This is a genomic window from Xanthomonas arboricola pv. juglandis (assembly GCF_905367715.1).
GTDB classification, from domain to species: Bacteria; Pseudomonadota; Gammaproteobacteria; order Xanthomonadales; family Xanthomonadaceae; genus Xanthomonas; species Xanthomonas arboricola.
In genome coordinates this window covers 1-57,671 of the sequence record NZ_HG999362.1, presented here as the reverse complement: position 1 = coordinate 57,671, position 57,671 = coordinate 1, and the positions used below count along the sequence as shown (strand labels likewise).

The following is a 57,671-nucleotide window of genomic DNA, read 5'->3' as shown; positions in this document are numbered from 1 at the left end:
ACCGGCAGTATCGATGGCGGTGTTCGATGGGCTGGCCGACACTCTGGGCGTGCTGGCATCGCAAGCGCAGACACGCAGCGACGACGCCGCCAATGCGCTGGACGCAATGTCGCAGAGCCTGCAGAGCATCCGCAGCCAGCCCGCGCCGAGCCTGCACCAGGCCGGCCAAGCGCTACGCCTGCTGCAGGCGCAGAGCCACACGATCCTGGCGCTGATGCCGGACAGCGACGACGACGAGCCGTGGCCGCAACGCTTGATCGACAGCTGCGAGGCGGCCCTGGCCGAAGTGGGCCATTGCGCAACCACGCTTGCCGGTACCGATGCGCACGCGACGCCGCCCCCTGGCGCCACAATCGCCACGCTGCGGCAACTCGCCGTCAGCGACCACGCACCCGGCGTGCAGACCTGGGCCACCGGACGCGTGCAGGAGCTGCAACGGCTTGCGCATATCGCCGGGCAGCTGGCGCAGCTGGACTACGACTTCCTCTACAACCCCGCCCAGCAGTTGCTCTCGATCGGCTACAACGTCGACGACCAGCGCCTGGATAGCGGCCATTACGATCTGCTCGCCTCCGAGGCCCGCCTGGGCATCTTCGTGGCGATCGCCCAGGGCAAGTTGCCGCAGGAGAGCTGGTTCGCACTCGGCCGCACGCTCACCGACACCGGCGCCGAGCCCACGCTGCTGTCGTGGAGCGGCTCGATGTTCGAGTACCTGATGCCCGATCTGGTCATGCCCAGCTACCCGCAGACCTTGCTGAGCCGTTCGATGCGCGGTGCCGTGCAGGCGCAGATCCGCTATGGCACCGCACGCGATGTGCCGTGGGGCGTGTCCGAATCGGGCTACAACACCGTCGATACGCGGCGCAATTATCAGTACCGCGCATTCGGTGTGCCCGGGCTCGGGCTCAAGCGCGGCCTGGGCCAGGATCTGGTGATCGCCCCCTACGCCAGCGCGATGGCGCTGATGGTCGAGCCGGATGCGGCCTGCCGCAATCTGCAGCAGCTGCAGGCGCTGGGATTTGGCGGGCGTTTCGGCTTGTACGAGGCGATCGACTACACTCCCTCGCGCGTGCCGCGTGGCGAACAGCATGCGCTGGTGCGCTCGTTCATGTCGCATCACCAGGGCATGGCGCTGCTGGCGCTGGACCACGTACTGCGCGATGCACCGATGCAGAAGCGCTTTGTCGCCGACCCGCAATTCCAGGCCACGCTGTTGCTGTTGCAGGAGCGTGCACCGCGCGCTGGCGTGTATGTCAAAGGCCTGGCCGACGCCGCCGAGCGCCCGGTGGCCACCGAAGCCGGCATGGCCTTGCGCATCCATCGCGACCCCAATCTGCCGCAGCCGGCGCTGCAATTGCTCTCCAATGGGCGTTACCACGGCATGCTGACCTCGGCCGGTGGCGGTTACAGCCGCGCGCGCGACATGGCGGTGACGCGTTGGCGCGAAGACGGCACCCGCGATCACTGGGGCACGTTCTGCTATCTGCGCGATGTGGACAGCGGCGCGGTGTGGTCGGCCGCGCATCAGCCGACCTGCGTACCGGTGGAGCGGTACGAGGCGATCTTTTCCGATGCCAAGGCCGAGTTCAAAGGCAGCCACCAGCGTTACGACAGCCATCTGGAAATCGCCATTTCCGCCGAAGACGATGTGGAGCTGCGCCGCTTGCGCATCCGCAACCGCTCGCGGCAGACGCGGGTGATCGAAATCACCACCTACGCCGAAGTGGTGCTGGCACCGGCGCAGGCCGACGAGGCGCATCCGGCTTTCAGCAACCTGTTCGTGCAGACCGAGATCCTGGCCGACAAACAGGCGCTGCTGTGCACGCGCCGCCCGCGCGGGCATGACGAAGCGCAGCCGTGGATGCTGCATCTGGTGGCGGTGCACGATGCCGATGTGGCGTCGATCTCCTACGAGACCGATCGCGCTGCATTTGTCGGGCGCGGGCGCAGCACGCGCAATCCGGTGGCCGTGCACGCGCACGCCAGCCTGTCCGGCGCGGCCGGCTCGGTGCTGGACCCGATCGTGGCGATCCGCTGCCGCATTTCGCTGGCGCCGGATCAACAGGCGCAGGTGGACATGGTCTACGGCGTCGGCACCCAACGCGAGGCCTGCACCGCCTTGATCGACAAGTACCGCGACCGCCGTCTGGCCGACCGCGTGTTCGATCTGGCGCTGACCCAGAGCCAGGTCATCCGCCGGCAGATCAACGCCTCGCTGGAAGACGCGATGCTCTACGAACGGCTGGCCGCACGCGTGCTGTTCGTCGACCCGCAACTGCGCGCCGACAGCGAGGTGTTGCTGCACAACCATCGCGGCCAGTCGGCGCTGTGGAGTCACGCCATCTCCGGCGATCTGCCGATCGTGCTATTGCGCATCACCGACCCGGACAATCTGGAGCTGGTGCGCCAGCTGGTGCAGGCGCACGCGTACTGGCGCCTGAAAGGCCTGCGCGCGGATCTGGTGATCTGGAACGAAAGCCAGGCAGGCTATCGGCAGCAATTGCAGGACGCGATTGTGGGCCTGATCGCCGCCGACCCCGAAGCCAATGTGCTCGACCGCCCCGGCGGCATCTTCGTGCGCGCCATCGAACACATCTCGCAGGAAGACCGCGTGCTGCTGCAGACCGTGGCGCGCGCGATCCTCAGCGATGCCAACGGCACCCTGGACGCGCAATTGCAGCGCCACCCCAGCGCGCGTGCGCATCCGCCGTTGCTGGAGCCCATCCAGCAACTGGACAGCGCCGATTATCTCAGCAGCACCCACGCCGCCTACCTGGACCGAACCCTGCAGGCCGCCGCCGAAGAACCGGTGCTGTTCGACAACGGCCTGGGCGCCTTCGCCGCCGACGGCCGCGAATACCGCATCACCCTGGACGAAGGCACCGCCACACCGGCGCCGTGGTGCAACGTGATGGCCAACGCGCAGTTCGGCAGCGTGGTCAGCGACAGCAGCCCCGGCTACAGCTGGGCCGAAAACGCGCACGAATTCCGCCTCACGCCGTGGCACAACGACCCGGTCGGCGATGCCTCCAGCGAAGCGTTCTACCTGCGCGACGAAGACACCGGCCAGGTGTGGTCGCCGATGGCGCTGCCATGCCGCGGCAGTGGCCGCTACACGGTGCGCCACGGCTTCGGTTACAGCGTCTACAGCCATATCGAACACGGCATCGGCAGCGAGCTGTGGGTGTTCGTGGATGTGGAGCGCCCGATCAAGTTCAGCCATCTGCGGTTGAAGAATCTGTCGGGGCGCCCACGCCGGCTCAGCGTGACCGGGTACGTGGAATGGGTGCTGGGCGATATCCGCGCCCGCTCGCAGCTGCATGTGGTCAGCGAGGTGGATCTGGGCAGCAGCGTGCTGACCGCGCGCAACCCGTACAACACCGAGTTCGACGGGCGCGTGGCGTTCTTCGATGCCGATGCACCCAGCCGCAGCATCACTGCCGACCGCAGCGAATTCATCGGGCGCAATGGCAGCCTGGCAGCACCGGCCGCGCTCACGCGGCAGCGTTTGTCCGGGCGCGTGGGTGCCGGCCTGGACCCGTGCGCGGCGATCCAGATCCCGGTCACGCTGGCGGCCGAACAGAGCTTCGAAACGGTATTCCGCCTGGGCGCGGCGGTGGATCGCGACACCGCACTGACACTGGCACGCCAGAGCCGTGGCGTGGCCGCCGCGCACACCGCCTTGCTGGCGGTGCGCGCGCATTGGCAGCAGGTTCTGGGCAGCGTGCAGGTGACCACGCCCGATCCGGCGGTGGATCTGCTGGCCAACGGCTGGCTGCTCTACCAGACCATCGCCTGCCGGTTCCTGGCACGCAGCGGCTATTACCAGTCCGGTGGCGCGTACGGCTTCCGGGACCAGTTGCAGGACAGCATGGCGATGGTGCACGCGCAGCCGGCGCTCAGCCGCGCGCATCTGCTGCGCTGCGCCGCGCATCAGTTCGTACAGGGCGATGTGCAGCATTGGTGGCACCCGCCACAGGACCGCGGCGTGCGCACGCAGTGCTCGGACGATTTTCTGTGGTTGCCGCAGGCGCTATGCCGCTATCTGGATGTCACCAACGACGCCAGTGTGCTGGACGAGCGCGTGAGCTTTATCGACGGGCGCGCCCTCAAGCCCGACGAGGAATCGTATTACGACCTGCCGCAGATCACCGCCAACATGCAGTCGCTGTACGCGCACGGCGTGCTCGCCCTGCAACGCGGCATGGCACGGCTGGGCGAACGCGGCCTGCCGTTGATCGGCAGCGGCGACTGGAACGACGGCATGAACCGGGTCGGCAAGGACGGCAAGGGCGAGAGCGTGTGGCTGGGGTTCTTCCTCTACGACACGCTGCTAAGGTTCGCAGACGTGGCCGTGCAGCGCGACGATGCGACATTCGCAGCGACCTGCCGTGCGCACGCCCACGCCTTGCGCACTGCGCTGGAACAGCATGCCTGGGATGGGCGCTGGTACCGGCGGGCCTGGTTCGACGACGGCACGCCGCTGGGCTCGAGCGACTCGGACGAATGCCGTATCGATTCGCTGTCGCAAAGTTGGGCGGTGCTGTCCGGTGCGATGGACCCGGCGCGCGGTGCACAGGCGATGGAAGCGATGCGTCAGCAACTGGTGGATGCCGAGACCGGCATCGTCAAGCTGCTGGTACCGCCGTTCGACCGTACCGAACACGACCCCGGCTATATCCGCGGCTATGTGCCCGGCGTACGCGAAAACGGCGGTCAATACACGCATGCGGCGGTGTGGGCGACGATGGCCTTCGCGCATCTGGGCGACAGCGCGAGGGCCTGGCAACTGGCCGGCATGATCAACCCGATCCACCACGCCCGCGACGCGGCGGGCGTGCAGCGCTACAAGGCCGAACCCTATGTGCTGGCGGCCGATGTCTACGCAGTGGCGCCGCACGCCGGCCGCAGCGGCTGGAGCTGGTACACCGGCGCAGCCGGCTGGATGTACCGCTTGCTGACCGAATCGCTGCTCGGCCTGCAACGCCATGGCGAGCGCCTGCACCTCGTGCCGTGCATCCCGGCCAGCTGGCCCCAGTACCAGCTGCGCTATCGCTTCGGCGCCAGCACCTACGTCATCGACGTCACCCAGCGCCCCGGTGTCGAGCCACGGCTGGAAATCGACGGCATAGCGCAAGCCGAGCTTGCTTTCACTCTGGTCGACGACGGTGCGGTCCACGCTGTCGCCCTGGACTGGCCGGGAGACGCGACATGAGCACACGCATACGCACCCACACCAATCACCAGCTTTCCGATCTGGGCAGAATGTTGTCGGTATGGCCGCAGCGGGTGCGCGACCCCAGCCAGTTCTGGCCGCAATTCGATGCCTTGGCCAAAGGCATTCTCGACGAGGCCGCCGAGGCGGATCTGCAACGCGTGCAACGTCGCTTGCGGCAGCTGTTGCACCGTCACGGACTGACGCGAAGGAGTTGAGTCGTAGAGGCGTTTGGATTCAGTCAAACGCTGAGTTAATCGAGCGCGCGGTGCCCTCACCGCTCGCGGGACACGCCGTAAACCCGTCCCTGGGGGCTCGGTGGCGGTATCCATGCTGCCACACGGTCCCGCAATCGGCGAGGACACCGCACCAGAGATTTTGCTGGTTGCTTTGAGAAGAGCTACGCACACCGACCATCTCGACGGGTCCTTGCCCGCCCACCGTCGCGGGACCTTACGCGGCATGGATGCCGCGTAGAGCTTACAAGGACGTAATTGCAGCGTGTCCCGCGATGGTGGGCGGGCAAGGGGCCTGCAGCCAAGCCCCAAATCATCCGCTCTACATCCGCTCTATCCGCACAACCCAAAGACACAAGACAACCAATATTTGGACTCGTCGCGTCGCTTGGATGCGAAAAAAAGCCGAGCTCCTCGAGGGCATGACGCGCTGTGCCGCCGGTCCACCTTTATCCGCCACATGCAGTGCTGCGCGCTGCTGTGATCGACGACGCGCAGTCGCCACGCTTAGACTCCGCATTTACACGCGTCCAGGCCGCTGGTGATCGATCTCAATGACATTGCGCTGTACGTGCAGGTCGTGCGCAGCGGCAGCTTTGCCGAAGCCGCACGCCGGCTGGGCACTGCGCCCAACAGCGTGAGCCGGCGCGTGCAGCAGTTGGAAGCGCAACTGGACACGCGCCTGATGCAACGCTCCACTCGCAAACTCACCCTGACCGACGCCGGCCAGGCCTTTTACGAACGTTGCGCCGATGCGGTGGATGGGCTGACCTCGGCTGGGCAGAGCCTGGTGGCCGGTGGCGACGAAGCCGCCGGTCTGGTGCGGGTGGCGGCGCCGGCAGATTTCCTGGATTTTTTCCGGGTCGAATGGGTGGGCGAATTTCTCGCCGCGCATCCGCGCGTACGGCTGGAATTCGTACTCAGCGATGCCAAGGCCGATCTGATCGCCGAGCGTATCGATGTGGCCTTCCGGGGCGGTGTGGTGACGGACCTGGGCTATGTCGGCCGCCAGATCCTGGCCGACACCAACGATGTCCTGGTGGCCAGCCCTGGCTACCTGCAGGCGCGCGGCAGGCCGTTGCGGCTTGACGAATTGCCGCACCACGACTGCATCAGTTTTCCGCATCCCAGCGGATATGCCACCTGGACACTGGTCGGCCCGTCCGGGCTTGCCGAAGATGTCCAGGTGCAGGCGCGCATGGCCGCCACCACCGCGCGCGCGCTGCGGCTAGCGGCGGTGGCCGGGCTCGGCATCGCGTTGTTGCCGCAGGCACTCACGTGGCCGGATATCAACGAAGGTCGCCTGACCGTGGTGCTGCCGGATTTTCAACGCAAGGGCCAGAGCCTGTACGCGCTCTACCCGAGCCGACACCATCTGCCGCGTGCGGTCTCGGCGTTCATCCAGGCCGTGACGACACGATTGAATGCGCCTGAATGCAACGAGGTGATTGGCTTGGCAAATAGCGCCGCGCTGCGCGGCGTGCGGTGATTGCGTAATGCCAAGGCAGGCGGTTGCAACGCCCCCATCGATGCAGCATCAGCGCCGACATCCTTTGAAGCGCTGTTGGCGCCCCGCCACGCGGGCAACGCACTGCATCGAGCGGCACGCTGTCCGCTTGATGCAGTGTCACCACGGTTGAAAGATCAGCGCCGGGCATTGGGTGGCTTGATCGCCGCCGCAGGCGATGCCGGCGGACAAGCGTCACGCGCTACCCCGCTCAGGCAGCAAGCCCATCGATCTGCTGCTGGGCGCTGGCGATACCCGCCTGGCGTGCGTCTGCGCCGGTAGCCAGACCTTCGGCAACGATCACTTCCGGGTTGTGCACACCGATGAACCCCAGCGCCGTGCGCATATAGGTCTCGGCATGCTCCAGCGATGCCATCGGCGAGCCGGCGCCATAGAAGCCGCCACGCGCCACCAGCAGAATCACGCGCTTGTTGCCGGCCAGCCCTTCGGGCACGCCCTGCGCGTTGTAGCGGAAGGTCTTGCCGCCCACCAGCACCCGATCGATCCAGGCCTTGAGCTGGGTCGGGATGGTGAAGTTGTACAGCGCCACGCCGATCACCACGGTGTCCGCATCCAAAAACTCCTGCAGCACCGTCGCACTGATGGCCAGCTCGGCGGCCAGTGCCGGGCTCTGGTCGCCGGTGGGGTTCTGCTGCGCCGCCAGATGCGCGCCGGACAGGTGCGCCAGCGGCTCGGCAGCCAGGTCGCGGTAGGTCACGGCGATATCGCTGTTGCCGGACTGCAATTTTGCAACGGTGGCCGCCGAGAGCTGACGGCTGACCGAATAAGCGCCGAGGATGCTGGAATCGAGATGGAGCAGTTTCATGTCAGTGCCTTTGTAAAAAAGTATGGGGTGTGAGAGTTCGGCGGCGCGTGGCGCAAGCGCACCCGCAGCGACGTGGTGGAACTGGTGGTTGAAGATGAGGAGCCGGTAAGGCGTGCTGGTTGGAAGGCGTACTGCGCCCGGAAGTCTCTGTCGCGCGCTGGTATGCCGGGCAATCCGCGTGCTGTGTGCCGGCCACGCGGCAGCCATGCCTCGGCTGCCGGTGGCGCCCGACTCAGGCCAGGCGGCCCCGCGCACGCAGCTGTTCGCCGATGCGGCGGATTTCCGCCTCGCCCTGCGCCAGTGCGGCCTTGCTGGTATGCACCGAGTAGTGGCCCATCACCAGTTCGTGTGGATGCTTGACCGCCGAGCCCAGCACGAAGGAGGTCGCACCCACCGCCAGCACCTCGATGGCCTGCTCGGCGTCCTGGAACACCGCCATCTGCCCGCTGCCGATGGTGTCGGCCGCTTCCAGCTGCCCGCCGTGCACCGCGATCCAGGCCACCTCATGGCCGGCCGGCGGCACATAGCGCCAGGTCTCACCGTCACGTAGCTGCACGCTCAGGTAGGTCATGTCGGACGGTGCCGGGATTTTGCTTTCCAGTGCGCCGTAGCGACCCAGCAGCACGCGCACCGGGCCGTCCACCGGCACATCGTCGGGCGACAGATACAGGCTCTGCGCCGTGGCGTTTTCCAAGGCGGCGGGCAAGGCGACCCACAGCTGGAAGCCCTTTGCCGAGGATTGGCCGACCGGCACGCCGTCGTGCCAGACGCCATTGCCGGCGCGCATCCATTCCACCCCGCCGGTGGGCAAGGTGCCCTGCTGGCCGGTGCTGTCTTCGTAACCGACTTCGCCGTCCATCAGGTAGGTCAGCGTGGCGATGCCCGAATGCGGGTGCATCCCCATCGGCGCACCGCCGATCGACGGCTTGACGGTGAACAGGTCCAGGAACACGAACGGCTTGACCAGCTGGCCCAGGTCGCCCGGGCTCATCAGCCGGGTGATCGGGCCGCGGGTGGTGCCACCGGTACGGAACACCACCGGGCGTGGCGCGGCCTGCACGCTGCTCTCGCGCTGCGGCCCAGCGGTGTAGGCGGTGGCCAGTTGTGCGTACATGACAGATCCCTTTGCGGTGGCGGTGGGGCGCGCTGCCCCGGTGAGCAAAGAGTAGAGACGCGGCCATTGACGGACTAGCCGGAAGATTTGTAGTGGAGTCGTCCAGATCTGGAAGTAATCTCGCTACCGGTATAGCGACGCATCAATACAGACAGGACCCGACGACGCATGATCGGTAACGTCAAAAAAGTTGACAGACCTGGACTTTAATGTAACCGTGTCGTCAACACATCGACTAGATTACCATGCCAACCAGCACCCGCTTCGCCGTTGCCGCCCATACCCTGACTGCCCTGGCCGTCAGTGGCGGCAAGCCAATGCGCTCGGAAGACCTGGCCTATAGCGCCAACACCGGCGCAGTGGTGATCCGCGGCCTGCTGTCGCGGCTGACTGCCGCCGGGCTCACCAGCTCCCAGCTCGGTGCCGGCGGCGGCGCCCTGCTGGCGCGCCCGGCCGAGGACATCAGTCTGTTGGAGGTCTACCGCGCGGTGGAAAACACCGAACTGTTCGCCCTGCACCGCACGCCGCCGTGCGAGGCCTGCGCAGTGGGCGGCAACATTCTGCAGGCATTGCAGCCAGCGCTGGAACGCGCGCGGCAGGCGATGGAACAGGAACTGGCCGGCGTCAGCGTGGCGCAACTGGCTGCAGACGTCGCGCGGCTGGGCAAGTTCAGTATCCCGCTGCAGTGGTAACCCCACCCTGCATTTCAGTTTAAATGTCGCCATGTCGGCGACATACATCAGGAGTAACACCATGAGTATTGGCATCATCGGCGCAGGCGCTATCGGCAGTGGTTTCGCCCGTCTTCTGGCCAGCCGGAACATCCCCGCGCTGATCTCCAACAGCCGCGGCCCGGAATCTCTGCAGGCCTTGGCGGCCGAGCTTGGCCCATCGATCACGCCAGTCACTGCGGCCGAGGCGGCACAGGCCGATATCGTGCTGGTGGCGGTGCGCTGGCATGGCCTGCCGGCTGCGCTGGCCGGGCTGCCCGACTGGAACGGCCGCATCGTCATCGACAGCAACAACGCCTTGATGGACGTCGCCCCCGACTCGCCGGAAGCCACCGACCCCGCTAACCCGATCGGCGCCTATGGGCTGAAGGCGATCGACACCGGCGGCCGCCCCTCCAGCCAGGTGTTCGCCGAGCTGGTGCCGGGTGCGCGCGTGGTAAAGGCCTTCAACCATCTGGACTCGCAGCTGCTCGGCAAGCTGGAGGTGACTGAAGGCAAGCGGGTGTTCTTCATCGCCGGCGACGACGCCGATGCCAAGGCGCAGGTCGCCCAGTTGCTCGCGCAACTGGAATTGGCCAGCGTCGACCTGGGCCCGCTCGCCACCGGCGGCCCGTTGTTCGAGTTGCCGTTCGGCCCGTTGTCGGTGGCGAGTTTCGTCAAGCTCTGAGGGGCTGGGATTGGGGATTGGGGATTGGCGAATGGCACCCACGCTTCCTGTGCGTCTGTGCGCAAGGGCAGCGGTCACCCAATGCCGGCGGGGCGTCGCTAAAGCGACGCCCCGTTGCGGTCATCGGACCTGCTGCCACGTCATGTGAAGGATGCAAGCCCGCCCGCGGGCCGCTTTCTGTTCGCGGCCTTCATGCCACACCAACAACAAGACCTTCACGCTTGCGGCCATTCTTCCCCTGGAGATCTCCCATGATCCGCACCCTCGCCCCGCTCGCTGCCGTGTTGTTGCTCTCGGCCTGTGCCTCCAACCAGGTCGCGCAGGTGCAGCCCATCGACGGGGCCATCTCCGGCCAGTGCCATATCGACAAGGTGCGCGGCGCGGTCGGCCTGGCCGCGGCGGCGCAGACCATCGAACGTGCGCGCGTGGACAGCGACAGCCTGCAGGTCAGCGTGCGCCGCGGCGAGCGCGCCACCGGCGGCACCACTGCCAGCGGCCTGGCCGACCCGGCCCAGGGCGCCAGCGAAAGCGGCGGCGATCACCTCACCGTCGAGACCGGCCCGAACAACAATATCACCGCGATCTACTGCGGCTGAGCGGAGCCGCTGGCACCGGCGCATCCGCGTCGCCGTCCCAGGGACGGTGACGTGTGCAGCAGGCACGTGCCACGTTGCCTGCTGCCGCCGGGACCATGACCAGAGATCGCGCTGGCGGACAGACCAGCGCGCTGCTCGGCTCAATCTCCACGGGCTCGCAGAAAATGCCGTCGGCCTGGCCCCGATGCCAACGGCACCATGCCGCGCCGTCGGCACGGTGTTTATCACCGTCGAGCGGATCAAAGCACGTCCGCCGGTAGATGCTGGACACAGGCATCCGCGTTGGACAGCACCAACGCCGCGCGCCATTGCAATTCGCCAGGATCGGCGCTCGGCGTGACATCGCACGGCCGGTCGTAACGGCTGATGTCGCTCGTCCCGCTTTCCATTGCCAATCCTCCACGCTGGATAACGGCGCCAACCGTAGTGCGATTGCACGCGTGGGTTGGACAACGAATGCAGAGCGCTTGGATGCGCTCGGGCTTCGACACACCAAGCGTGATCTGCCGGTTGTCCAAGTGCGCGTTACAGGTTGCGGCGCGCCATCGCCGCTGCCGTTGGTGCGCAGCTTCCAGCCGATTGACGCGTTGCTGCATCCATAATGCGGTTTGCCTGTCGCTCGCCTGTGCGACGCAGGCGTTGAGCACGCGCCGCGCATCGCATTCGGTGATCGCCTGCATCAGCAATCACTCAGAAAATTGCTCGTTGATGGCACTGCATTGCAGCGCCAACATGGCATTGCCAAGGTGCCAATACTGATAAGAACCTGAACTCTCGTGGCCGAATCGCAGCGAGGACCGACTACGGACAGCGTCTTGCTTTAGCCTTGTTTTCCGCACAATCGCGCGTCTGCGTCGATGTGCGCAGATGTTGCTTGAACGAACTCTTTCAATGTTGTGAGGATAGATGGCTCGTTCGTATATGACGTCGTTTTTTCGCGAATGGCTTACCGCACCCTGCTCCGTTGCCGCGATACTCCCCTCCGGACGCGCACTCGCTTCCATCATCACTTCCGAGTTGTCGGAACGTACTGGCCGTGTCCTCGAACTCGGGCCGGGCACCGGTGTGTTCACCCAGGCAATGATCGACAAGGGCGTGCAGGAAAACAACCTCACCCTGCTCGAGTACAACGCCACCTTTTCTGCGCTGCTCAAACAGCGCTTTCCGCGTGCAAGACTGCTGCAGATGGATGTTGCCCAGCTTGAATCGGTCCCGCGCATCGATGGGGCATGCGTCGATGCCGTGGTCTGCGGCCTTGGCTTGTTGAACATGCCGGCGCATCAGGTGGCTGCAATCTTGCGTGGCGCCTTCATGCAGTTGAAGCCTGGTGGCCGGCTGTATCTGTTTACCTACGGAATCAGGTGCTCGGTTCCGGCACAGATCCTCGACGCGCTCAACCTGGAAGCGGTCAGGATCGGGCGCACGTATCGAAACGTTCCGCCTGCGACGACCTATCGCATCCAACGTCGCGCATGCGCAGCATAGCCTCAGGCAGATTTTGCACGGCGCAGGCTCGGCCCGGCCGCCTTGCGCGGTTTGCTGCTGGTCTTGCGTGGCTTGCTGCGCGAGTCGGTCAGAAAGCGTAGCGTCGCCGCCTCCCATTGGCGCTCGCCGCGCACGCCGGTGGCCATGGCCTGCAACTGACCGGCGCGCCAGCCTTCGAAGACGCACGGGTCGATGTAGGCCTTGCGACACACCGAGGGTGTATTGCCCAGCGCATCGGCCACTTCGCGGATGACATCATTCTGCACCTGGGTCAGCGCGCGTTCGCTCATGCGCTCGGGCAGCGGCAAACGTGCCAGACGTTGCAATGCCGCCAGCGTGCCGCCCCAGGTACGGAAATCCTTGGCGGTGAAATCCTCGCCCATCGCCTCGCGCAGGTAGTCGTTGACCTCGCCCGAGTCCACCGGCTGCAGCTGGCCGTCATCATCGCGGTACTGGAACAGCGATTGCCCCGGCAATTGCTGGCATTCGCGGATCAGTTTGACCAGTTGCTTGTCATCCACCTCGATATCGTGATCCTGGCCGCTCTTGCCGCGGAATTTGAGCCGCGCACGTCCGCCGCGCAGGAATTCCATGTGCCGGTTGCGCAACGTGGTTAGCCCGTAGGAACGATTGCTGCGCGCATATTCGGCATTGCCCACGCGCACCAGCGTGTCGGCCAGCAACGCCACCACGATCGCCAGCACCTTCTCGCGCGGAAATCCCGGCAAGACCAGATCGCGGCGTAGCCTGCGACGCAACTTGGGCAGCGCCTGGCCGAAGGCGATCACCCGTTCAAACTTGCCCTCGCCGCGCACCTGCGCCCAATCGGCGTGGTAGCGGTACTGCTTGCGCCTGCGCGCATCGCGGCCGGTGGCCTGCAGATGGCCGTTGGGCTTGGCACAGATCCACACCTCGGTATATGCCGGCGGAATCGCCAGCGCGCGGATGCGCTGCAAGGTGTCGGCATCGGCCACGCGCTGTCCATCCGCGCTGCGGTAACTGAAGCTCTTGCCGGCCTTGCGGCGGCTGATGCCGGGCTGTTGATCGTTGACGTAGGTGAGCCCGGCCGCGCGCGCGGTGGCCTTGGCCTGTGCAACCGCGGCCACGCTCGCCACCGCAGCAGTGGCAGCTACCGCGCCGGCGGCAACGGTGGCCAGCTTGCCGGCGGCGGTGGCGGTGGCGGCGGCATTGCGAAGAACACGTTTGGCTTTCATTGCGCACGGATCGAAGGACAGGCGCCGATTGTTGAGCCGGGCAGGACTAGGCCGCGTCAACGCTGCGACAACGCCATGTGGGCAAGCGATGCCCGCGAGCAGGTTTTCTGCTTATGCTTGGGCTTCCCCTACTGTGCTGGAGTCATTGATGCGCGCTGTCCTGCCTACCGCCCGTCTGGCCTGTACCCTGGTCGTGCTGGCGGCATTGACTGCCTGCGGTTCGCCGCAACCGGACGAGCAGGAAGCCGTCTCCGCCAAGGCGCAGCAAGCCGCCGAACAAGCCGCCGCACCGGCACCGGCCGCCGCGCCCGAAGCGCCGCCGATCGGCAGCTGCGATGCCACCCAGGTGCAATCGCTGGTGGGCCAGGCGCTGACCGATGCGGTGAGCGACCAGGCCCGCACCGATGCCGGCGCCAAGTCGGTGCGCGTGCTCAAGCCCGGCCAGATGACCACGATGGAGTTCAACGGCGAGCGGCTCAATCTGGAAGTGGATGCCAAGAACGTGATCGCCTCGGTGCGTTGCGGCTAAGTACCGGTTGGCGCCTGTTGGCGAACAGGCGCCGAGCCAGCTGGCACAAGGCCTTGCGGCCGCCCTCGTTGCAGCTGTAACGGTGTATTGCGGCACCGCATCAACTGTGGTCTAGTCGATCATCCGGTGACCTCTTCGAAACGCTCCACGGATCGAGCGCTGCAACGTCGTCGCCGCTCTCCCAGATCGCAAAGAGGCAGACATGGCCCCCCGCACTCGCCAAGGGCTCAACGACTACGGTCTCTACAACAGCGTGCGCGATGAGCGCGACGCCTGTGGTTTTGGCATGGTCGCCCAGTTGGACGACCAACCTTCCCGCTCACTGGTGGACACCGCAATTGCGGCGCTCTCGCGCATGACCCACCGCGGCGGCGTGGCGGCCGACGGCCTCACCGGCGATGGCTGCGGCCTGCTGATCCGCAAACCCGATGCGTTTCTGCGCGGGCTGGCGCGCGATGCCGGCATCCCCCTGGGCACGCGTTACGCGGCCGGTGTGGTGTTCCTGCCGCTGGACGAAGCCGATGCCGCACGCTGTCGCACCGAACTGGAAGCCCAGTTGCACAGCGCCGGCGTGCAGTTCCGCGGCTGGCGCGTGGTGCCCACCGACGACAGCGTCTGTGGCCAGCTGGCACGCGACACCTTGCCGCGCATCGAACAGGTATTCGTCGATGCCGGCGCCGAGCAGAGCGAAGACGGCTTCACCCTGGCGCTGTTCCTGGCGCGCCGCCGCGCCGAGCAGGCGCTGCGCGAGGTGGAAAACTTCTACATCACCACGCTCTCGCCCAACGGCATCAGCTACAAGGGCATGGTGCTGCCGGACAAGCTGAGCACGTTCTACCCGGACCTGCAGCGCAGCGACCTGTCCTCCAGCGCGATCGTCTTTCACCAGCGCTTTTCCACCAACACGCTGCCGCGCTGGCCGCTGGCGCATCCGTTCCGCCTGCTCGCCCACAACGGCGAGATCAACACCATCGAAGGCAACCGCCGCTGGGCGCAGGCGCGCAGCAAGGTGTGGCAGACCCCGCGTTTCGACATCGCCGAGTTCGACCCGGTGATCTCCATGCACGGCTCGGACTCGCAGAGCCTGGACAACATGCTCGAGCTGCTGATCGCCGGTGGCATGGACCTGCTGCAGGCGCTGCGCATCCTGGTGCCGCCGGCGACCCAGTCGCTGGAGTTCAAGGACGCCGACCTGGCCGCGTTTTACGAGTTCTACGGCCTCAACACCGAGCCGTGGGACGGCCCGGCCGGCATCGTCGCCTGCGACGGCCGCTATGCCGCCTGCATGCTCGACCGCAACGGCCTGCGCCCGGCGCGCTGGATGTTGACCTCCGACCGCCATTTCCTGGTGGCCTCCGAGGCCGGCGTGTGGGAACTGCCGGCCGAGCGCATCACCCGCAAGGGCAAGCTCGGCCCGGGCGAGATGATGGCGATCGATCTCAAGCGCGGCGACCTGCTGGACTCGGACGCCATCGACCGCATCAACCGTGCGCGCGCGCCGTACAAGCAATGGCTGCAGCAGGGCGTGACCTATCTGCAGACCGAACTGATCGACCCCTCGCTGGTGGAAGAACCCTTCAGCGAGCAGACCCTGCGCAGCTACCACAAGCTGTTCCAGCTCAGCACCGAGGAAGTGGAGCAGATCCTGCGCCCGCTGGCCGAGACCGAGCAGGAAGCCACCGGCTCGATGGGTGACGACACCCCGATGGCGGTGCTCAGCCGCCAAACCCGGCCGCTGTACGACTACTTCCGCCAGGCCTTCGCGCAGGTCACCAACCCGCCGATCGACCCGCTGCGCGAAGGCATCGCGATGTCGCTCACCACCCAGCTCGGCAAGGAGACCAACATCTTCCACGCCGGCGCGGAGACGGTGAACCACGTCATCCTCAACTCGCCGGTGCTCAGCCAGCGCAAGCTGCGCCAGCTGCTGAAGATGGAGCAGTACGTCGAGCGCAACCGCCTGATCGACCTGTCCTACAGCGTGGAGGAAGGCCTCAAGGCCGGCCTGGAACGCATCTGCCAGGAAGTGGAAGCGGCCGCGCGCGCCGGCGCCGTCATGCTGCTGCTGTCGGACCGTTACCCGGTCCCGGACCGGCCGATGGCGCATGCGCTGCTGGCCACCGGTGCGGTGCACCACCACCTGTGCAAGGTGGGCCTGCGCTGCGACGTCAACCTGATCATCGAAACCGGCACCGCGCGTGATGCGCACCACATGGCCTGCCTGCTCGGCTTCGGCGCCACTGCGGTGTATCCGTACCTGGCCTACCAGACGCTGTTCGACCTGGGCCGGCGCGGCATCCTGCAGCTGAGCAAGGGCGGCGAGCAGTCGCAGATCGGCCGCCGCTACCGCAAGGGCATCTACAAGGGCCTGTCCAAGATCATCTCCAAGATGGGCATCTGCACCATCGCCAGCTACCGCGGCGCGCAGTTGTTCGAGATCGTCGGGCTGGATCCGGACGTGGTGGAGCTGTGCTTTGCCGAGACGCCCGCACGCATCGGCGGCGTGGGCCTGTCACGGCTGGATACCGAGGCGCGCGAGCTCACCGCACGCGCCTGGAACGACCAGCTCAAGCCGGAAGTGGGCGGCCTGCTCAAGTACGTGCACGGCGGCGAGTACCACATGTACAACCCCGACGTGGTCATGACGCTGCAGCGCGCCACCCGCACCGGCGATGCTGGCGACTGGCAGAAGTACGTCGACGCGGTGCATTCGCGCCCGGCCTCCACGCTGCGCGATCTGGTCCAGCTCAAGCGTGCCGACACCCCGACACCGTTGGACGAGGTGGCCCCGGCCGAAGATGTGTTGCGTCGCTTCGATACCGCCGCGATCAGCCTGGGCGCGTTGTCGCCCGAAGCGCATGAGGCGCTGGCCATCGCCATGAACCGCCTGGGCGGGCGCAGTAACTCCGGCGAAGGCGGCGAAGACCCGGCCCGCTATGGCACCGAGAAGCGCTCCAAGATCAAGCAGGTGGCCTCCGGCCGCTTCGGCGTGACCCCCGAATACCTGGTCAACGCAGAAGTGCTGCAGATCAAGGTTGCCCAGGGCGCCAAGCCCGGCGAAGGCGGCCAGCTGCCCGGCCACAAGGTCAACGAGCTGATCGCGCGGTTGCGCTACGCCAAGCCCGGCATCGGCCTGATCAGCCCGCCGCCGCACCACGACATCTATTCGATCGAGGATCTGGCCCAGCTGATCTACGACCTCAAGCAGGTCAACCCGACCGCGCTGGTGTCGGTGAAGCTGGTGGCCCATGCCGGCGTCGGCACCATTGCCGCCGGCGTGGTCAAGGCCGGCGCCGACCTGATCACCGTGTCCGGCCACGACGGCGGCACCGGCGCCAGCCCGGTCAGCTCGATCCGCTATGCCGGCGTGCCGTGGGAACTGGGCGTGGCCGAGTCGCACCAGGCGCTGGTGGCCAACGACCTGCGCGAGCGCACCATCCTGCAGACCGACGGCGGCCTGAAGACCGGCCTGGACGTGGTCAAGGCCGCGTTGCTGGGCGCCGACAGCTTCGGCTTCGGCACCGCGCCGATGATCGTGCTGGGCTGCAAGTACCTGCGCATCTGCCACCTCAACAACTGCGCCACCGGCGTGGCCACCCAGGACGAGCGCCTGCGCGCGAACTACTTCACCGGCCTGCCCGAGCGCGTGGAGCACTTCTTCCGCCTGCTGGCCGAAGAGGTGCGCCAGTGGCTGTCCTACCTGGGCGTGCGCTCGCTGGACGATATAGTCGGCCGCACCGACCTGCTCGAACAGCTGGAGGTCTCCCCGCGTGCCGGGGTCAAGGTCGACCTGTCGCGCCTGCTGACGCATGCGCGTTACGACGGCAGCCACTGCGCCGCCCAGCGCCTGTACGAATCGCCCGACAGCCTGGCCACGCAGATGGACGGCCTGCTCGCCGATGCGATCGCCAACAAGCGCGGCGGCGACCATCGCTTCCTGATCCACAACACCGACCGCTCGATCGGCGCGCGCCTGTCCGGCGCCATCGCGCGCGTGCACGGCAACCACGGCATGAGCGATGCGCCGTTGAACCTGCGCTTCCGCGGCACCGCCGGGCAGAGCTTCGGCGCGTTCAACGCCGGTGGCCTGCAGCTGGAGCTGGAAGGCGAAGCCAACGACTACGTCGGCAAGGGCATGGCCGGCGGCCGGCTGGTGGTGCGCCCGCCGCGCGGGGCGCGCTTCGAGGCGCGCAGCACGCCGATCGTGGGCAACACCTGCCTGTACGGCGCCACCGGCGGCGAGCTGTTCGCGGCTGGCCGCGCCGGCGAGCGCTTTGCAGTACGCAACTCCGGCGCACTGGCGGTGGTGGAAGGCGCAGGCGACCACTGCTGCGAGTACATGACCGACGGTGTGGTGCTGGTGCTGGGCAAGGTGGGCCTGAACTTCGGCGCCGGCTTCACCGGCGGGCTGGCCTACGTGCTGGATATCGAACGCGACTTCGTGGACCGCTACAACCACGAGCTGATCGACATCCACCGCGTCTCCGCCGAGGGCTTCGAGAACCATCGCCAGCACCTGCACACCCTGATCAGCCGCCACCGCGAGCTGACCGGCAGCATCTGGGCGCAGCAGATCCTGGACGAGTTCCGCGACTACATCGGCAAGTTCTGGCTGGTCAAACCCAAGGCCGCCAGCATCGAGTCGCTGACAGAGTCACTCAGGCGTGCCGCCTGAGTGACGGGATTGGTGAATCGGGAATCGGGAATGGTGAAAAGCCCGGTTCGTCGGCTCCACTCCCGTCTCGCAGAACCGCCGTTGCGATTCCCCATTCCCCATTCTCGATTCCAGCCCTATGAGCCGCAAGCAAGCCTTCCAATTCCTCGACCTGCCCCGGACCATGCCCACGCGCATTCCGGTGGAGCTGCGTACGTCCGGTGACTGGGGCGAGCTGTACGGCAAGTTCGACAAGGCCGACGCGCAGTACCAGTCCGGCCGTTGCCTGGACTGCGGCAATCCGTACTGCAGCTGGAAATGCCCGGTGCACAACGCGATCCCGCAGTGGCTGCAGCTGGTGCAGGAAAACCGCATCGAAGAAGCCGCCGCGCTGTGCCACTCCACCAATCCGCTGCCGGAAGTGTGCGGGCGGGTGTGTCCGCAGGACCGCCTGTGCGAAGGCAGCTGCACGCTGGAGGAATTCGGCGCGGTCACCATCGGCGCGGTGGAAAAATACATCGTCGATACCGCCTTCAAGATGGGCTGGCGCCCGGACCTGGGCAACGTGCAGCCGAGCGGCTGGCGGGTGGCGGTGATCGGCGCCGGCCCGGCCGGCCTGTCCTGCGCGGACCGCCTGGTGCGTGCCGGCATCGAGGCAGTGGTCTACGACCGCTACGAGCAGATCGGCGGGCTGCTGCAGTTCGGCATTCCCAGCTTCAAGCTGGACAAGTCGGTGATCGGCAAGCGCCGCGAGATCCTCGAAGGCATGGGCGTGCAGTTCCGTCTGGGCGTGGAGATCGGCAAGGACGTCAGCATCGAGCAGTTGCTGGGCGAGTTCGATGCGGTGTTCCTGGGCACCGGTGCCTACCGTTACACCGATGGCGGGCTGCCCGGGCAGGACCTGAAGAACGTGCTGCCGGCATTGCCGTTCCTGGTGCAGAACAGCCGCATCGTCAGCGGCAACGACCCGCACGGCCGGCCGATCGCCGGCTGGGAAGACCAGATGGCGCTACCCGATCTCAACGGCAAGCGCGTGGTGGTGCTGGGCGGCGGCGACACCGGCATGGACTGCGTGCGTAGCGCCATCCGCCTGGGTGCGGCCAAGGTCACCTGCGCGTACCGGCGCGACGAGGCCAGCATGCCGGGCTCGGCACGCGAGGTCGCCAACGCGCGCGAGGAAGGCGTGCGCTTTTTGTTCAACCGTCAGCCGCTGTCGATCGAATCCGGCGCCGACGACGAGGCGATCGGCGTGACCGTGGTGGAAACCCGGCTCGGCGAGCCCGATGCCAGCGGGCGGCGCAACGCGGTACCGGTGGAAGGCAGCGAATCGCTGCTGGAAGCGGACGTGGTGATCATCGCCTTCGGTTTCTCGCCGACCCTGCCCGACTGGCTGGCAGCGCAGGGCGTGGAAGCCGGCAGCAACGGCCGCATCGTCGCACCGGCCGACGACAATGGCCGCCTGCCCTACCAGACCAGCAATCCGCGCCTGTTCGCCGGTGGCGACTGTGTGCGCGGCGCCGACCTGGTGGTCACCGCGGTGGCCGAAGGCCGCGATGCGGCCGGCAGCATCGTGCAGCTGCTGGGCGTCAAGGCGCAGGTCAAGGAACCGGCTGCCGCCTGAGTGCCGACCAGTGCGTGGGCTCGGCGCCCACCGCTGGTTACCGGCTCGCGTGCGGGCAGCCCGCACGCTGCGTTGGCGGCCAGGCCGCATGACGCTACTCGATGCAGCGCATCCACCGCGACCCACCGTGCGGAGAACGCTCCTGTAGGCGACCAGACTCTCGCCTGACTCATGACCCAGAGCTCCACCTGCCTGCCACGCAGGCCAGACGCCTCGTGGCGCAACGCCGATATCGCATCGCAGGGTCGTGGCTTGTCCGACCCGGAGGACGCGAGTACACACGCACGCCTCCTCCGCGATCGACACCTCGCTGGACACACGGCGCGCCGGACAGGAGTGCCAGCAAACGCAAGCGCCCAGCCGCCATGCAGCCTTTCGCACGCACGCTTGAGCCTGCCATCGGCATGCACGCAGGCCCGCTGCGATCTGCAGCCTCGACGATTGCACCCACTATCGAAGTGTGATTTAAGTCACATATCTGCTGTCGCCCTCTAACGCGATCCTGCCGACCCACCTCCCGACGCGCAGGACGCCCTGAGCCGACGCGGATGTGCTCGGCAATGACGGCAGTCGGTCCCATCCCGGTGCGTGCAACACCGCCGCCGCGGACTCCAGACCTCATTCATCTGTCGCCGCGCGCCGCGGCGGCGAAGCCGTGGGCCTCACCTAAGGAAGCAACCTCATGACACAGCAACTCACTACCGGCCAACATGGACGCGACGACTGGGTGGACTGGCTCCGCGGTGCCAGCGTGTTGATGGTGATCGTGCTGCACGCCTATGGCTTCGCCTTCGATGCCTACCCGGAACTGCGCGGCGGCGCTGCGGAAGAAAGCAGCGCACTGATGCTGTCGATCGAGCGCCTCAACCGCTCGCTGGCACCGCTGCGCATGCAACTGATGTTCCTGCTTTCGGGCCTGTTCGTAGCACGGGGGCTGGACAAGGGCATCGCGCCCTACCTCGGCGGCAAGCTACGGTACGTGCTGTATCCCTACCTGCTCTGGTCGGTGCTGATCTTCGCCCTGCGCGAGGCCGGCTCGGTGCTGGCCAAGGCCGAACCCATCGCCTGGCTGGACCTGGGCAAGATCGCGGTCGGCAACGTGGCACTGACCTGGTTCCTGTTCTACCTGTTCGTGTTTCTGGTACTGATGCCCTTGCTGCGCCGGCTGCCGGCGCCGTTGGTCCTGGCCGCGACCGTGCTGGGCTCGGTCTGCCTGGGGCCGCTGCTGCGCCAGGGTGCCGATCCGTTCTACTACTTTGCGTTCTTCTACATCGGCACGCTGCTGGCCGGCCGGGTGCCGGCCCTGCTACGGCAGGCACCGCGCTGGATCTGGCCACTGTCGTGCCTGAGCCTGTGCGCCATCGTGCTGATCGCCAATCTCACCGCGCTGCACGGCATCTGGATCGGCTACCTGCCGCTGGTGCTGATCGCGCTACCGCTGCTGATCACCGCGGCAATGTGGGCCAACCGGCAACCGGCCGCGCAGGCGATCCGCTATGTGGGCCGCAACTCGGTGGTGTTCTACCTGAGCCACTTTCCGCCGTTCATCGTGCTGGCCTACCTGCTGCCGCGCTGGATCGACGAGGGGACGGTGTTGTTCTTCGCCTTGTTGAGTGTCGGCGTACTGGCGCCGGCCGTGCTATGCCTGCTGCGCGTACCGGGCCGCCTGCCCGCACTGAATCTGCTGTTCTCCGCACCGCTGCCGGTGCGTCGCCCACGCAGCTTGCCTGTCGCCGGCAAGCTGCATGCCTCGCCAGTGTCCGCATAGTGGGGGTCCATGCCGGCAGTGCCGCTCAGCGGCGCTGCCGATCCGGCGGGTACGGCTGATGTCGTGCGGTCATACGACCATGCACTACCGTTCCAAGCCTCAGGTGATGCATTCCATGCCGCATCACCTGGGCCGACCGTAGCGCCGGCAACCGACCTGCAGCCCCGTGGCAGGGCTGCAGGCCAGGCGATCAGGCCGCCTTGTCCAGCGTGGCCATGTCGATCACGAAGCGGTACTTCACGTCGCTCTTGAGCATGCGCTCGTAGGCCTCGTTGATCTGGTCGGCGCGGATGGTTTCGATGTCCGAGACGATGTTGTGCTTGGCGCAGAAATCCAGCATTTCCTGGGTCTGGCGGATGCCGCCGATCAACGAACCGGCCAGGGTGCGGCGCTTCATCACCAGATTGAACACGCTCGGCGAAGGATGCGATTCCTCGGGCACGCCCACCAGCACCATCGCACCGTCGCGCTTGAGCGCATTGAGGAACGGGTCCAGGTTGTGCGGCGCGGCCACGGTGTTGAGGATGAAATCCAGCGTGTTGGCCTGTGCGGCCATCTGCGCCTCGTCCCGGGACACCACCACTTCGCTGGCGCCCAGGCGCAGCGCATCGGCGCGCTTGCTCTCGGAGGTGGTGAACAGCACCACGGTGGCGCCCATCGCCTTGGCGATCTTCACCGCCATGTGGCCCAGGCCGCCCAGACCGACCACGCCCACCTTCTGACCAGGACCGACCTTCCAGTGCGCCAGCGGCGAATACGTGGTGATGCCGGCGCACAGCAGCGGCGCCACTGCGGCCAGGTTGTCGCTGTGCGAGATGCGCAGCACGTATTTCTGGTCGACCACGATGTGGTCCGAATAGCCACCGTAGGTGTTCTCGCCGCCACCGAACATTGGGCCGTTATAGGTGCCAGTGAAGCCCTGCTCGCAATACTGTTCTTCGCCTTCCTGACAGGACGCGCAGCTGCGGCAGCTGTCGACCATGCAGCCGACGCCGGCCAGATCGCCGACCTTGAAGCCGGTGACCGCATCGCCGACCGCAGTGACGCGGCCGACGATCTCGTGGCCGGGCACCGACGGGTAGCGCGTGTTGTGCCATTCGTTGCGTGCGGTATGCAGGTCCGAGTGACATACGCCGCAGTAGGCGATATCGATCTGCACATCGTTGGGGCCTGGCGCGCGCCGTTCGAACACGAACGGTGCAAGCGGCTGATCGGCAGTTTGGGCGGCGTACGCGTGGGCTTGGCTCATGGGGAGACTCCAGGATGTGACGTCCCCCGCGACAGTGCGGAAGACAAAGAGATAGGTGGCTCTAGCTTAAGACAGCTGCCTGTCGCACTCCTGCGACAGTGCGTCTTGCCTGCCGGGTTGCGGACGCGACCGCAGCGGCATGGTGCGCCCTGCAGGTGTTTGCGCACGATCAAATCGGCGTTTGCCGGCGTGAATGGCGCGCTAACGCCGGAGCTTCTACGCTGACCAACCACCATCCTGCCCTGCACCATCCCTGCTGGCCGTGCCCTCCCCCTGCGGCCGCCTACGTCGATGCCGAAGGAGGCTTCCATGTTCCGCTCTCCCCCCAACCTCCCATCCTTGCGCAGTGCCGCACTCGCACTGACCTTGCTGGCCGCACTGCCGCTGGCGCACGCCAAGGAGCCTGCGCGCCCTGGAAAGGAATCCAGCGGCCTGAAGTATGTCGGCGTCAATCTGTCCGGCGCCGAGTTCAACTCACGCAAGAAGCCCGGCACCCTGTTCAAGGACTACACCTATCCGGCCGCGTCGGATTTCAGTTATTTCGCCGGCAAGGGCATGAATACGATTCGCCTGCCGTTCCTGTGGGAACGCCTGCAGCCACAGCTCAACGGCGATCTGGATGCGGCGCAACTGGCGCTGCTGAAGAAATCGGTGGATGCGGCCAAGGCCAACAAGCAGTACCTGATCCTGGATGTGCACAACTACGCCAAGTACAACGGCAAGCGCATCGGCAGCAGCGAGGTGCCCACCGCCGCGGTGGCGGATCTGTGGCGCCGGCTGGCGCTCGAATTCAAGGACGACAAGTCGGTGATCTTCGGGCTGATGAATGAGCCCAACGGCATTTCCGCCACCGATTGGGCGAGCGCGGCGCAAGGTGCGATCAACGCGATCCGCAAGACCGGCGCCAGGAACCTGATCCTGGTGCCGGGTACCGCCTACAGCGGCGCGCACAGCTGGCGCAGCTCCAACTATGGCGTCTCCAATGCCAAGGCCTTGGAGATTCTCAAGGACCCGGGCAATAACCTGGCCTTCGAAGCGCACCAGTATCTGGACAACGACTACAGCGGCACCAAGCCGGTGTGCACCAGTGCCACGGTTGGCGAGGAAAAGCTGCGCGGCTTCACCGCATGGCTGCGCGAGAACAAGCAGAAGGGCTTTCTGGGCGAATTCGGCACCGCCAACAATCCGGTCTGCGACCAGGCGCTGGAAGGCATGCTGACCTACATGGAAAAGAACAGTGACGTGTGGCTGGGCTGGACCTGGTGGGCCGCTGGTGCATGGTGGAAGCCGGAATATTTCTTCACCGTGCAGCCGGGCAAGGACGGCAGCGACAAGCCGCAGATGTCGATTCTGAGCAAGTACGCCCGCCGCGCGACCAAGTAAACCGCGCGGGAAGGTCGATCACGGTGGTCGCAGCGGTTGCTGCGGCCACCGTTTTTTTTGCGCGCCATCCGCCCTGTCCTGCCACGCGTCACCAATGACATCCACCGACGATTGCAGACCGCGTGCTGCATCCATCGCAGCCGCAATCGCAGTTGCCTATTGCAGCAGGCGCACTGGCTGCCGGCTGCGGAAAGCATGACGCAGCCCACACCTATCGCGCGCTGCACATGACAAGTGCCGAAGTTCCGCGACCGCACCAGGTGACTTTGCATGTGCATGCGTGTTGATCGCGCAGCAGCACGGTGGCGATTGCGCGTGCTGCGCCGCGCGTTGCGTTCTGATAATTCCCGCGCAGTGCGGCGCATGTCGCAATTGCGATGTGCATCGCTGCCGCGCGTGCGACGCCAGCAACCTGCGGCGTTGCGATCGCACCACAACTGGCCAGCGATGCGGGATGCGGCGTATTTCCGCAGCCATTCGGCGCAGATTGCAACCGGCATGCAACGCGAGTGACCACGCGGTGTCGCTTTACCACAACAAAGCATGTGCATGTTTGGCAATAACTGCGAAGTCGCTCACAGCTCGAATTAAGTGATAGCTCGCATTCGTAGTTTGAATGTCTCGATGCGCTTAGGGTGAAACGCGATGCAGTGTCGTCATGCACGTGGCAGGTCCACGCCAGGGCAATGCATCTCCCCCGCGAATGTTTCAGGAGTCACCCATGTTGCCCTCCCCCACTCCGACGCGCCGGCTGTCCAGCCGTGCGTTGTCATTGCTGCTGCTTGTCATCGTGCTGCTTGCAGGTGTGCCGTTGGCACATGCACAGAACCGCCTGAAGTACGCAGGCGTCAATCTTTCCGGTGCCGAAATCAAATCCTCGCAGAAGCCCGGGGTGCTCAATGTCGACTACCTGTATCCGGCCGCCAGCGATTACCGCTATTTCGCCGGTAAACACATGAACATCGTCCGGCTGCCCATCTTGTGGGAGCGTCTGCAACCCAAGGCCGGCGGCGAGCTGGATGCGGCGCAGCTGGCACTGATCCGCCAGGCCGTGGCCAACGCGAAGGCCGCCAAGGTTTACCTGATCCTGGATATCCACAACTACGCCAGGTATTACGGCAACAAGATCGGCAGCGCGCGCGTGCCGATCAGCACCTTCAACGATCTGTGGCGACGCCTGGCTATCGCCTTCAAGAACGACAACAGCGTGATCTTCGGGCTGATGAACGAGCCTTACGACATCAATCCGCAGTCCTGGGCCAATGCCGCGCAGGCATCGATCGACACCATCCGCAAGACCGGTGCCAACAATCTGATCCTGGTGCCCGGCGCGCTATGGAGTGGCGCGCACAGCTGGTATTCCACCGTTGCCGGCCAGTCCAACGCAGTGGCGCTGGCCTCCATTCGCGACCCGCTCAATCGCTACGCCATCGAAGTGCATCAGTACCTGGACACGGACTCCAGCGGCACCAGCGCCGGCTGTGTCAGCAGCACCGCCGGTGCCGACCGCCTGCGCAGTTTCACCCAATGGCTGCGTCTGAATCACAAGCAAGGCTTTCTCGGCGAGTTCGGCACCGGCAACAACGCCACCTGCAACAGCGCACTCAACGGCATGCTGGGCTACCTGGAAACCAACCGCGACGTGTGGGTGGGCTGGACCTGGTGGGCCGCTGGCGCATGGTGGAACCGCAGCTACCCCTTCAACGTGCAGCCCGATGCGCAGGGCAGCGACAAGCCGCAGATGTCGATCCTGAGCGCGCGCGCAAAACGCATCACCCAGTAGTCGGAGCAAGCAGCGTGCGATGGGCAACCGTCGCACGCTGCGCAGCAAACACCCAGCTCAGGCATGTACGCCCGGTACATGCCGATGCCAGGCAGCAGCCGCGCCCAGCCGCGGTGAGCACAGTTCTCACGCAATAAAACGCCAGCACGTAGCGCGCGCTCTAGCGCTCGCTACGTGCGCGCGCGCAACAGCGGTGCAGCGTCAGTGATCCGACGTCGCACCGTTGACGGCGAGCGCATCCATTCGCCGATTTTTCGACAGCGCCATGCATGCGATGGCGGTGTCGACAAGCGTGCGCGACCGCTTTGCAACGCGGCGCGTCACAGCGTGCTGTTCCAGAACGTGACCCTTGCGGTAAGTGACTGCGACCCAGCCTACACATTTAATTCACATTCGATGTGGTGAGCATTTCGGCACGGCAGATGCATTGGTTACGACAGGTGTGGCGCACCTCGCGCAGATCGCACGCAAACCGCTGCGACACACCATCCCCGTCGTCGAAGGAGTTGTTTTTATGTCTGCTGTCTCTCAAACGCTGCGCACCGTTTTCCGCTGCGCTCTGCTCTGCATTCTGTTCGGCACATTCGCACCCGTCTACGCACAAACACGCGCACTGACGTATGCCGGCGTCAATTTATCCGGCGCCGAATTCGCATCGTCCAAAAAACCCGGAGTCCTCAATAAGGACTATATGTATGCCTCGGCCAGCGATTACACCTATTTCGCCGGCGTCGGCATGAACACGATCCGCCTGCCGGTGCTGTGGGAACGCCTGCAGCCCAGTGCACGCGGTGAACTGGATCCGACCCAACTGGCCCTGGTGCAGCAAGCCGTGGCACGCGCCAAGGCATCGGGCATGTATCTGGTGCTGGACATCCACAATTACGGCAAATACTACGGCTACAAGATCGGTGGCGACGAAGTGCCGATCGCCACATTCGCCGACTTGTGGCGCCGCCTTGCGCTGGCGTTTCCCAGCGACAATGCGGTGATCTTCGGGCTGATGAATGAGCCCAATGGCGTCTCGGCCAGCGCCTGGGCTGCCACTGCACAGGCAGGCATCAATGCGATTCGTGCCACCGGTGCGAACAACCTGATTCTGGTGCCCGGCGCATTATGGACCGGTGCGCACAGCTGGTATTCGCCCACCAACGATGGCTATTCCAACGCAACCGCATTGGTCTCGATCTACGATCCGCTCAATCGCTACGCGTTCGAAGTGCATCAATACCTGGATGCCGATTCCAGCGGCACCACCAATGTCTGCGTCAGTGCCACCATCGGTGTCGAGCGTCTGCGTAGTTTCACTGAGTGGCTGCGCACCAACCACAGGCGCGGGTTTCTGGGCGAATTCGGCACCGCCAACAACCCCGTCTGCAATGAAGCACTGCGCGGCATGCTCCGCTATATCGATGCCAATGCAGACGTCTGGTCGGGCTGGACCTGGTGGGCTGCCGGCTCGTGGTGGAATGTCAGCTATCAGTACAGCGTGCATCCCAACAAGGACGGCACCGACAAGCCGCAGATGTCCATCCTCTCGCCGCAGGCGGTGCGCGCCACACGCGCCATTCCGTAATCTGAGGTAGATGGGTTGAGTCACGCGAGCCGCCGCAAGGCGGCTCGCTTTTTTTGCATCTTTTGTAATGGCTATCTTTGGATGACAGGCCGAACAGGACAGTCTCGAGGTGACAATGTTCACGTCGCTCTGAAGCACACTGCGCGCCCATTGCGCTGCAACGCCGCAAACACCAGTTGATGAACGTGCTTGCGACATCAGGTGCGCACCGAGCGCATCATCACCGAAGCTTGAGCTCACTGAACTCTTGCCCCCGCTTCTAACGGCTATTCACCTTGCAGCGATAAGGCCGCGTCCAGCATGAGCGCACTTCACTGCAGGAGCATCACATGGCACATCGACTGATGAAGACCGCGCTGATCGGCGCACTCGCATTGGCAGCACAGGGCGCGTTTGCGCAGGCCGCCGCCGACAAGCCGGCCAAGGCGCTGACCGCCCGCGAGGTCACCAGCATGCTGACCGACAAGGGCTATACCAAGGTGCACGACGTCAAGTTCGAACATGGCGTGTGGACCGCCGACGCACGCAGCGGCGACGGCAAGGATGTGGATGTGTGTATCGATCCGGTGACCGGCCGCGTGTATGGCGACCAGACCACCTCCAAACTGAGCGAGGCCGATATCCGCGCCGCGTTGTCGACCGGCGGCTATTCCAACGTGCACGACCTCAAGTTCGAAGACGGCTTGTGGAAAGCCGATGCCGAGCAACGCGGTGGGCAGAAGGTGGATCTGCATGTCGACCCGGAAGACGGGCACGTGGTGAGTGTGGATAACGATTGACCAACGCACCCCGGAGTCGGTGACGCGCCGACAATGCGCCGCGTTGATGGCAACGCGTTGTCGGCAGCACGATTGAAAGCCTCTCCCAGGCCGGTGGCATCCTCTCTCAGAAGAGCATCGACCAAGAGACATACTTCAGTTGGATGCGGCACGTGATCTGACGCATCGATGCACTGCATCGACACGGATCGTGACCTCGCCCGCAACCGCCACGATCAGGACGAACCAACACAAAGGGCCTCCAACAGGAGGCCCTTTGTGTTGATCGCGATACGCGCGCGCGGCGCTGCCGCGCACCTTGCAGGCCGCATCGCGACGCCATGCATCGGATGCATGACATCGCATGCGGTGCTGGCGTCATTCAACGCGCCGGCGCCGCCTTCTTGCCCTCGGCAGCGGCGTCCTTTTCGGCGTCAGGCGCCGCTGCCGCGGCACCCGCAGCAGGCTTGCCGGCCATCATGCGATCGCGCGCAGCCTTGAACGGGTTGCCGGCATACCAGTTGGGCCAGCGCTGGCCGGCGGCCACCTCCTTGCCCACGCCATACACCGCCTGCAGGTCTTCGATGGTGCCATCGAGCTTCCAGCTGGCCGCATCGTATTCGTCGCCCGGGGCGTGATAGCGATTGCGCCCATAGTCTTCGGCGGCCGCGCGCCCGGCCGCAGTACCGCCCTCACGCAGGTCTTCGCCGCCATCGGCATACAGCGCCGGAACGCCGGCCTTGGCGAAATTGAAGTGATCCGAGCGGAAATACGAGCCGCTTTGCGGCGTGGCTTCGGCATGCAGGGTACGGCCCTGCATCGCGGCGATGGGCTTGAGGATGTCTTCCAGCTCCGAACTGCCCATGCCCACCACGGTGACATCGCGTGCGCGCCCGGCCACCGACATCGCATCCAGGTTGATCACCGCCGCAATCTTGTCCAGCGGAAAACTCGGGTTGGCCACGTAGTACTTGGAACCGAGCAGGCCGGATTCTTCCAGCGTCACCGCCACGAACACCACCGACCGCGCCGGCTTGGGATCCTGATGCGCGAACGCGTCGGCAATCTCGAGAATGCCGGCCACGCCGGTGGCGTTGTCCACCGCGCCGTTATAGATGTTGTCGCCACTCTCGCCCGGGTGTTTGCCCAGGTGATCCCAGTGCGCCATATACAGCACCGCCTCGTCGGCATGGCTGGTGCCAGGCAGCACGCCGACGACGTTGCGCGAGGATTTCTCCGCGATCGTGCTCTTCAGGTCCACCGACCAGCTGGCCTTCAACGGCACCGGCTTGAAGCCACGCTTGCTGGCGTCCTTGTAGGCCTGCGCCAGATCCAGCCCGGCATTGGCGAACAGCTGCTTGGCGGTCTCGGCGCTGATCCAGCCCTGCACCGGCAGGCGCGGATCGGGATCGTCCTTGGCCGGCAGGTCGTATTGCGGGCCGGCCCAGGAGTTCTTGACCACGTCCCATCCGTAGCTGGCGCCCGGGGTGTCGTGCACGATCAGCGCGGCGGCCGCACCCTTGCGGGCGGCTTCCTCGAACTTGTAGGTCCAGCGGCCGTAGTAAGTCATGCGCTTGCCGTCGAACAGCTTGGCGTCGCCGGTGTGGAAGCCGGGATCGTTGACGAACATCACCACCGTCTTGCCCTTCCAGTCCTGGCCGGCGTAATCGTTCCACTGCTGTTCGGGCGCATCCACGCCGTAGCCGACGAACACCAGCTCGCTGTTGTCCAGCTTGACCTCGGCCTGGCCGGTGCGGGTGCCCACCACGATGTCGGTGCCGAAGGCCAGGGTGCGGGTCTGCTCGCCGCTGCGCAGGCTGGGTGCGGTGGCCGCATCGGCAGTGGTTTCCACCATCGGCACGTCCTGGAACCAGCTGTCGCCGTTGCCCGGCTGCAGGCCGATGCGCTGCATCTGGTCGCGGATGTAGGTGACGGTCTTCTCCTCGCCCGGCGTGCCGGGGCCGCGTCCCTCGAACTCGTCCGAGGCCAGCGTCTTGACCAGCTCGGCAAAGTCGCCGCTGGTCAGCTCCGGCGAGAAGGCGTGGCGACTGGCCGGCGTGCTGGGCGCGCTGCCGACGGGTGCCTGCGCGGCGGGCGCGCTCGGCGCATCGGCGGGTTCACGCTTGCAGCCGGCCAGGGCCAGCGTCGCGGCCAGGCACAACAGGATCTTGCGGGGCATCGGGACTCCTCGTGCGGCGAAGGTCCCCCGATTCTAGGCGCTGGGCCCGTGGTGAGGGCGTCAGTCCTTGGGCGCCACGTCGCTGTCGAAGCTGCGCGCGGTGGCGCCGGTGACGGCACCGATCTTCGCAGTGCGGTGCACGTACAGGCTGACCTCGCGCTCGAACTCCAGCGGGCCATCGACCACCGCATCCGGGCCGATCACCACGCGCGGCTTGCGCGCAGGCTTGAACGAAAAGCTGAAGTTCGGCTTGGTGACCTCGATCCCGCCACGCACATGCGAGCGCACCCCGACAGTAATGTCGCCGTTGACGGTCTCGATGCCCTCGCCGAGCTCGGTTTCCACCAGGCCGATGCTGCCGTTGACGGTTTCCACGCCGCCGCTGATGCGGCTGCCGCGCTCCACCAGCACACTGCCGTTGACCGTCTCCAGCCCGCCGGACACCACCACCTTCTGGCCCAGCGTGATCGCGCCATTGACCGTGGAGACATCGCCGGTGCGGGCGTTGTCGCCGATCTGGATACTGCCGTTGACCGTTTCCACACTCCGGGTCTGCGCGCCGGCGCCGACCTCGATGGAGCCGTTGACGGTGTCCAGCCCGCCATAGACCTTGCCGGCCTCGGCGCTGATACGGCCGTTGACCTTGCTGATGTCCTCGTCGGCCCAGGCGCTTGTGCAGACCAGGGACAATGCCAGAAGAAGATGCTGGGGCTTCATGCTGAACCTTGCGCGGCGGCGGCTGTCTTGGGCGTGGCGGCGATCACACCATGCTTGGCTACAATCGCGCACCTGCCTGAAGTCACTGGACCTTTCGTTGCCCCTGTCGCCCGCCCTGCGATCGCGCCTGCCGTCCGCCCCCGCCACCGGCCGCTCCCGCGCGTGGCTGGCGGCGACCGTGCTGGCCTGCACGCTGCTGGGCAGCACCGCGGCCGGTGCGCAAAGCCAGCGCGAAACCGAGCGCAAACTGCAGCAGCTGCGCGACGAACTCAAGACCATCAGCGCCGACCGCCGCGAGCTGGAGGGCAAGCGCGGCAACGCCGCCCAGCAACTGCGCCAGGCCGACGAGAAGGTGGCCAGGACCTCGCGTGCGTTGAGCGAGACCGAAACGGCGATGCGCGAGCAGGAACAGCACCTGGGCAAGCTGCAGCAGGACCGTGCGCAGCTGCAGCGCGGCCTGCAGAACCAGCGCGTGCAGCTGGCCGCGCTATTGCGCGCCGCCGACCAGGTCGGCCGCAACGCGCCGTTGAAGGTGCTGTTGTCGCAGGACACCGTGGGCGATGCCACGCGCATGCTGGCCGATCATCGCTACGTGCAGAACGCGCGTGCACAGCGCATCCAGGCACTGACCACGCAACTGGATGCGCTCACCAAGGTGGAGCAGGACATCGCCAGCCGTCGCCAGGCACTGGATGCGGCGCGTGCGCAGCAAAAGGCGCAGGCCGCATTGCTGCAGAAGGATCGCTCGCAGCAGGCGGCGACCGTCGCGCAGCTGGACGACCGCTACAAACAGCGCGCCGAGCGCGAAAAAGCCCTGGGCCAGGACGCCAAATCGCTGGAGCAGCTGCTCGCCAACCTGCGCGCGGCCGCCGCCAAGGCCGAGGCCGAACGGCGGGCTGCCGCCAAACGCGCCGCCGCCGAAGCCGCCGCGCAGGCCAAACGCAGCAAGACCGAGCGCCCCGAGCGTCCCGGCAAGACCCCGCCCAAGGTCATCGCCAGTGCGCCGGCGCCCAAGGTCGGCGGCCTGAGCTGGCCGGTGGCGGGCAACCTGCTGGCGCGCTTCAACGCCACCTTGCCCGACGGCCACACCAGCAAGGGCGTGCTGATCGGCGCGCCCAAGGGCAGCACCGTCACCGCGGTGGCCGATGGCACGGTGGTGTTCTCCGACTGGATGACCGGCTACGGCATGATCCTGATCGTGGACCACGGCAACGGCTACATGAGCCTGTACGCGCACAACGACACACTGTTGCGTGATGCCGGCGCGTCGATCAAGCGCGGCGAAGCGGTGGCCAAGGTCGGCAGCTCGGGCGGGCAGGGCGTGCCGGCGCTGTACTTCGAACTGCGTCGCAACGGGCAGCCGGTGGATCCGTCGAGCTGGTTGCAGCGCCGCTGAGCGCACGCGCACGCCGCGCGCGTGCCGGTGCATGACCGCCGCCATACCTGGCCCTGCCAAGTCAACGCGGATTTACCGCGGCTTCGCGCATAATCCAGGCTGCTCCGTTGCGGGGCGTCTTATCTCTTTGTCGGAGTGCTTCATGCGCGTAGCCGTCCTGTCCGTTGCCCTGTCGCTGGCGTTGTTCGCCTCACCCGGTTGGGCGCAGAAAGCCAGTCCCGCCGCCGCCCAGGCCACTGCGGACGATCCGGAAGCCAATGAAGCCGCCGTCTCCAAGGTGCCGCTGGACGAGATCCGCCGCTTCGTGGCGGTGTACAACGCGGTCAAGCAGGCTTACGTCGACCCGGTCGAGGACAAGAAGCTGATGCACGCCGCGGTGCGCGGCCTGCTCTCGGATCTGGACCCGCACAGCACCTATTTCGACAAGGAAGATGCCGAAGCCTTCGACGAGCAGGCCACCGGCGCCTACGACGGCATCGGCGTGGAATTGCTGCAGCAGCAGGACAACACGCTCAAGGTGATCGCGCCGATCGACGACACACCGGCCGCGCGCGCCGGCATCCGCGCCGGCGACGTCATCGTGGCCATCGACGGCAAGCCGATCGACGCCAGCAAGGCGATGGAGCCGCTGCGCGGCGAATCCGGCAGCAAGGTCGTGCTGACCATCGTGCGCGACAAGGCGCCCAAGCCGTTCGACGTGACCCTGCAGCGCGAGACCATCCGCGTGGCCAGCGTGCGCAGCAAGCTGCTGGAACCGGGTTATGGCTATATCCGCATCAGCACCTTCCAGGCCGACACCGGTGCCGACTTCCAGAAGAACCTCAAGCAGCTGCAGGCCGGCGGCAAGTTGCGCGGCCTGGTGCTGGACCTGCGCAGCAACCCGGGCGGCCTGCTGACCTCGGCGGTGCAGGTGGCCGACGATCTGCTCGACAAGGGCAACATCGTCAGCACGCGCGGGCGCATCTCCATCAGCGATGCCAAGTTCGACGCCACCCCGGGCGATCTGCTCGGCGGCGCACCGGTGGTGGTGCTGGTGGACGCCGGCTCGGCCAGTGCTTCGGAAGTGCTGGCCGGCGCGCTGCGCGACAACCAGCGCGCGCGCATCATCGGCAGCCGCACCTTCGGCAAGGGCTCGGTGCAGACCGTGCTGCCGCTGGACAACGGCGACTCGGTCAAGCTGACCACCGCGCGCTATTACACCCCCAGCGGCAAGTCGATCCAGGCCAGCGGCATCGTGCCGGAAGTGCTGCTCACCCCGGAACCGCAACCGGGCGATGCCGACGTGCCGGCCAGCCTGGCCGACTTCAGCGAAGCCACGCTGCCGGGCCATCTGCGTGGCGATGCCGAAGGCGAGGAGGGCTACAGCGCCGGCGACGTGCTGCCGGGCGATGGCCCGATCGCCTCCGCGCTGGCCGAGCTCAAGCAGCCCGGCTCGGCGGCCAAGGCGCAAGCCGCGCTCAAGGCCAAGGCACAGGCAGCGCAGAAGGCCAGGGCCGCCAAGACCGCGGCCGAGCCGAAGCCGGCTGCCGCGCGCCCGGCCGCGACCGACAAGCCCAAGCCTGCCGACAAGCCGAGCGAACCGGCTGAAAAGGCCAAGCCCGCGCCGCCAGCCGCACCAGCGGCGCCGGCGCCGGCCGAACCGGTCAAGTAATCCGGCCACAGCGCAGCGGGTCAATCACCCGCTGCGCGCCAGGCCCGATCGCCACGCGTCGGCACTGCGACGCCACCTGCACGCATCCTGGATCACCCGGCCACCACAGCGCCGGCGGGTTTGGACCCCGAGGCGTTCGTAGGAGCGACCCCGGTCGCGACAAGCCTCGCCAGTTGCCCAATCACCACCGCGTCAACCACGCGCTATCGCACAATCGCCAACGCCTCGGGATTGACCAGGTTGCGCGGCGCACCGGCGGCAAACGCCAGCACATTGTCGAACGCCGCTTCGAAGTACAGCGCATAGCTGTCGCTTTCCACGTAGCCCAGATGCGGCGTCGCCAGCACGCGTGGATGCTGCAGCAGCGGGTCGCGCGGATCCAGCACCGGCTCGCGCTCGAACACATCCACCGCCGCCTGCGCCGGCCGGCCCGCATCCAGCGCGGCCAGCAATGCGCCGGGCGCGATCAGCTCGGCGCGGCTGGTGTTGACCAGCAACGCATCCGGACGCATCCACGCCAGATCCTGCGCACTGATCTGGTGGCGGGTCTGCGCGGTCAGGCGCCGATGCAGCGACAGCACATCGCTGCGTTCGAACAGGTCCTGCCGGCTGGCGGCGATGTCGAAGCCATCGCGCGCGGCCTGTGCGCACGAGGCCTCGCCGCCCCACACCAGCACCTGCATGCCGAACGCACGCCCGAAGCCGGCCACGCGCTGGCCGATCCGCCCGTAACTCCAGATGCCCAGGGTGCGCCCGTGCAACGCGCGCCCCAGGCCGGGATCGCCCAGCGCCTGCCAGCGGCCCTGGTGAAGCGCGCGCTGGTACTCGCCCAGGCGCCGGCTGGCCGACAGGATCAAGGCCCAGGTCAGTTCGGCCGGCGCCACCGGCGAGCCGACGCCTTCGGCCACCGCCACCCCGAACTCGGTGCACGCGGCCACATCCACATGCGCACCGATCCGGCCGGTCTGGCTGATCAACTTGAGTCGCGGCAGTCGCCGCAACAGCGTGGCGTCCACGCGGGTGCGTTCGCGGATCAGTACCAGCGCATCGGCTTCGACCAGCCGCTCGGCCCATTCGTTGGGGTCGGTGGCCAGCGCGCCCAGCACCTGCACATCGTGGCCGTGCAGGCGCTGCAGGCAGGGCAGGTGACGCACGGCGCCCTGGTAATCGTCGGGCACCAGGATGCGCATCAGCGCGGCTTGGTCGGCAACGGGAACGGCGTGACCACCTTGTCGCCGGTGGTGGCATCGCGGATCACCGACTGGCCCTTCTTCTCGACTTCCTCGATGCGCACGATGCTCTGCATCGGCAGGTGCAGCGTCTTGGTGTTGCCGAACTCTTCGCGCAGGCGCTCTTCGGTGGGGTCGACCACCAGCCCGTCGTGCACGTCGAACACCAGCTCGCCGATCTGGTTGAAGCCCCACAGATGGCTGCCGGTGACCTGGCGGGCGTAGAGCTCGTAGACCTTGCCGTGGTTGAGGAAGGTGACTTTGTACAGGGGCTTGGACATGCGGCGATTATAGGCGCGCCACCGCGCAGCGACGCAGCGCGGAGCCGGCGCAACACGGCGCCCCGGTGCGCCTTGCACGATTGCCGCCGCGCTAGAACCCGTGGCGCTTGCGCAGCCGCCGCGCGATCGCCGCGCGCACATACAGCCCGTAGACGATGCCGAACACGAACCCGGCGATATGCGCCGACCACGCGACCATGCCGAAGGCCGGGCCGATGTAGGCAAACACCACCTGCAGCAGCGCCCAGGCACCGATCAGCAACGGTGCTGGTACCCGGATGAATTCCAGAAACACTCCCAGCGGCAGCACCACGCCCAGCTTGGCGCCGGGGAACAGCGCCAGATAGGTGCCGATCAACGCCGACACCGCGCCCGAGGCACCGATGATCACCCGGTCCGGCGTGCCGATCGCGAAGATCGCCGCCAGATTGGAGGCCGCGCCGCCGACCAGGAACAGCAACAGCAGGCGCCACGGCCCGAGAATGCGCTCGGCCGGCAGCCCGAAGATCAGCAGGAACACCAGGTTGCCGAGCAGGTGCGACCAGTCCGCATGCAGGAACAACGCGGTGAACAGCCGCAGCACGCTGCCGTCGCGCAGGGTCGCCCACCAGTCGCCCAGGTTGGACACGCCGCTGGACAGCGCGCCCCAGTCCAGCCACAGCGTATTGCGTGCCTCGCCGGGCCGGCTGATCGACCACAGATAGGCCAGCCACACGGTTGCGAACAGCAACGGCACTGCCCAGCGCGGGGTGGGTTTCTTGCGGGAGGGGAGAGAGACGAACATCGGAGTGGCACTCTAGCGGGTTCACGCTCCTGAACCCATCCCTAACCTGTCCAGCCGATCAAAACGTGCTTCGTTATTGTTCGGTTAATTGTGGTGGGTATACTGCGTACGGCGTCGTATGTCGGGGGGGGGTCTCCGGCGCGCTCCAGCAGCCACTTGGCGCTGGGCGCGGGCGCTGTACCGACCACTGCAGTCTTTATCCGGAGAGCACCACCTTATGTCTACCGCTTCCATTCTCAGCCGCGCCACCCTGTTGGCCGTCGGCATTGCCGGCGTACTGGCCGTTGGCCAGGCCCACGGCGCCGCCTTCCAGCTGAAGGAAAACAGCGCCAAGGGTCTTGGCCGCGCCTTCGCCGGTTCGGGCAGCGCCCCGGACGATGCCTCGATCATCGCCAACAACCCGGCCGGCATGCGCCAGCTGGACGGTCGCCTGTTCCAGGCCGACGTCAGCGCCATCAGCTTCTCGGCCAAGTTCCAGCCCGACACCGCCACCTACGCCAACGGCGCCCCGGTCTCCGGCGGCAATGGCGGCGACGCCGGCATGATCGCGCCGGTCCCGGCGATGTACTTCCACGTGCCGTTCGGCGAGAACGACAACATGCACCTGGGTACATCGCTGACCGTGCCGTTCGGCTTCAAGACCGAATACGACCGCGACTGGGTCGGCCGCTACCACGGCACCAAGACCGAGCTGCAGGCGATCGACTTCAATGTCGCGTTCTCCTACGACGTGAACCCGTACGTGTCCTTCGGTGCGTCGGTGTTCGCCGAGCGTCTGGATATCGATCTGGCCAATGCGGTCGACTTCGGCAGCGTGCTGGCCGCGCGTCGCGTGCCGGGCTTCGCACCGGGCAATGCCGATGGCTACTCGCGCATCAAGGGCGACAGCACCGAAGTGGGCTTCACCCTCGGCGGCCTGTTCAGCATCGACGAGAACACCCACATCGGTTTCAGCTACCGTTCGCAAGTGGATCACAAGATCACCGATGGCGATGCCGACTTCACCGTGCCGGGTCCGGCTGCGGCAGTCCTGGGCGTTGCCGCTCCGGGCACCTTCGTCGACACCAAGGGCCGCGCCACCGTCAGGCTGCCGGCCAGCGCCACCGCCAGCTTCACCCACAACGTGAACGAGCAGTGGTCGATCATGGCCGATGTCACCCGTACCGCCTGGAGCAAGTTCGACCAGGTGACCGTGGACTTCGCCTCCAACCAGCCCGACAGCGTGCTGGACTTCTCCTACCGCGACACCACCTTCGCCTCGATCGGTGCCGACTACCGCATGAGCGAGACGCTGACCCTGCGTGGCGGCCTGGCGTACGACCAGACCCCGACCACCGCCGAGCACCGCGACGTGCGCGTGCCGGATGCGAGCCGCAAGTGGGTCTCGCTGGGTCTGAGCTGGCGTCCGTCGCAGCAGGCCGAATACAACTTCGGTTACACCCACCTGTTCACCAGCGACCCGACCAGCGACACCCGCAGTGCCACCGGCGACCGTCTGGCGGGCAGCTACAAGGTGAAGGGCGACGTGCTGGCCGCTTCGGTCAACTACAAGTTCTGATCGTCGTAGCACCACGCGTGTAACGAAAAACCCCGCTACGGCGGGGTTTTTCTTTGCTGCCTTGCACGCGCCACCACGTGCGTTGCAGGCCGGCGGCTGATTGCGTCTGCGCAAGTAGATTGCCGCAGACGATCTAGGCAGCGCATCACCCAGCGCCATCGCAGTGGCGTACTGGCTGGCGTGGCGAGCGCGTGGTGCATGCTGCGGCGCTGTCTTTCTGGGCGACGCAGCGCTGAAGCATGCAGCGATGATGCCTCATGGCAATGGGCCGACCGAGGCCGCGTACGCCGCCGGGCGTGCTGTGCAGGCGGTAGCGCAGATTGCTATGGTCGTGCGATGAGCCAACCCGACTTCATCCAGATCGCCGACAACGCCGTCTCGCGCGAGGATTGCGCCGCCATCGTGCAACGCATGCGCGACAGCCAGCAGCTGCATCCCGGCCGCATCGGTGGCGGCGTGTTTCCCGAACTCAAACACAGCCGCGACCTGCGCATCAGCGGCGTGGCCGAATGGGCGGCGGTGGAAAACCGCCTGCAGCAGGCCGTGTTCGAAGGCGTGCTGACCTATCTGCGGCACTATCCACAAGCCCTGATCTCGCCGCTGATGCTGCAGGTCACCACCGCCGACGGCAGCCCGCACCGGCTGGTGGCCGAGGACATCGCGCAGATGAGCGACCAGGCGCTGGGCGACCTGGCCCGCACCTGCCTGCGCCCGGGTGCGATCAACCTGCAGTGGTACACCGCCGACCAGGGCGGCTATCCCTACTGGCATTGCGAGCTGTATCCACGCGATGCCAGCGCCGACACGCTGCACCGGCATCTGCTGTGGACGCTGTACCTCAACGACGAGTTCGAACAGGGCGAGACCGAATTCCTGTTCCAGCAGCGCAAGGCCCGCCCGCGCACCGGCAGCCTGCTGATCGCCCCCACCGCCTTCACCCACACCCACCGCGGCAACCGCCCGGTCGGCGGCGACAAGTTCATCGCCACCAGCTGGATCCTGTTCCAGTCGGCGAGTGCCTTGTACGGCGGGGATTCGTGATTGGGGATTGGGGATTGGTAAGGGCAGGTCACTACAGTGCGTCGGCTGTTACGAATCCCCAATCTCAAATCCCCAATCCCCGCCCCTAGAACAGACTGCCTTGCGGCGACTGCGGCACCGGCTTGGCCGGCGGAGCGGGGCGGCGGAACTTGGTCGTGTCCAATGCCGGCATGTCGCGTGCGTCGAAACCGCTGCGGCGGTGGGCCAGGGCGAAGCGGCGTGCCAGCAACTCCGCGTAGACGCCCTGGCCGCGCAGGCGTGTGCCGAAGGCGCTGTCGTAATCCTTGCCGCCGCGCAGTTGCTGGATCGTGCTCATCACGTGCCCGGCGCGTTGCGGGTGATGGGTCTGCAACCAGTCGCGGAACAGCGGCGCCACTTCGTGCGGCAGCCGCAGCAATACGTAGCCGGCACTGTGCGCGCCGGCAGCGGACGCGGCCTGCAGGATCGCTTCCAGCTCATGGTCGTTGATCCACGGGATCACCGGCGCGGCCATCACCCCGACCGGCACGCCGGCCTCGTGCAGCGCCCGCATCGCGCGCAGGCGGGCATGCGGTGCGGACGCGCGCGGTTCCAGCCTGGCCGACAGATGCGGGTCCAGCGTGGTCACCGAAAAATGCACGTTGACCAGGCCCTCGCGTGCCAGCGGTGCGAGCAGGTCCAGATCGCGCGTGACCAACGCATTCTTGGTGATCAGCGTGAACGGATGGCGGGTTTCCCACAGCACCTCGATCAGGCGCCGCGTCAGTGCACGTTTGCGCTCGATCGGCTGGTAGGCATCGGTGTTGATGCCCAGTGCGATCGGGCTGGGCACATAGCCCGGGCGCGACAGTTCACGGCGCAACAGCTCAGGCGCATTGGTCTTGGCGAACAGCTTGGTCTCGAAATCCAGCCCGGGCGACAGATTGAGATAGGCATGCGAGGGCCGCGCAAAGCAGTAGCTGCAACCATGCTCGCACCCACGATACGGATTGACCGATTGCGAAAAGCCGATGTCCGGCGATTGATTGCGGCTGATGATGCTGCGCGCGGTTTCCTCGGTGACCTGGGTGCGCAGCGCCGGCGCGGCGAACTCCTCGCCGTCGTCGGCGTACCAGCCATCGTCCACCGGTTGTTGGGTGGTGGTTTCGAAGCGTCCGGGCAGATGGCCGGTCGCACCACGGCCCTTGATCGCAGTTGCCATCGCGTCATCGTACGGCCGGCCGGTCTCAATCGATGCGACCAGGGGCGCGCCGCGATGAAGCTTTCAGACCCGGCGCGGCGATCGTGTTGGCCGCATGGTCATCGCGGCGGTGCGTGCGCCCCGTAGAATCCGCGCATGCTCGCATCCGTACAGGGCGCGTGGGATCGGCTGGCCACCATTCCCCACCTCGAAGCGCTTCTCCTCGCCGCCTACGTGCTGTACCTGCTGTGGATCGCCAGCTGGATCGTGCTGCAGAAGCGCGAGCCGGTGGCCACGCTCAGCTGGGTGCTGTCGCTGGCGGCGCTGCCGTATCTGGGCCTGCTGATCTACTACTGGCTCGGCCCGCAGAAGGTCAAACGCCAGCGACTGCGGCGCGGCCGTTCGCGCTCGGGCATGGAGAGCTATAGCAGCGTCTGCCCGCCGGATGCGGACTGCACCGAGCTGGCCAAGATCGCCCAGTCCACCACCGGGCTGGCCCCCAGCAGCGCCACCGAGGTGCACTGGCTGGTGGATGGCGCGGCCACCTATGCGGCCATCATCGAGGCCATCCGCGGTGCGCGCGACCATATCCATCTGCAGTACTACATCTTCCAGCCCGACCACAGCGGCACCGCGATCTGCGATGCGCTGATGGAGCGCGCACGCGCCGGGGTCAAGGTGCGCCTGCTGATGGATGCGGTGGGTTCGTCGGCGATGACCCGGCGCAGCTTGCGCACGCTGCGCGCGGCCGGGGTGGAGACCGCCTGGTTTCATCCATCCCAGCTGCTCAAGCCGTTCAAGCGGCCGTGGTTGAACCTGCGCACCCACCGCAAAGTGGTCGTGGTCGACGGCAGGATCGGCTTCACCGGCGGCATCAACGTCACCGACGAAGAGAACGAGCAGGTCCGCAGCGATGCCTACCGCGACCTGCACATGCGCCTGCAAGGCCACGTGGTGCGCAGCCTGCAGCTGGTGTTCCTGGAAGACTGGCTCTACGCCACCGGACAGGGCCGCGCTGCCTTCCACGGCCAGCAACTCTGGCCCGAAGATGTGCCGAGCCGTGCGCAAGGCGATGTCGACGCGCAGGTGCTGGTCTCCGGGCCGGATTCGTCGTGGGAGTCCATCCACCGGCTGATGGTCGCTGCGATTCACGAAGCCCGGCATCGGGTCTGGCTGGTCACGCCATATTTCGTGCCCGGCGAGGCCGCGCGCATGGCGCTGACCTCGGCCGCACTGGGGGGCCTGGACGTGCGCCTGCTGGTGCCACGCGTCAGCGACTCGCGCCTGGTCACCTACGCGGCGCGTTCGTATTTCGACGAGCTGCTCGAGGCCGGGGTGCGCATCTACGAATACGGCCCGCGCATGCTGCACACCAAGGCGTTGCTGGCCGACGACGATGTCTGCATCGTCGGCAGCGCCAATTTCGACAGCCGCAGCTTTCGCCTGAATTTCGAGTTGTCGATGCTGTTTCGCGACCAGGCGGTGGCCGCCGAGCTGGCCGGCTTGATCGACGCCGACCTGCAGCAGGCGCAGGAAGTGCGCTTCGTCCGCCACCGGCCGTTGTGGCGCTCGCGGCTGCCCGAAGCCTGTGCACGGCTGCTGTCGCCGCTGCTCTGAGCCGCATCGCCGCGCCCACGTGGAACAGTGCCGGGCGCGGCGCTACACTGCCGCCACTGATCGGGGAGCTCGTCATGCACTGGCTGTTTCTGCTTATGGCATTGGGTGCGCTGGTGCTGGCCTTCAGCACGCCGCACGTGTGGTTGCTGGTGGCCTCGCTGCTGGTGGCACTGCTGTTGCTGTTGCTGTGGACGCGCGGCTGGTTCGCCTCGCGCATGGGCGATACCCAGCGCGACACCAGCAGCCTGATCGACCCTGCCGAGCTGCGCCGCCTGCGCGAGATCGCCGAAGCCCGCAAGGCAGCCGCCCTCAACGCCACGCGCGACGGCGAGCCGCAAGCCTGAGACCGACGCAGTGACCACCCAGCTCAGCGTCAACGTCAACAAGATCGCGGTGTTGCGCAATTCGCGCGGCGGCCACGATCCGGATGTGGTGCAGGCCGCACGCACCTGCATTGCCGCCGGTGCGCATGGCATCACCGTGCACCCGCGTCCGGACCAGCGGCATATCCGCGCCGACGATGTGCTGGCGCTGAGCGCACTGACACGCGAGCACGGCGTCGAATTCAATATCGAAGGCAACCCGTTCGCGCCACCGCGCGACGGCTATCCGGGTCTGCTGGAATTATGTCGTGCCACCCGCCCCGAACAGGTCACCCTGGTACCGGATGGCGATGGACAGCTGACGTCCGACCACGGATTCGATTTTGCCCAGGACACCACCCAACTGGCCACGCTGATCGCCTCGTTCAAGGCAATCGGTGCTCGCGTCAGTCTGTTTGTCGATGCCGACAATCCCGCTATCGCGCAGGCGGCAACACTCGGTGCAGACCGCATCGAGTTATACACCGGCCCGTATGCGCAGGCGCATCTGAGCGGCCAGCCGGATGCTGTATTCAAGCTGTTTTCCGATGCGGCGCAACGCGCAGCTACCGCAGGTCTGGGCGTCAATGCCGGACACGATTTATCGCAGGCCAATCTCGGCGACTTTCTGAGCGCTGTCCCCGGTGTGCACGAGGTTTCGATCGGCCATGCATTGATCAGCGAGGCCTTGTATCAAAGCCTGGATGTAACAGTGCGCGCCTATCTGGACATACTGCGCGGCGCATCGATCAGCGCTTGAGATAATCAAGTCGATTATGTGGATGCGTTGTTTAGTTTCTAGGTATTGCATCGGGGCAGGGCTTCTGCCCCGATGCAATCGTTATCGATGATTTCTGGCTGATTTACCAGGCTGGTTAATCACCCATTTACTGCACAAAACTGATGCGATCCACCTGCGCATTCTTGGCTGCAGCCAGCACCTTGGCCATCACCGCGTATTCGGCATCCGCACTGGCGGCGATGCGCAGCTCTGGCTGATTGCCGGCTGCCTGGCGCATCTGTTCGATCAACCTGGGCTGCAATTGCTGCAGCGTTATCGGGCTGGCATTCCAGAACACTTGCCCGCTGGCGTCCACACGCAACCCGATCGGTGCAGGCGGCTCCATGCGTGACTGGGCTTGCTCGCTGCGCTGTGGCAGGTCCACCGTGATTGGCCGCGCCAGCATCGGAGCGGTGACGATGAAGATGATCAACAACACCAACATGACATCCACCAGCGGCGTGACATCGATCTCCGCCAGCGGTCCCCGATTGCCTGCCGTACTGAAAGCCATGACTGCCTCCTGTGCTATGAGCGTGGGTGCTGCACGCTCGAGCATACACCTGGCCGGCAGCGAGGGAGGGGCAGGGCAGACGCATCTGGCGGGCCGAGCCCCGAAGCGTGCCGTTGCGACTTGCCGCTGCAACTCCCGCGGTTTGCTTGCGCGGACGACCTGAGGGTCACTGCATGCATCACTCGTCCGGTGCCTGGGAAACGGATACCAACGTCCTGGCAAACAGCCGGCCGCATCCGTGCGTGTCGAACATAGCGGCAGCAAGCACCCGATTGATCGAGCATAAAAAAACGCCACCGTTTCCGGTGGCGTTGCAGTCGCGTCATGACTGTTGTGTTGCGGTCTTGCGATGTCTTACTGCATGAAGCCGATTTTCTTCATCTGCGAGTTTTTCGCCGCAGCAAGGACCTTGGCCATCACTTCGTACTCCGCATCTTCATTGGCGTCGATGCGCAGTTCCGGCTGATTGGTCGGATCGGCCTGCACCACTTCTTCCATCTTCTGCTGCAACTGCGCGACCGGGGTCGGGCTGTTGTTCCAGAACACCTGGTTGCTGGCGTCGATCCGCAACTCGATCGGCGGCGGCGGTTCGGTCGTCTGCGGTGGCGGGTTGAGCACCCGCTGCGGCAGATCCACGGCGATCGGGTAGGTCATGATCGGCGCGGTCACGATGAAGATGATCAGCAGCACCAACATCACGTCCACCAGGGGCGTGACATTGATGTCGGCCATTGGGCCGCGGTTTCCACCGGTACTGAATGCCATGGCTTACTGCCCCTTCTCTTTGGTTGCGACGAAGCCGACGTCCAACATGCCCTGACCCTGCGCGATCTTAGTGATCTCGTTGATCGTACGCATCTTGGTCGTGCGGTCGCCACGCAAATTGAGCGGCGGCTGCGGTGTCTGCTGTGCGGCGGTGGACAGGCGCGATTCCAAGGCTTCCTTGGAAATCGGCTCGTCGTTCCAGTACAGCGACCCGTCTTCCTTGACGGCCAGGGTGATCGGCGCGGCGCGTTTCTCCGCATCTTCCTTCTGGATCAGGTTGGCCTCTGGCAGCTCCACCTTGACCTTATGGGACATCAGCGGTGCCGTAATGATGAAGATGATCAGCAGCACCAACATCACGTCCACGAGGGGCGTCACGTTGATGTCGGCCATCGGGCCACCGCTGTTTCCACTACTGAAGGCCATAACGGGCTCCGTCTAAATCGTTGCGAAGTCGTTCTTTACTACGGATTAGCGAACGCGCGAACCAGTGGCGAAGAAGTCGTGCAGGTCGTGGGCAAAGGTGTCGAACTTGGCGATCACCGAGCTGTTGACCTTGGAGAAGAAGTTGAACGCGAACACGGCCGGGATTGCGACGAACAGACCGATCGCGGTCATGATCAGCGCTTCACCCACCGGGCCGGCAACGGCGTCGATGGAGGCCGAACCGGTTGCACCGATCTTGATCAGCGCGCCGTAGATGCCCCACACCGTACCGAGCAGACCGACGAACGGCGCGGTCGCACCGACGGTGGCCAGCAGGGTCATGCCCGACTGCAGCTTGGTGCTTTCGCGGGTCACGGCCTGACGCAGGGCGCGATCGACGAATTCCGAACGGCTCAGGCTCTCGCCCAGACCACCGGTGCTGCCTTCGGCGCGCTGGTGGTGAGCAGCAGCCTGCGCTGCGTCCAGTGCGATCTTGGAGAACGGCTCGGAAGCCGGCTGCTCTTCCATGGCACGGATGGCGTCCTGTGCATTCGGGGCATCCCAGAACGCGGTGGTGACGCGGTCAGCCGCGCTCTTCAGACGGGTGGCACGGAAGATGTTGATGACGGTCCAGTACCAGGAGGCAGCGGACATGGCGATCAGGGTGATCAGAACGACCCAGGACACGGCGAAATCGCCGGGGCTGGACGTCATTTCAGTGATCAAGTGCTCGAAGCCCATCTGCGACAGGGCGGCCGACGGATTGGAGCCCCCTGCAGCGGCGGCGATAAAGAATTCCTGCAGCATGACGCTTACCTTTGTTGTGTGTGGTGATGAAGGGTGGAGCGAAAGGAAGACAGGATCCTGGGCCGACCGTGGCCGGCCCGTGGGATCAGTTCAGAGCAAAGTTGACCGGGACGCGGACACGTCCGGCGGCTTTCTGCCCGTTGACAGTGGAGGCGTTGAACTTCCACTTGCGTGCTGCGTCCATCGCGGCACGGTCAAGGTCGCGGTTGCGGCTGGACTTTTCGACCGACACATTGGTCACGTTGCCGCTTGCATCCACATCCACGATCAGGATGACCTCACCTTGGACACCGGCACGGAATGCAGCCGGCGGGTACTTCGGCGGGTTCATGTTCTTGGACGAGATATCGACACTGGCGCCGATGTCACTCGGCGGTTGCGGCGGAGCCGGCGGGCTCGGCGGCGTGACGATATCGCTGGGACGCGGTTCGGGAACATCGACAACCGGAGCTTCCGGCGGCGGCGGAACCGGTGACGGCTTCGGCGGCGACAGATTCTTGACCGGCGGTGGCGGCTTGTCTTCCGGCGGCGGCGGCGGCGGCGGCGGCGGGGGAGGAGGCGGTGCATCCACCAAGGTAACCATGGTGGTGCGCTCCTTCTCTGCCGGAGCCTTCGGCGCCACTGCAGGGATCAGCAACATCATCAGTGCAGTGAGGTGCAAGGCAATTACGAAAGCAATGCCGATAATGCGGGCCCAGCTCAGACCCTGGTTCCCGGCATCATAGTCATGCCTGTGGATAACGAGTTGTTCCGTCATGCGCCAATGGCTCTTTCAGTGGGGGCCCCGGATCACTGTGATGATCCCCAGGTTTTCGGACGGCTTTGACACCGCAGGAACCCCCAAGCTTATACCAATCCCGAGTCCTGTAACCACTAAAAACACAGGGATTTCGGGGGTTTATTTTCTTTTTTACTTCAGATTGATGATCTTCTTGGCGTCATCAGGTTTTTTGACACCCTTGGCGATTGCCTGCTGCGCGGCCTGCTTGGCCTCCGGGATGCGACCTTCCGAATGCAGCACCTTGGCCAGATTCAGATAGGTCTCGCCGTCCTTGGAAAGCGGTGCGGCTTTTTGCCAATTCTCGATCGCCTTGGGCACGTCTTCGCTGTAGTAATACGACTGTGCGAGCGCAAGGTATGTCTGATAATCGGGTTTAAGGATGCCTTTTTGCATACCTTCGTTGATGACCGCGATGACATCCTTTTCCTTGTTCTCGGTGTTGGCGTAGATGGAATACAACTGCTTGTACTCCTTTTCTTCGGTCAACTGCCCGGCAGCGCGCAGCTTGTCCATCACTGCGGCGGCCTTGTCCATCTGGTCGGCCTGCATATACATGCTGGCCAGGTTGAGCTGGGCCTTCTTGTCGTTCGGCGTCTTGGCGGCGAGCGCTTCGGCAGCAGCAACTGCTTCACCGGTCTGGCCGGCTTCGGCGTAGGACGCCATCAGCAACTGGTTCCAGGTGTCCTTCGGCTCGGGCGAGGCGGCAATGGCCTGCTTCAGCACCGGAATGGCTTCCTTGTAGCGCTCGGCCTGGTACAGCGCCTGGCCCTTGAGGATCAGGTCTTCCGGACGCTGCGACTTGCTCTCTTCCAGATACTTGTCCAGCGTGGCCAGGCCTTCGGCCTGCTGGTCGTCCTGCATCTGCAACTGCGCCAGCATCAGCATCGACTGGAACTGGCCGTTGTTGTCCAGCGCATTGAGGCCGATCGCCTGCTGCAGGTACTTCTTGGCAGCGGCGGTGTCGTCCATGTTGTACGCCGCCTGGGCGGCCAGCTGCGACGCCAGTGCCTTGTCAGCTTCGTTGGCCGAGCCATTGGCAAGGATCTCGTCGGCCTGGGTGCGCACGGCCGGGAAGTCTTCGCCCTTGTTGAAGGTTTCGATCAGCTTCTGCAGCTTGCTGCCCAGCTTGGACGAAGGCTTGATCGTCGGCGCGGCGCGGGTGGACTGCGGATACAACTCTTCGGCCTTGCCGCTGTTCTTGGACTTGCGGCTGGCGCGCTCGGACGAACGATCCGACTGCGCAACAGCATCGGTGACGACAGCCCCGCCCAGGGACGCGGCGATGAACAGGGACAACAGGGCTTGCTTGCGGTTGAGCAGTTTCATGTTTCACCTCGGACGAGCCGCCGTCGGGCGGTACGAAAAGCGGAATAAACGCTGTACGAAAAATCTGAGCCGGCAAACTTAGCAGAAAGTCTCAGTTCCCGAAAACGGTTTCCATGCTGTGTTGCGACATTCGGTACGTAAGCGCTGCGAAATCAGCCGCAACGCGGCACGCGCCCGTCCTGTCGCGCCTGCTGGTAAACCGGTTCGAGTTGGTTGACGTCTGCCTGCAGTTCGCGGATGCGATTGGCGGGGTCGGGGTGGGTGGACAGCCACTGCGGCTGGCGATTGCCGCTGGCGGCCATCATGTTCTGCCACAGCGTGACTGCCTGAGCAGGGTCGAAGCCGGCCTGGGCCATCAGGCGCTGGCCGACCACATCGGCCTCGCTCTCCTGGGTACGCGAGCCGGGTAGCAGGAACACAGTCTGGGCGGTCATCCCGCCGACCTGGTTGACCGCACTGGCGGCGCCGTCGCCGTAGGCCGCACCGGCCAGCGCGCCGATGATGCCCAGGCCGGTCTGTGCGCCGAGCTGGCGGGTGATGCGCTCTTCGTGATGGCGGGAGATCACATGCCCGATTTCGTGCCCGAGCACGGCAGCCAGCTGATCCTGCGTCTTGGCGACGGTGAAGATGCCGGTATTCACGCCAACCTTGCCACCTGGCAGCGCAAAGGCGTTGGCTTCGTTATCGACGAACAGCGCGGTTTCCCAACGGGTTTCGCGCCACTGCGGCGGCAGTTGCGCTACCAGCGCATTGACCACGCACTGCACATAGGCGTTCTGCTTGCCGTCGGTGCTGACTTTTTCCTTGGCCTTGGTCTGCGCGAACGATTCGGCGCCAAGCTTGTCGAGCTGGTCCTGCGTGACGCCTCCCACCACCTGTCGGCGGCCGGTCGGCGAGGTTGTGGTGGCACATGCCGTCAGTGCAAAGACGGCGACAACGATCAACAGCCTGGCTTTCATTCAATCCCCCTTGAACCCTGGGGGCATTTTGGCAGGCTCGTCTTAACTTTTCGTCAAACGGCTCAGCCGATGCCAAAAAAGTACAGCGCCGCCAGGGCGGTGGCGTTGTTGACGCCATGCGCCACGATCGGTGCCCACAGCGTGCCGGTGCGCCAGTACAGCCATGCGAACGCCGCGCCCATGCCGCCGTAGACCAGCCATAGCTGCGCGATGGCGGCCGGTCCGTTGCCGCTGACGCCGGGCACTTCGTGCACCAGCGCAAAGATCGCACTGCTCAGCGCGATGCCCAGCCAGGGCCGGCCGGCGGCGAGCAGGCGGCCGAACAAGACGCGTCGGAACAGCAGTTCCTCGTACGCCGGGGCGATCGCCACGGCAAACACCACCAGCGCCAGCGGCCATTGTTTGATGGCTTCTTCCATCAGCGGCAGGTTGGTCGGCACCGGTTTGATGCCCAGCGCGGACGCCGCCACGCTGACCAGATTGCTGAGCAGGAACACGCCAACCGCGATCAGCGCGGTCCAGCCCCAGGTGGAGGCACGCCTTGCAGCGGCGCGCGAGGCCCGGTGTTCGTCTGCCGTCGCACGCCGGCGCCAGTAATACAGCAGCAGCGCCGGCGAGGCGGTGCTGACCAACGCGGTGAGCAATTGCACCAGCACGCCGGGTTGGCCGATGGTGGCCATGATCTCGCTTGAGGACAGCGTCAGGCCCTGCGCCTTGGCGGCCTGCACGGCACTGACGCCGCGGAATACGCCCCAGAGCGCAAACCCGGCCACGCTCAGCGACAGCAGCAGGCCGGTGGCGATCAGCACATCGATGCCGAAGCCGAGCAATGGCGGCAGCAGCGGGGCGGTGCCGGCGGCCGGCGTCGGTACCGGCCTCGGGGAAGGATCTGCGCTCATCGTCGTCCTGAAAAAACCGCAGGCGTCGGCGCAGCGCCTGAGCGATGCGCCGACGGGCGACGGTGGCTCAGATGTCCAGGTTGGACACCTTCAGCGCGTTGTCCTCGATGAAGTCGCGGCGTGGCTCGACCACATCGCCCATCAAAGTGCTGAAGATCTGATCGGCGGCCACGGCATCTTCGATCCGCACCTGCAACAGGCGACGCGTGTCCGGATTGACCGTGGTTTCCCACAGCTGTTCGGCGTTCATTTCGCCCAGGCCCTTGAAGCGCTGTACCTGGCGGCCGCGCTTGGCCTCTTCCAGCAGCCAGGCATGCGCCTGGGCGAAGCTGGTAATCGGGTGGGTCTTGTTGCCGCGCACGATCTGCGCGCCTTCACGCACGAGGTCGTGCAGGGCCAGCGAGACCTCGCGCAGCGGACGCAGCTCGCCGCTTTCGAACGCGCCCATCGGCAGCACCTGGGTGAATTCCTCGCCCATGTGCCTGCGCACCGCCACCAGCGACGCCGAGGCGCCATCGGTAGCCGGGTCGAAACGCAGCTGGTAGCGCGCCGTGCCCAGGGTGCCGCGGTTGAGCACCGCCTGCAGCGCATCCAGGGTGGGGTGCACCTCGCCTTCGGCCTGCAGCTTGTCCACATCCAGCGGCGGCAGGTCGATCAGCGCGGTGAGCAGCGCCGGGTCGTAACGGTGTGCGTTGCGCGCGATCGCCTCGTTGGCGCTGGTGAACAGCATCAACAGCTTTTCCAGCGCCTCGCCGGTGATCGGCGGCTCGTCGGTGGCCGGGATCAGCGCCGCGCCTTCGACCGCGTTGCTGGCCAGGTAGGCATTGAGCGCCGCGTCGTCCTTCAGATACAGCTCGCTCTTGCCCTGCTTGAGCTTGTACAGCGGCGGCAGGCCAATGTAGATGTAGCCGCGCTCGATCAGCTCCGGCATCTGCCGGTAGAAGAAGGTCAGCAGCAGGGTCCGGATGTGCGAGCCGTCGACGTCGGCGTCGGTCATCAGGATGATGCGGTGGTAACGCAGCTTGTCCGGGTTGTACTCGTCGCGGCCGATGCCAGTGCCCAGCGCGGTGATCAGCGTGCCGACCTGGTCGGAGGCCAGCATGCGGTCAAAACGCGCGCGTTCGACATTGAGGATCTTGCCGCGCAGCGGCAGCACCGCCTGGTTCTTGCGGTTGCGGCCCTGCTTGGCCGAGCCACCTGCCGAGTCACCCTCGACGATGAACAGTTCGGACAGCGCCGGGTCTTTTTCCTGGCAGTCGGCCAGCTTGCCGGGCAGGCCGGCGATGTCCAGCGCGCCCTTGCGGCGGGTCAGGTCGCGCGCCTTGCGGGCAGCTTCGCGCGCACGGGCGGCGTCGACGATCTTGCCGGTGATGGCCTTGGCTTCGTTCGGATTCTCCTGCAAGAACTCCTGCAAGCGCGCACCGAAGGCGTTTTCCACCGCCGGACGCACATCCGAGCTGACCAGCTTTTCCTTGGTCTGCGAGGAGAAGCTGGGGTCGGGCACCTTGACCGAGAGCACCGCGATCATGCCTTCGCGCATGTCATCGCCGGTGAGCGCGACCTTGGCCTGCTTGGCGATGCCGTTCTGCTCGATGTAGGTGCTCAGCACACGCGTCAGCGCGGCGCGGAAACCGGCCAGGTGGGTGCCGCCATCCTTCTGCGGGATGTTGTTGGTGAAGCAGTACATGGTTTCCTGGTAGGCGTCGGTCCATTGCAGGGCCACGTCCACCACGATGCCATTGTGCTCGCCGGTCACCGAGATCACGTTCGGGTGCAACGGCGACTTGAGCTGCGCCAGATGCTCGACGAAGCTGCGGATGCCACCCTCGTAGTGAAAATCGTCGCGGCGGCCGTCGCCGCGCTCGTCGATCAGGGTGATCTTGACGCCTGAGTTGAGGAAGGACAGCTCGCGCAGGCGGCGCGCCAGGATGTCGTAATGGAACTCGACGTCGCTGAAGATCGCCACGGACGGCTTGAAGCGCAGCGTGGTACCGCGCTTGGTCGAGGCTTCCAGCTGCTTGAGCGGGTACTGCGGCTCGCCCAGCGCGTATTCCTGCTGGTAGTGGAAGCCGTCGCGCCAGATGTCCAGCCACAGGTGCTCGGACAGCGCATTGACCACCGACACGCCCACGCCGTGCAGGCCGCCGGACACCTTGTAGCTGTTGTCGTCGAACTTGCCGCCGGCATGCAGCACGGTGAGGATCACCTCCGCCGCCGAGACGCCTTCTTCCTTGTGGATGTCGACCGGCACGCCACGGCCATTGTCGGACACCGCAACCGAGCCATCGACCAGGATCTTGACCACGATGTCGTCGGCATGGCCGGCCAGGGCTTCGTCGACCGAGTTGTCGACCACCTCGAACACCATGTGATGCAGGCCGGTGCCGTCATGGACATCGCCGATGTACATGCCGGGGCGCTTGCGGACGGCTTCCAGGCCACGCAGCACGGTGATCTTGCTGGAGTCGTAGGTGCCGTTGGGGGTGGGCGAGGTGTTTTGTTCGTCGGTCATGCGTGTGCCGTTAGCTCCACAACACGGGCGCAGGCGGCAGGAGCCGCATCGCACCGTGGGAAAAGGGGGATAGCCCGTAAATTATACCAGTCGGCCCACCTGCGCCGCCGACGGTTACGCGGAGGGCGTCAGCACGGCCACATTGCCGTGTTCCACGTGGAACCGGTGCAGCAGCTTGCCGGATTCGGCTAGGCCGGGCGGCATTTCGGTTGCGGTGATCAGCACCTGCGCCGGTGCGGACGCCAGGCGCTGCAGCACGCGCGCCTGATGGTGGCGATCCAGCTCCGAGCCCAGGTCGTCCAGGGCGATCACCGGCCATTCGCCGCGCTCGTGGGCGAAGTCTTCGGCCTGCGCCAGCAAGCAGGCGAGGGCGGTGAGCTTTGCCTGGCCGCGGGAGAGCGCATCCTTGCCCGGCAATGCATCGAAGGCAGGCGCCCAATCGGCCCGGTGTGGCCCTTGCGAGGTGTAGCCGTTCTGGCGATCACGCTCGCGTGCCAATAGCAGCGCATCGGCAAGCGACACTTCATGGCGCTTCCAGCCCGGTGCGAACGTCAGCGCGGACAGCCCGAGCGACGGGGCGATCGCTGTTGCGACAGGAATCAGTCGCTCCTGCAGACGCTCCAGGTAGCGAAGACGGCGCGATGTCAGCGTTTCGCCGGATTCGGCGAGCTCGTGATCCCAGGCATCGAGCATGCGCGGCTGCGCGCCCTGCTTGAGCAGGGCATTGCGCTGTTTGAGCGCCCGCGCGTAGCGCCGCCACAGCGCCAGGAAGTCAGGTTCCACGTGGAACAGCCCCCAATCGAGGAAGCGCCGCCGCGGCTCACCGCCGCCACTGATCAACACATGGCTGCCGGGCTCGAAGGTCACGACAGCCAGCGCGGCACACAAGGCGCCCAGCTGGGCGACATCTTCGCCATCCAGCCGGCCGGTCCATTCCTGGCCGCTATGGCGCAGGCCCGCCCGCCGCGTGCGTTCCCCGGTCGCGGCGGTTCCTTCGCGCCACTCCACGAAGACTTCCAGATCGCCGGCGCCTTGCTGGATCAGCCCGTCGCGTACACGGCCACGAAAGCTGCGGCCGTAGGCCATCAGATGCAACGCTTCCAGCACGCTGGTCTTGCCCGCACCGTTATCGCCGGTCAGCAGGTTCAAGGAACTGGCTGGGTGGAGGTCGACGGTCTCGAAACGACGAAGTCGATGGATGGACAACCGCACTACGTGCATCGATCGGTCTGCTCTGCGCTGTTATCCGGCATCCCGGTCGGAGCGGAGGATACGTGATCGATGCGGATCCTGCCGTACAGACGTGAAGCGACCCAAGGGACAGGCAGGGGACAACCTGTGGATAAAAAGCTGGCCTGAGCAGCCGCTCCCGATTATCCACAGGTTGTCGACCCCTCTACACGGGTCTAAACACAGGGTTTCGAGGCCTAAAAGTAATTTAAAAACAAATACATAGGGCAGTTTCCGGCGAAATCTGGCCCTACCATCACCACCAAGCTCTTAAATTATTTATAGATTTAAAAGCAAAGCTCGATGTGCATAACTCAAAAACCGGCTTGAGAACACGCAAGTTCAGACGTAGCTGTACGTCTCGGTTCGGAGTGAAGCACTCCGCGCTTGATGAACTGGTTCAGACTGATTTCCGTGCGAATGACTTTGCTTGACGACAAAACCACAGCGCATGACTACCGAATCTCACTGAGGCTGCGACAAAGCCAGCTTTTTCCCAAAGTCGGCGGGTGACACGAGGAGAAGCCCGTTGTTCCACGTGCACGCTGTGAACCTGCCAACAGGGTCTTCGTAACTCAACAGGTCCCGGGTGGGTTGTTTACTTGCGCGGAGCGCACCGATTTCACGTGGCACTGTCCCAGGGCGAGACAGCTCACTGATCTTTGGGATGCCTTCAACCACAGATTGGCCAAGCATCCATGCCGGCGACAGCAGCGCACCAGGCTCATGCCAAATTTTTGATATCGCTCTTCTTCGAACTCACGCCCGTCAATCCAAGCAAACGAACCAATGCGCTTGTCCGGTCGTTGAAGTCTGACTACCCGTGAGTGGCGTCTATCGAACCGTTCTTGGCTTGGTGAACGTGCGGCATTGATACTCCGAGGATCATGCCCGAATGCAGAGTAGCTCCGGGTTAGGCACCGAGGCATCTGGACACCCAATACCAGCGCAGAGCGGATGCCCAAGGACGTTCAAGCCTCCCAAAGCCTTACACCACAACGAACTTAGCGCTCCCGATCTCCAAAACGAAAAAGCCCGGCTTTCGCCGGGCTCTTCGTGTTCCACGTGGAACGCAGCGTCAGAGGCGCAGCGGCATCACCACATGACGCGACTTCTCGCTGCTAGCCTCACGGACCAGTGCCGACGAGTTCGCATCGCGCAGCTGAATGACCACGTGCTCGTCGCGCAGTGCAGACAGCGCGTCGAGCAGATAGTTGACGTTGAAGCCGATGGCCAGATCGTCCACCTTGGTGTCGGCCTCGATTTCTTCCTGCGCTTCTTCCTGCTCCGGGTTGTGTGCGCTGATCTTCAGCTGACCCGGTGACACTTCCACCCGCACGCCACGGTACTTCTCGTTCGACAGAATCGCCGCACGCTGCAGCGATGCGCGCAGTGCCTCACGGTCCACCTTGACCTCGCGATCGGCGCCGATCGGAATCACCGCCTCGTAATCCGGGAAGCGGCCGTCGATCAGCTTGGAGGTGAAGGTCACATCGCCACGCTTGACGCGGATATGGCTACGGCCAACTTCCAGCTCCACCTCGCGGTCAGCTGCTTCCAGCAGGCGCAGCAGCTCGGTCACGCCCTTACGCGGCACGATGATCTGGCGCTTGGCACCGCCGGATTTTTCCAGCTCGGTCTCGCACAGCGCCAGACGGTGGCCATCGGTGGCTACGCACCGCAGCAAACCCTCGCGCAGGTCGAACAGCAAGCCGTTGAGGTAGTAGCGCACGTCCTGCTGGGCCATGGCGAACGCGGTGCGCTCGATCAGCTCCTTCAACGCTGCCTCCGGCACCGCAACACGCTCGGTGGCTTCGACTTCGTCCACCGACGGGAAATCGTTGGCAGGCAGCGTGGCCAGGGTGAAGCGGCTACGCCCGGCCTGCACTGTGACCTTGTCGCCAGTCTGCGAGATGGTGACGCGGCTGCCGTCGGGCAGGGCACGCAGGATGTCGAACAACTTGCGCGCCGGAATCGTGGTTTCGCCGTCCTGCGCGTCTTCCACCATCGTGCGCGAGATCATTTCCACTTCCAGGTCGGTACCGGTCAAGGAGACCTGTCCGTCCTTGACCTGCACCAGCAGATTGGCCAGAACCGGCAGGGTTTGACGGCGTTCGACCACATTGACCACCTGGGCCAATGGTTTGAGGAAGGCTTCGCGCTGCAGTGTAAAACGCATGTGGTTCCGTGCCCCTATGCTTTAAAAGATAATGGAATAAATCAAAAGCTTGGTGGTGATGGTAGGGCCGTTTTCAGCGGATAACCACCATAACTGTTTGTTTCCAAAGACAAATTAGCGCTTGAAAGTCGTTGGACTAGTGCCCCTGGTCTGGCGGTAAAACCTGTGGATAGTTTTCCGCCCGACCTGCGAGGCAACGTTATCCACAGATTCTCCCGCATTTGACCCCAACGTTTCCACGCTTTTCTCCAAGCGGGCCGTCAAGACCGTTGTCGGCTTACTCGCTGAGCTTGCGAATCAGCTTTTCCCAGTCCTCGCGCAGCTTGCCGTCGGCCTCCATCAGCGTGCGGATCTGCCGGCAGGCATGCAGCACGGTGGTGTGGTCGCGGCCGGCGAAGGCGTCGCCGATCTCCGGCAGGCTGTGTTCGGTCAGCTCCTTGGCCAGCGCCATCGCCACCTGGCGCGGACGCGCCAGCGAGCGGGTGCGTCGCTTGGAGAGCAGGTCCTTCATCTGCAGGCCGTAGTAGTCCGCCACGGTCTTCTGGATGTTGGGGATGCCGATCGCCTGCTGCTGGGCGCGCAACAGGTCGCGCAGCGTCTCCTGGGCGAATTCCACCGTGATCGAGCGGCCGGTGAAATTGGCGCGTGCCACCAGCGTGTTGAGCGCACCTTCCAGGTCGCGCACGTTGGAGCGCATCTTCTTGGCGATCAAAAACGCCACGTCGTCCGGAATCTCGGCGCCGCGCTCGCGCGCCTTGGCCAGCACGATCGCCGCACGGGTCTCGAAATCGGGCGGATCGATCGCCACCGACAGGCCCCAGGCCAGACGCGACTTCAGCCGCGGCTCCAGGCCTTCGACCTCACGAGGATAGCGGTCGCAGGTCAGGATGATCTGCTGGCGGCCATCGAACAGCGCGTTGAAGGTGTGAAAGAACTCCTCCTGCGTGCGGTCCTTGCCGGCGAAGAACTGGATGTCGTCGATCAGCAGCGCATCGATCTGCTGGAACTGGCGCTTGAACTGGTCCATCGCCTTGTCCTGCAGCGCCCGGATCATCGCGCTGAAGAACTGTTCCGAGCGCAGATACATCACCTTGGCGGCCGGATTGGCCTGGCGCAGCGCGTTGCCGGCGGCAAACATCAGGTGGGTCTTGCCCAGGCCGGTGCTGCCGTACAGCAGCAGCGGGTTGTGGGCGCGGTCGCCGGGCTTCTGCGCGGCCTGGATCGCGGCCGCCAGACCGAGCTGGTTGCTGCGGCCCTCGACGAAGTTGGCGAAGGTGTAGTGCGAATCCAGATTGCCGGCGAACGGCACGATCGGCGCGGCAACCGGCGCGCTGGGCGCCGCCATCGGTGCCGGCTGCGGTTCCGGCGCACGTGGACGCGAGCCGACCGCCAGCGCCACTTCGCCGTTGCCGACGAAATACGCCACCAGCTCGCGGATGCGCGGCAGGTAGCGCTCGCGGACCTGGTCGACGATGAAGGCGTTCGGCGCATACAGCACGATGCTGTCGCCGCGGTCTTCGGCTTGCAGGGGTTTCAACCAGGTGTGGACGTCCTCGGGCGGGAATTCGGCTTCGAGACGTTCCAGACAGCGGGGCCAAGCATCCAT

General features: G+C 65.5%; 45 protein-coding genes (1 of these 45 running past the window's edge). 22 read left to right on the top strand and 23 right to left on the bottom strand.

Translation table 11 applies throughout. The annotated features are described in order from the left end of the window. The 3 genes from KHN93_RS00225 to KHN93_RS00215 all read left to right on the top strand — a co-directional run. Positions 1-5,215: the 3' portion of a glycoside hydrolase family 94 protein gene (locus KHN93_RS00225; protein ID WP_425600163.1), read on the top strand. Its footprint begins 3,446 nt before the window's first position; 5,215 of the gene's 8,661 nt are visible here — the last part of the coding sequence; the start codon falls outside the window, past its left edge; the stop codon is at positions 5,213-5,215. Beyond that, a complete protein-coding gene (locus KHN93_RS00220) occupies positions 5,212-5,433 on the top strand; it encodes a hypothetical protein (RefSeq protein WP_039518066.1) in 222 nt (73 codons plus the stop codon). The genes KHN93_RS00225 and KHN93_RS00220 overlap by 4 nt, the downstream gene beginning before the upstream one ends. A gap of 559 nt (positions 5,434-5,992) precedes the next feature. Next, positions 5,993-6,940 carry a LysR family transcriptional regulator gene (locus tag KHN93_RS00215; protein WP_039529446.1) on the top strand — a complete coding sequence of 316 codons (948 nt, stop codon included), beginning with the start codon at positions 5,993-5,995 and terminating at the stop codon, positions 6,938-6,940. Between the two features lie 229 nt (positions 6,941-7,169). Here the strand turns inward: KHN93_RS00215 and KHN93_RS00210 are convergent, their stop codons facing one another. Both KHN93_RS00210 and KHN93_RS00205 read right to left on the bottom strand, forming a co-directional pair. Continuing rightward, positions 7,170-7,784 carry an FMN-dependent NADH-azoreductase gene (locus KHN93_RS00210; protein ID WP_211921420.1) on the bottom strand — a complete coding sequence of 205 codons (615 nt, stop codon included), beginning with the start codon at positions 7,782-7,784 and terminating at the stop codon, positions 7,170-7,172. Between the two features lie 232 nt (positions 7,785-8,016). Next, on the bottom strand, positions 8,017-8,898 hold the full coding sequence (locus tag KHN93_RS00205) for a pirin family protein (protein WP_211921418.1): 882 nt from the start codon (positions 8,896-8,898) through the stop codon (positions 8,017-8,019). 245 nt (positions 8,899-9,143) lie between these two features. On the opposite strand from KHN93_RS00205, the gene KHN93_RS00200 reads away from it, so the two are divergent. From KHN93_RS00200 to KHN93_RS00190, 3 genes are all read left to right on the top strand, one after another. After that, positions 9,144-9,590, top strand: a complete 447-nt coding sequence (locus tag KHN93_RS00200) for an Rrf2 family transcriptional regulator (protein WP_065047661.1) — start codon at positions 9,144-9,146, stop codon at positions 9,588-9,590. 61 nt (positions 9,591-9,651) lie between these two features. Beyond that, positions 9,652-10,296 carry an NADPH-dependent F420 reductase gene (locus KHN93_RS00195; protein WP_039518078.1) on the top strand — a complete coding sequence of 215 codons (645 nt, stop codon included), beginning with the start codon at positions 9,652-9,654 and terminating at the stop codon, positions 10,294-10,296. A 251-nt stretch (positions 10,297-10,547) separates the two neighbouring features. Continuing rightward, positions 10,548-10,892 carry a hypothetical protein gene (locus KHN93_RS00190; RefSeq protein WP_016901594.1) on the top strand — a complete coding sequence of 115 codons (345 nt, stop codon included), beginning with the start codon at positions 10,548-10,550 and terminating at the stop codon, positions 10,890-10,892. Positions 10,893-11,131: 239 nt separating this feature from the next. Here the strand turns inward: KHN93_RS00190 and KHN93_RS00185 are convergent, their stop codons facing one another. Further along, positions 11,132-11,572 (bottom strand): hypothetical protein, encoded by a 441-nt coding sequence (locus tag KHN93_RS00185; RefSeq protein WP_211921416.1) that lies wholly within the window; start codon positions 11,570-11,572, stop codon positions 11,132-11,134. A 241-nt stretch (positions 11,573-11,813) separates the two neighbouring features. Between KHN93_RS00185 and KHN93_RS00180 the strand changes: the two genes are divergently transcribed. After that, positions 11,814-12,377, top strand: a complete 564-nt coding sequence (locus KHN93_RS00180) for a class I SAM-dependent methyltransferase (RefSeq protein ID WP_244812170.1) — start codon at positions 11,814-11,816, stop codon at positions 12,375-12,377. A gap of 2 nt (positions 12,378-12,379) precedes the next feature. On the opposite strand, the gene KHN93_RS00175 is transcribed toward KHN93_RS00180, so the two are convergent. After that, positions 12,380-13,681: a DNA topoisomerase IB gene (locus tag KHN93_RS00175; RefSeq protein ID WP_212579563.1), complete on the bottom strand. Its 1,302-nt coding sequence runs from the start codon at positions 13,679-13,681 to the stop codon at positions 12,380-12,382. Between the two features lie 58 nt (positions 13,682-13,739). Here KHN93_RS00175 and KHN93_RS00170 point away from each other — a divergent pair, with 58 nt between their 5' ends. The 4 genes from KHN93_RS00170 (at position 13,740) to KHN93_RS00155 (ending at position 22,163) form a co-directional block, all read left to right on the top strand. Further along, positions 13,740-14,120, top strand: coding sequence for an I78 family peptidase inhibitor (locus KHN93_RS00170; RefSeq protein WP_016901590.1), 381 nt, complete (start codon positions 13,740-13,742; stop codon positions 14,118-14,120). Between the two features lie 202 nt (positions 14,121-14,322). Beyond that, positions 14,323-18,795, top strand: a complete 4,473-nt coding sequence (gene gltB / locus KHN93_RS00165) for a glutamate synthase large subunit (RefSeq protein ID WP_211921412.1) — start codon at positions 14,323-14,325, stop codon at positions 18,793-18,795. 118 nt (positions 18,796-18,913) lie between these two features. Further along, on the top strand, positions 18,914-20,395 hold the full coding sequence (locus KHN93_RS00160; protein WP_039514691.1) for an FAD-dependent oxidoreductase: 1,482 nt from the start codon (positions 18,914-18,916) through the stop codon (positions 20,393-20,395). 682 nt (positions 20,396-21,077) lie between these two features. Beyond that, on the top strand, positions 21,078-22,163 hold the full coding sequence (locus KHN93_RS00155; RefSeq protein ID WP_211921409.1) for an acyltransferase family protein: 1,086 nt from the start codon (positions 21,078-21,080) through the stop codon (positions 22,161-22,163). A gap of 190 nt (positions 22,164-22,353) precedes the next feature. Here KHN93_RS00155 and KHN93_RS00150 read toward each other — a convergent pair whose 3' ends face one another. After that, positions 22,354-23,412, bottom strand: coding sequence for an NAD(P)-dependent alcohol dehydrogenase (locus KHN93_RS00150; RefSeq protein ID WP_039514696.1), 1,059 nt, complete (start codon positions 23,410-23,412; stop codon positions 22,354-22,356). 309 nt (positions 23,413-23,721) lie between these two features. Here KHN93_RS00150 and KHN93_RS00145 point away from each other — a divergent pair, with 309 nt between their 5' ends. The 4 genes from KHN93_RS00145 (at position 23,722) to KHN93_RS00130 (ending at position 28,933) form a co-directional block, all read left to right on the top strand. After that, positions 23,722-24,795: a glycoside hydrolase family 5 protein gene (locus KHN93_RS00145; protein ID WP_039815629.1), complete on the top strand. Its 1,074-nt coding sequence runs from the start codon at positions 23,722-23,724 to the stop codon at positions 24,793-24,795. Positions 24,796-25,588: 793 nt separating this feature from the next. Further along, positions 25,589-26,578, top strand: a complete 990-nt coding sequence (locus KHN93_RS00140) for a glycoside hydrolase family 5 protein (RefSeq protein WP_208409849.1) — start codon at positions 25,589-25,591, stop codon at positions 26,576-26,578. 514 nt (positions 26,579-27,092) lie between these two features. Further along, positions 27,093-28,154 carry a glycoside hydrolase family 5 protein gene (locus KHN93_RS00135; RefSeq protein WP_026064114.1) on the top strand — a complete coding sequence of 354 codons (1,062 nt, stop codon included), beginning with the start codon at positions 27,093-27,095 and terminating at the stop codon, positions 28,152-28,154. Positions 28,155-28,483: 329 nt separating this feature from the next. Beyond that, positions 28,484-28,933, top strand: coding sequence for a PepSY domain-containing protein (locus tag KHN93_RS00130; RefSeq protein WP_211921407.1), 450 nt, complete (start codon positions 28,484-28,486; stop codon positions 28,931-28,933). A 361-nt stretch (positions 28,934-29,294) separates the two neighbouring features. Here the strand turns inward: KHN93_RS00130 and KHN93_RS00125 are convergent, their stop codons facing one another. Both KHN93_RS00125 and KHN93_RS00120 read right to left on the bottom strand, forming a co-directional pair. Further along, positions 29,295-31,091: a M28 family metallopeptidase gene (locus tag KHN93_RS00125; protein WP_115510073.1), complete on the bottom strand. Its 1,797-nt coding sequence runs from the start codon at positions 31,089-31,091 to the stop codon at positions 29,295-29,297. A gap of 60 nt (positions 31,092-31,151) precedes the next feature. After that, positions 31,152-31,808, bottom strand: coding sequence for a DUF4097 family beta strand repeat-containing protein (locus tag KHN93_RS00120; protein ID WP_026064112.1), 657 nt, complete (start codon positions 31,806-31,808; stop codon positions 31,152-31,154). A gap of 97 nt (positions 31,809-31,905) precedes the next feature. On the opposite strand from KHN93_RS00120, the gene KHN93_RS00115 reads away from it, so the two are divergent. Further along, a complete protein-coding gene (locus KHN93_RS00115) occupies positions 31,906-33,204 on the top strand; it encodes a murein hydrolase activator EnvC family protein (RefSeq protein WP_211921405.1) in 1,299 nt (432 codons plus the stop codon). Positions 33,205-33,346: 142 nt separating this feature from the next. Further along, a complete protein-coding gene (locus tag KHN93_RS00110; protein WP_104561507.1) occupies positions 33,347-34,855 on the top strand; it encodes a S41 family peptidase in 1,509 nt (502 codons plus the stop codon). Positions 34,856-35,058: 203 nt separating this feature from the next. Here KHN93_RS00110 and KHN93_RS00105 read toward each other — a convergent pair whose 3' ends face one another. The 3 genes from KHN93_RS00105 to KHN93_RS00095 form a co-directional block, all read right to left on the bottom strand. Further along, positions 35,059-36,045 carry a D-2-hydroxyacid dehydrogenase family protein gene (locus tag KHN93_RS00105; protein WP_211921403.1) on the bottom strand — a complete coding sequence of 329 codons (987 nt, stop codon included), beginning with the start codon at positions 36,043-36,045 and terminating at the stop codon, positions 35,059-35,061. Continuing rightward, a complete protein-coding gene (locus tag KHN93_RS00100; RefSeq protein WP_016901574.1) occupies positions 36,045-36,365 on the bottom strand; it encodes a DUF1820 family protein in 321 nt (106 codons plus the stop codon). Before KHN93_RS00100 ends, KHN93_RS00105 begins: the two co-directional genes overlap by 1 nt. Before the next feature lie 91 nt (positions 36,366-36,456). Then, on the bottom strand, positions 36,457-37,149 hold the full coding sequence (locus KHN93_RS00095) for a rhomboid family intramembrane serine protease (protein ID WP_003482177.1): 693 nt from the start codon (positions 37,147-37,149) through the stop codon (positions 36,457-36,459). A gap of 217 nt (positions 37,150-37,366) precedes the next feature. Between KHN93_RS00095 and KHN93_RS00090 the strand changes: the two genes are divergently transcribed. Next, on the top strand, positions 37,367-38,707 hold the full coding sequence (locus tag KHN93_RS00090; protein WP_211921401.1) for an outer membrane protein transport protein: 1,341 nt from the start codon (positions 37,367-37,369) through the stop codon (positions 38,705-38,707). 336 nt (positions 38,708-39,043) lie between these two features. Then, positions 39,044-39,748, top strand: coding sequence for a 2OG-Fe(II) oxygenase (locus KHN93_RS00085; protein ID WP_047129810.1), 705 nt, complete (start codon positions 39,044-39,046; stop codon positions 39,746-39,748). A gap of 85 nt (positions 39,749-39,833) precedes the next feature. Here the strand turns inward: KHN93_RS00085 and KHN93_RS00080 are convergent, their stop codons facing one another. Further along, positions 39,834-40,928 (bottom strand): PA0069 family radical SAM protein, encoded by a 1,095-nt coding sequence (locus KHN93_RS00080; RefSeq protein WP_046345201.1) that lies wholly within the window; start codon positions 40,926-40,928, stop codon positions 39,834-39,836. 135 nt (positions 40,929-41,063) lie between these two features. Here KHN93_RS00080 and cls point away from each other — a divergent pair, with 135 nt between their 5' ends. From cls to KHN93_RS00065, 3 genes are all read left to right on the top strand, one after another. After that, positions 41,064-42,524, top strand: a complete 1,461-nt coding sequence (gene cls, locus KHN93_RS00075) for a cardiolipin synthase (protein WP_039529487.1) — start codon at positions 41,064-41,066, stop codon at positions 42,522-42,524. Positions 42,525-42,598: 74 nt separating this feature from the next. Next, positions 42,599-42,868, top strand: a complete 270-nt coding sequence (locus KHN93_RS00070; RefSeq protein ID WP_024939143.1) for a hypothetical protein — start codon at positions 42,599-42,601, stop codon at positions 42,866-42,868. Between the two features lie 10 nt (positions 42,869-42,878). Continuing rightward, positions 42,879-43,646, top strand: a complete 768-nt coding sequence (locus KHN93_RS00065) for a pyridoxine 5'-phosphate synthase (RefSeq protein WP_211921399.1) — start codon at positions 42,879-42,881, stop codon at positions 43,644-43,646. A 127-nt stretch (positions 43,647-43,773) separates the two neighbouring features. Here the strand turns inward: KHN93_RS00065 and KHN93_RS00060 are convergent, their stop codons facing one another. The 12 genes from KHN93_RS00060 to dnaA form a co-directional block, all read right to left on the bottom strand. Next, complete coding sequence (locus KHN93_RS00060; protein WP_211921397.1) at positions 43,774-44,181, bottom strand: ExbD/TolR family protein; 408 nt, start codon at positions 44,179-44,181, stop codon at positions 43,774-43,776. Between the two features lie 354 nt (positions 44,182-44,535). Next, a complete protein-coding gene (locus KHN93_RS00055) occupies positions 44,536-44,946 on the bottom strand; it encodes an ExbD/TolR family protein (RefSeq protein ID WP_011035269.1) in 411 nt (136 codons plus the stop codon). Positions 44,947-44,949: 3 nt separating this feature from the next. Beyond that, on the bottom strand, positions 44,950-45,372 hold the full coding sequence (locus KHN93_RS00050) for an ExbD/TolR family protein (protein ID WP_011035268.1): 423 nt from the start codon (positions 45,370-45,372) through the stop codon (positions 44,950-44,952). A 45-nt stretch (positions 45,373-45,417) separates the two neighbouring features. Then, positions 45,418-46,179 carry a TonB-system energizer ExbB gene (gene exbB, locus KHN93_RS00045; protein WP_005912445.1) on the bottom strand — a complete coding sequence of 254 codons (762 nt, stop codon included), beginning with the start codon at positions 46,177-46,179 and terminating at the stop codon, positions 45,418-45,420. Positions 46,180-46,264: 85 nt separating this feature from the next. Then, positions 46,265-46,936, bottom strand: coding sequence for an energy transducer TonB (locus KHN93_RS00040; protein WP_039518127.1), 672 nt, complete (start codon positions 46,934-46,936; stop codon positions 46,265-46,267). Between the two features lie 153 nt (positions 46,937-47,089). Continuing rightward, positions 47,090-48,286 carry a tetratricopeptide repeat protein gene (locus tag KHN93_RS00035; RefSeq protein WP_039529494.1) on the bottom strand — a complete coding sequence of 399 codons (1,197 nt, stop codon included), beginning with the start codon at positions 48,284-48,286 and terminating at the stop codon, positions 47,090-47,092. Positions 48,287-48,438: 152 nt separating this feature from the next. Further along, entirely contained in the window at positions 48,439-49,245 is an 807-nt protein-coding gene (locus KHN93_RS00030) for a M48 family metallopeptidase (protein WP_016901838.1), read from the bottom strand. A gap of 62 nt (positions 49,246-49,307) precedes the next feature. Continuing rightward, positions 49,308-50,144, bottom strand: coding sequence for a CPBP family intramembrane glutamic endopeptidase (locus KHN93_RS00025; protein ID WP_016901839.1), 837 nt, complete (start codon positions 50,142-50,144; stop codon positions 49,308-49,310). Between the two features lie 67 nt (positions 50,145-50,211). Further along, the gene (gyrB, locus tag KHN93_RS00020; RefSeq protein ID WP_016901840.1) at positions 50,212-52,656 is read right to left on the bottom strand and encodes a DNA topoisomerase (ATP-hydrolyzing) subunit B; all 2,445 of its coding nucleotides are present in this window, start codon (positions 52,654-52,656) and stop codon (positions 50,212-50,214) included. 114 nt (positions 52,657-52,770) lie between these two features. Continuing rightward, a complete protein-coding gene (gene recF / locus KHN93_RS00015) occupies positions 52,771-53,877 on the bottom strand; it encodes a DNA replication/repair protein RecF (protein WP_046345195.1) in 1,107 nt (368 codons plus the stop codon). A gap of 1,087 nt (positions 53,878-54,964) precedes the next feature. Then, positions 54,965-56,065, bottom strand: a complete 1,101-nt coding sequence (gene dnaN / locus KHN93_RS00010; RefSeq protein WP_016901842.1) for a DNA polymerase III subunit beta — start codon at positions 56,063-56,065, stop codon at positions 54,965-54,967. Positions 56,066-56,342: 277 nt separating this feature from the next. After that, positions 56,343-57,671: a chromosomal replication initiator protein DnaA gene (gene dnaA / locus KHN93_RS00005; protein WP_016901843.1), complete on the bottom strand. Its 1,329-nt coding sequence runs from the start codon at positions 57,669-57,671 to the stop codon at positions 56,343-56,345.

Bases quoted from the DNA above. Each gene is read 5' to 3' on its own strand.
- KHN93_RS00105 (WP_211921403.1), bottom strand. From the start codon at position 36,045: ATGCGCATCCTGGTGCCCGACGATTACCAGGGCGCCGTGCGTCACCTG.
- dnaA (WP_016901843.1), bottom strand. From the start codon at position 57,671: ATGGATGCTTGGCCCCGCTGTCTGGAACGTCTCGAAGCCGAATTCCCG.
- KHN93_RS00025 (WP_016901839.1), bottom strand. From the start codon at position 50,144: ATGAGCGCAGATCCTTCCCCGAGGCCGGTACCGACGCCGGCCGCCGGC.
- dnaN (WP_016901842.1), bottom strand. From the start codon at position 56,065: ATGCGTTTTACACTGCAGCGCGAAGCCTTCCTCAAACCATTGGCCCAG.
- gltB (WP_211921412.1), top strand. From the start codon at position 14,323: ATGGCCCCCCGCACTCGCCAAGGGCTCAACGACTACGGTCTCTACAAC.
- KHN93_RS00110 (WP_104561507.1), top strand. From the start codon at position 33,347: ATGCGCGTAGCCGTCCTGTCCGTTGCCCTGTCGCTGGCGTTGTTCGCC.
- KHN93_RS00190 (WP_016901594.1), top strand. From the start codon at position 10,548: ATGATCCGCACCCTCGCCCCGCTCGCTGCCGTGTTGTTGCTCTCGGCC.
- KHN93_RS00180 (WP_244812170.1), top strand. From the start codon at position 11,814: ATGACGTCGTTTTTTCGCGAATGGCTTACCGCACCCTGCTCCGTTGCC.
- KHN93_RS00200 (WP_065047661.1), top strand. From the start codon at position 9,144: ATGCCAACCAGCACCCGCTTCGCCGTTGCCGCCCATACCCTGACTGCC.
- KHN93_RS00095 (WP_003482177.1), bottom strand. From the start codon at position 37,149: ATGTTCGTCTCTCTCCCCTCCCGCAAGAAACCCACCCCGCGCTGGGCA.
- KHN93_RS00195 (WP_039518078.1), top strand. From the start codon at position 9,652: ATGAGTATTGGCATCATCGGCGCAGGCGCTATCGGCAGTGGTTTCGCC.
- KHN93_RS00145 (WP_039815629.1), top strand. From the start codon at position 23,722: ATGTTCCGCTCTCCCCCCAACCTCCCATCCTTGCGCAGTGCCGCACTC.
- exbB (WP_005912445.1), bottom strand. From the start codon at position 46,179: ATGCTGCAGGAATTCTTTATCGCCGCCGCTGCAGGGGGCTCCAATCCG.
- KHN93_RS00120 (WP_026064112.1), bottom strand. From the start codon at position 31,808: ATGAAGCCCCAGCATCTTCTTCTGGCATTGTCCCTGGTCTGCACAAGC.
- KHN93_RS00150 (WP_039514696.1), bottom strand. From the start codon at position 23,412: ATGAGCCAAGCCCACGCGTACGCCGCCCAAACTGCCGATCAGCCGCTT.
- KHN93_RS00170 (WP_016901590.1), top strand. From the start codon at position 13,740: ATGCGCGCTGTCCTGCCTACCGCCCGTCTGGCCTGTACCCTGGTCGTG.
- KHN93_RS00155 (WP_211921409.1), top strand. From the start codon at position 21,078: ATGACACAGCAACTCACTACCGGCCAACATGGACGCGACGACTGGGTG.
- KHN93_RS00160 (WP_039514691.1), top strand. From the start codon at position 18,914: ATGAGCCGCAAGCAAGCCTTCCAATTCCTCGACCTGCCCCGGACCATG.
- KHN93_RS00135 (WP_026064114.1), top strand. From the start codon at position 27,093: ATGTCTGCTGTCTCTCAAACGCTGCGCACCGTTTTCCGCTGCGCTCTG.
- recF (WP_046345195.1), bottom strand. From the start codon at position 53,877: ATGCACGTAGTGCGGTTGTCCATCCATCGACTTCGTCGTTTCGAGACC.
- KHN93_RS00125 (WP_115510073.1), bottom strand. From the start codon at position 31,091: ATGCCCCGCAAGATCCTGTTGTGCCTGGCCGCGACGCTGGCCCTGGCC.
- KHN93_RS00185 (WP_211921416.1), bottom strand. From the start codon at position 11,572: ATGCAGGCGATCACCGAATGCGATGCGCGGCGCGTGCTCAACGCCTGC.
- KHN93_RS00205 (WP_211921418.1), bottom strand. From the start codon at position 8,898: ATGTACGCACAACTGGCCACCGCCTACACCGCTGGGCCGCAGCGCGAG.
- KHN93_RS00050 (WP_011035268.1), bottom strand. From the start codon at position 45,372: ATGGCCTTCAGTAGTGGAAACAGCGGTGGCCCGATGGCCGACATCAAC.
- KHN93_RS00220 (WP_039518066.1), top strand. From the start codon at position 5,212: ATGAGCACACGCATACGCACCCACACCAATCACCAGCTTTCCGATCTG.
- KHN93_RS00070 (WP_024939143.1), top strand. From the start codon at position 42,599: ATGCACTGGCTGTTTCTGCTTATGGCATTGGGTGCGCTGGTGCTGGCC.
- KHN93_RS00090 (WP_211921401.1), top strand. From the start codon at position 37,367: ATGTCTACCGCTTCCATTCTCAGCCGCGCCACCCTGTTGGCCGTCGGC.
- gyrB (WP_016901840.1), bottom strand. From the start codon at position 52,656: ATGACCGACGAACAAAACACCTCGCCCACCCCCAACGGCACCTACGAC.
- KHN93_RS00030 (WP_016901838.1), bottom strand. From the start codon at position 49,245: ATGAAAGCCAGGCTGTTGATCGTTGTCGCCGTCTTTGCACTGACGGCA.
- KHN93_RS00130 (WP_211921407.1), top strand. From the start codon at position 28,484: ATGGCACATCGACTGATGAAGACCGCGCTGATCGGCGCACTCGCATTG.
- cls (WP_039529487.1), top strand. From the start codon at position 41,064: ATGCTCGCATCCGTACAGGGCGCGTGGGATCGGCTGGCCACCATTCCC.
- KHN93_RS00060 (WP_211921397.1), bottom strand. From the start codon at position 44,181: ATGGCTTTCAGTACGGCAGGCAATCGGGGACCGCTGGCGGAGATCGAT.
- KHN93_RS00210 (WP_211921420.1), bottom strand. From the start codon at position 7,784: ATGAAACTGCTCCATCTCGATTCCAGCATCCTCGGCGCTTATTCGGTC.
- KHN93_RS00040 (WP_039518127.1), bottom strand. From the start codon at position 46,936: ATGACGGAACAACTCGTTATCCACAGGCATGACTATGATGCCGGGAAC.
- KHN93_RS00035 (WP_039529494.1), bottom strand. From the start codon at position 48,286: ATGAAACTGCTCAACCGCAAGCAAGCCCTGTTGTCCCTGTTCATCGCC.
- KHN93_RS00100 (WP_016901574.1), bottom strand. From the start codon at position 36,365: ATGTCCAAGCCCCTGTACAAAGTCACCTTCCTCAACCACGGCAAGGTC.
- KHN93_RS00085 (WP_047129810.1), top strand. From the start codon at position 39,044: ATGAGCCAACCCGACTTCATCCAGATCGCCGACAACGCCGTCTCGCGC.
- KHN93_RS00080 (WP_046345201.1), bottom strand. From the start codon at position 40,928: ATGGCAACTGCGATCAAGGGCCGTGGTGCGACCGGCCATCTGCCCGGA.
- KHN93_RS00055 (WP_011035269.1), bottom strand. From the start codon at position 44,946: ATGGCATTCAGTACCGGTGGAAACCGCGGCCCAATGGCCGACATCAAT.